This is a genomic window from Actinomadura sp. 9N407 (assembly GCF_044326315.1).
GTDB lineage: Bacteria > Actinomycetota > Actinomycetes > Streptosporangiales > Streptosporangiaceae > Spirillospora.
This window is the reverse complement of sequence record NZ_JBIRAW010000007.1, coordinates 1-56882: the sequence shown is the minus strand read 5'-3', so window position 1 is coordinate 56882 and position 56882 is coordinate 1. Positions and strand designations below refer to the sequence as shown.

Annotated in this window: 50 protein-coding genes, 1 tRNA gene and 1 pseudogene; 15 read left to right on the top strand and 37 right to left on the bottom strand. The window is 70.8% G+C overall.

The features are described from left to right. Positions 1 to 266 precede the first annotated feature (266 nt). Together ACH34Q_RS13050 and ACH34Q_RS13045 are read left to right on the top strand one after the other, a co-directional pair. Positions 267 to 1589, top strand: coding sequence for a DivIVA domain-containing protein (locus ACH34Q_RS13050; RefSeq protein ID WP_395983125.1), 1323 nt, complete (start codon positions 267 to 269; stop codon positions 1587 to 1589). A 164-nt stretch (positions 1590 to 1753) separates the two neighbouring features. After that, entirely contained in the window at positions 1754 to 3346 is a 1593-nt protein-coding gene (locus ACH34Q_RS13045; protein ID WP_395983124.1) for an AI-2E family transporter, read from the top strand. 49 nt (positions 3347 to 3395) lie between these two features. On the opposite strand, the gene ACH34Q_RS13040 is transcribed toward ACH34Q_RS13045, so the two are convergent. The 4 genes from ACH34Q_RS13040 to ACH34Q_RS13025 all read right to left on the bottom strand — a co-directional run bounded on the left by ACH34Q_RS13040 (position 3396) and on the right by ACH34Q_RS13025 (position 7055). Further along, positions 3396 to 4187 carry an alpha/beta fold hydrolase gene (locus ACH34Q_RS13040; RefSeq protein ID WP_395983123.1) on the bottom strand — a complete coding sequence of 264 codons (792 nt, stop codon included), beginning with the start codon at positions 4185 to 4187 and terminating at the stop codon, positions 3396 to 3398. A gap of 160 nt (positions 4188 to 4347) precedes the next feature. Next, positions 4348 to 5070 carry an alpha/beta hydrolase gene (locus ACH34Q_RS13035; protein WP_395983122.1) on the bottom strand — a complete coding sequence of 241 codons (723 nt, stop codon included), beginning with the start codon at positions 5068 to 5070 and terminating at the stop codon, positions 4348 to 4350. A gap of 36 nt (positions 5071 to 5106) precedes the next feature. Further along, positions 5107 to 5427 carry an ATP/GTP-binding protein gene (locus tag ACH34Q_RS13030; protein WP_395983121.1) on the bottom strand — a complete coding sequence of 107 codons (321 nt, stop codon included), beginning with the start codon at positions 5425 to 5427 and terminating at the stop codon, positions 5107 to 5109. Positions 5428 to 5465: 38 nt separating this feature from the next. Next, positions 5466 to 7055 (bottom strand): 3-hydroxybutyryl-CoA dehydrogenase, encoded by a 1590-nt coding sequence (locus tag ACH34Q_RS13025; RefSeq protein WP_395983120.1) that lies wholly within the window; start codon positions 7053 to 7055, stop codon positions 5466 to 5468. Positions 7056 to 7110: 55 nt separating this feature from the next. On the opposite strand from ACH34Q_RS13025, the gene ACH34Q_RS13020 reads away from it, so the two are divergent. Continuing rightward, positions 7111 to 8097 carry an LLM class flavin-dependent oxidoreductase gene (locus ACH34Q_RS13020; RefSeq protein WP_395983362.1) on the top strand — a complete coding sequence of 329 codons (987 nt, stop codon included), beginning with the start codon at positions 7111 to 7113 and terminating at the stop codon, positions 8095 to 8097. 25 nt (positions 8098 to 8122) lie between these two features. On the opposite strand, the gene ACH34Q_RS13015 is transcribed toward ACH34Q_RS13020, so the two are convergent. Beyond that, positions 8123 to 8515, bottom strand: a complete 393-nt coding sequence (locus ACH34Q_RS13015; RefSeq protein ID WP_395983119.1) for an SCO5389 family protein — start codon at positions 8513 to 8515, stop codon at positions 8123 to 8125. Positions 8516 to 8795: 280 nt separating this feature from the next. After that, the gene (locus ACH34Q_RS13010; protein WP_395983118.1) at positions 8796 to 8996 is read right to left on the bottom strand and encodes a hypothetical protein; all 201 of its coding nucleotides are present in this window, start codon (positions 8994 to 8996) and stop codon (positions 8796 to 8798) included. 261 nt (positions 8997 to 9257) lie between these two features. On the opposite strand from ACH34Q_RS13010, the gene nucS reads away from it, so the two are divergent. The 4 genes from nucS (at position 9258) to ACH34Q_RS12990 (ending at position 12038) form a co-directional block, all read left to right on the top strand. Further along, entirely contained in the window at positions 9258 to 9956 is a 699-nt protein-coding gene (gene nucS / locus ACH34Q_RS13005) for an endonuclease NucS (RefSeq protein WP_395983117.1), read from the top strand. Between the two features lie 38 nt (positions 9957 to 9994). After that, positions 9995 to 10402, top strand: a complete 408-nt coding sequence (locus ACH34Q_RS13000; protein ID WP_395983116.1) for a DUF3224 domain-containing protein — start codon at positions 9995 to 9997, stop codon at positions 10400 to 10402. An 86-nt stretch (positions 10403 to 10488) separates the two neighbouring features. Further along, positions 10489 to 11118, top strand: a complete 630-nt coding sequence (locus ACH34Q_RS12995; protein ID WP_395983115.1) for a TetR/AcrR family transcriptional regulator — start codon at positions 10489 to 10491, stop codon at positions 11116 to 11118. Positions 11119 to 11222: 104 nt separating this feature from the next. Beyond that, positions 11223 to 12038: a site-2 protease family protein gene (locus ACH34Q_RS12990; protein ID WP_395983114.1), complete on the top strand. Its 816-nt coding sequence runs from the start codon at positions 11223 to 11225 to the stop codon at positions 12036 to 12038. Between the two features lie 268 nt (positions 12039 to 12306). Here the strand turns inward: ACH34Q_RS12990 and ACH34Q_RS12985 are convergent, their stop codons facing one another. Continuing rightward, complete coding sequence (locus tag ACH34Q_RS12985) at positions 12307 to 12831, bottom strand: PadR family transcriptional regulator (protein ID WP_395983113.1); 525 nt, start codon at positions 12829 to 12831, stop codon at positions 12307 to 12309. Between the two features lie 111 nt (positions 12832 to 12942). Between ACH34Q_RS12985 and ACH34Q_RS12980 the strand changes: the two genes are divergently transcribed. Both ACH34Q_RS12980 and ACH34Q_RS12975 read left to right on the top strand, forming a co-directional pair. Then, complete coding sequence (locus ACH34Q_RS12980) at positions 12943 to 14334, top strand: carotenoid oxygenase family protein (RefSeq protein ID WP_395983112.1); 1392 nt, start codon at positions 12943 to 12945, stop codon at positions 14332 to 14334. A 90-nt stretch (positions 14335 to 14424) separates the two neighbouring features. After that, entirely contained in the window at positions 14425 to 15924 is a 1500-nt protein-coding gene (locus ACH34Q_RS12975) for an aldehyde dehydrogenase family protein (protein WP_395983111.1), read from the top strand. Here ACH34Q_RS12975 and ACH34Q_RS12970 read toward each other — a convergent pair. After that, positions 15912 to 17135 carry an MFS transporter gene (locus ACH34Q_RS12970; protein WP_395983110.1) on the bottom strand — a complete coding sequence of 408 codons (1224 nt, stop codon included), beginning with the start codon at positions 17133 to 17135 and terminating at the stop codon, positions 15912 to 15914. The two genes, ACH34Q_RS12975 and ACH34Q_RS12970, sit on opposite strands and share 13 nt — an antisense overlap. 359 nt (positions 17136 to 17494) lie before the next feature. Between ACH34Q_RS12970 and ACH34Q_RS12965 the strand changes: the two genes are divergently transcribed. Both ACH34Q_RS12965 and ACH34Q_RS12960 read left to right on the top strand, forming a co-directional pair. Beyond that, positions 17495 to 19477: a serine/threonine-protein kinase gene (locus ACH34Q_RS12965; protein ID WP_395983109.1), complete on the top strand. Its 1983-nt coding sequence runs from the start codon at positions 17495 to 17497 to the stop codon at positions 19475 to 19477. A 47-nt stretch (positions 19478 to 19524) separates the two neighbouring features. After that, positions 19525 to 21753, top strand: a complete 2229-nt coding sequence (locus ACH34Q_RS12960) for a PQQ-binding-like beta-propeller repeat protein (RefSeq protein ID WP_395983108.1) — start codon at positions 19525 to 19527, stop codon at positions 21751 to 21753. Here the strand turns inward: ACH34Q_RS12960 and ACH34Q_RS12955 are convergent. Beyond that, positions 21750 to 23327, bottom strand: a complete 1578-nt coding sequence (locus tag ACH34Q_RS12955; protein WP_395983107.1) for a GMC family oxidoreductase — start codon at positions 23325 to 23327, stop codon at positions 21750 to 21752. The two genes, ACH34Q_RS12960 and ACH34Q_RS12955, sit on opposite strands and share 4 nt — an antisense overlap. A gap of 146 nt (positions 23328 to 23473) precedes the next feature. On the opposite strand from ACH34Q_RS12955, the gene ACH34Q_RS12950 reads away from it, so the two are divergent. Then, complete coding sequence (locus tag ACH34Q_RS12950) at positions 23474 to 24118, top strand: cob(I)yrinic acid a,c-diamide adenosyltransferase (RefSeq protein WP_395983106.1); 645 nt, start codon at positions 23474 to 23476, stop codon at positions 24116 to 24118. Between the two features lie 110 nt (positions 24119 to 24228). Beyond that, the gene (locus ACH34Q_RS12945; RefSeq protein WP_395983105.1) at positions 24229 to 25158 is read left to right on the top strand and encodes a DUF4097 family beta strand repeat-containing protein; all 930 of its coding nucleotides are present in this window, start codon (positions 24229 to 24231) and stop codon (positions 25156 to 25158) included. 12 nt (positions 25159 to 25170) lie between these two features. On the opposite strand, the gene ACH34Q_RS12940 is transcribed toward ACH34Q_RS12945, so the two are convergent. From ACH34Q_RS12940 to ACH34Q_RS12875, 14 genes are all read right to left on the bottom strand, one after another. After that, positions 25171 to 26664 carry a M28 family peptidase gene (locus ACH34Q_RS12940; RefSeq protein ID WP_395983104.1) on the bottom strand — a complete coding sequence of 498 codons (1494 nt, stop codon included), beginning with the start codon at positions 26662 to 26664 and terminating at the stop codon, positions 25171 to 25173. 63 nt (positions 26665 to 26727) lie between these two features. Continuing rightward, a complete protein-coding gene (locus tag ACH34Q_RS12935) occupies positions 26728 to 27189 on the bottom strand; it encodes a DUF2550 domain-containing protein (RefSeq protein WP_395983103.1) in 462 nt (153 codons plus the stop codon). Between the two features lie 201 nt (positions 27190 to 27390). Then, positions 27391 to 27777 (bottom strand): F0F1 ATP synthase subunit epsilon, encoded by a 387-nt coding sequence (locus tag ACH34Q_RS12930; RefSeq protein ID WP_395983102.1) that lies wholly within the window; start codon positions 27775 to 27777, stop codon positions 27391 to 27393. 121 nt (positions 27778 to 27898) lie between these two features. Next, entirely contained in the window at positions 27899 to 29329 is a 1431-nt protein-coding gene (atpD, locus tag ACH34Q_RS12925; protein WP_395983100.1) for a F0F1 ATP synthase subunit beta, read from the bottom strand. A 2-nt stretch (positions 29330 to 29331) separates the two neighbouring features. Further along, complete coding sequence (locus ACH34Q_RS12920) at positions 29332 to 30225, bottom strand: F0F1 ATP synthase subunit gamma (RefSeq protein WP_395983099.1); 894 nt, start codon at positions 30223 to 30225, stop codon at positions 29332 to 29334. Positions 30226 to 30230: 5 nt separating this feature from the next. Next, positions 30231 to 31871, bottom strand: a complete 1641-nt coding sequence (gene atpA, locus ACH34Q_RS12915) for a F0F1 ATP synthase subunit alpha (RefSeq protein WP_395983098.1) — start codon at positions 31869 to 31871, stop codon at positions 30231 to 30233. 115 nt (positions 31872 to 31986) lie between these two features. Then, positions 31987 to 32805: a F0F1 ATP synthase subunit delta gene (locus ACH34Q_RS12910; protein ID WP_395983097.1), complete on the bottom strand. Its 819-nt coding sequence runs from the start codon at positions 32803 to 32805 to the stop codon at positions 31987 to 31989. After that, positions 32802 to 33371: a F0F1 ATP synthase subunit B gene (locus tag ACH34Q_RS12905; protein ID WP_395983096.1), complete on the bottom strand. Its 570-nt coding sequence runs from the start codon at positions 33369 to 33371 to the stop codon at positions 32802 to 32804. Before ACH34Q_RS12905 ends, ACH34Q_RS12910 begins: the two co-directional genes overlap by 4 nt. Positions 33372 to 33408: 37 nt before the next feature. Beyond that, a complete protein-coding gene (gene atpE / locus ACH34Q_RS12900) occupies positions 33409 to 33633 on the bottom strand; it encodes an ATP synthase F0 subunit C (RefSeq protein WP_395983095.1) in 225 nt (74 codons plus the stop codon). A 130-nt stretch (positions 33634 to 33763) separates the two neighbouring features. Next, complete coding sequence (gene atpB, locus ACH34Q_RS12895; RefSeq protein WP_395983094.1) at positions 33764 to 34582, bottom strand: F0F1 ATP synthase subunit A; 819 nt, start codon at positions 34580 to 34582, stop codon at positions 33764 to 33766. A gap of 128 nt (positions 34583 to 34710) precedes the next feature. Then, on the bottom strand, positions 34711 to 34947 hold the full coding sequence (locus ACH34Q_RS12890; RefSeq protein ID WP_395983093.1) for an AtpZ/AtpI family protein: 237 nt from the start codon (positions 34945 to 34947) through the stop codon (positions 34711 to 34713). Between the two features lie 84 nt (positions 34948 to 35031). Then, positions 35032 to 35448 carry a hypothetical protein gene (locus tag ACH34Q_RS12885; protein ID WP_395983092.1) on the bottom strand — a complete coding sequence of 139 codons (417 nt, stop codon included), beginning with the start codon at positions 35446 to 35448 and terminating at the stop codon, positions 35032 to 35034. Positions 35449 to 35688: 240 nt separating this feature from the next. Next, a complete protein-coding gene (locus ACH34Q_RS12880; RefSeq protein WP_395983091.1) occupies positions 35689 to 36858 on the bottom strand; it encodes a glycosyltransferase family 4 protein in 1170 nt (389 codons plus the stop codon). Positions 36859 to 36948: 90 nt separating this feature from the next. After that, positions 36949 to 38085 carry a DUF2207 domain-containing protein gene (locus ACH34Q_RS12875; protein ID WP_395983090.1) on the bottom strand — a complete coding sequence of 379 codons (1137 nt, stop codon included), beginning with the start codon at positions 38083 to 38085 and terminating at the stop codon, positions 36949 to 36951. A gap of 145 nt (positions 38086 to 38230) precedes the next feature. Here ACH34Q_RS12875 and ACH34Q_RS12870 point away from each other — a divergent pair, with 145 nt between their 5' ends. Beyond that, on the top strand, positions 38231 to 40180 hold the full coding sequence (locus ACH34Q_RS12870; protein WP_395983089.1) for a histidine kinase: 1950 nt from the start codon (positions 38231 to 38233) through the stop codon (positions 40178 to 40180). Positions 40181 to 40229: 49 nt separating this feature from the next. Here the strand turns inward: ACH34Q_RS12870 and ACH34Q_RS12865 are convergent, their stop codons facing one another. From ACH34Q_RS12865 to ACH34Q_RS12805, 13 genes are all read right to left on the bottom strand, one after another. Next, positions 40230 to 41051, bottom strand: coding sequence for an L-threonylcarbamoyladenylate synthase (locus ACH34Q_RS12865; RefSeq protein WP_395983088.1), 822 nt, complete (start codon positions 41049 to 41051; stop codon positions 40230 to 40232). Between the two features lie 148 nt (positions 41052 to 41199). Next, on the bottom strand, positions 41200 to 42060 hold the full coding sequence (gene prmC, locus ACH34Q_RS12860) for a peptide chain release factor N(5)-glutamine methyltransferase (RefSeq protein WP_395983087.1): 861 nt from the start codon (positions 42058 to 42060) through the stop codon (positions 41200 to 41202). Further along, positions 42057 to 43124 (bottom strand): peptide chain release factor 1, encoded by a 1068-nt coding sequence (gene prfA, locus ACH34Q_RS12855; RefSeq protein ID WP_395983086.1) that lies wholly within the window; start codon positions 43122 to 43124, stop codon positions 42057 to 42059. The genes prmC and prfA overlap by 4 nt, the downstream gene beginning before the upstream one ends. A 145-nt stretch (positions 43125 to 43269) precedes the next feature. Continuing rightward, a complete protein-coding gene (gene rpmE / locus ACH34Q_RS12850; RefSeq protein ID WP_395983085.1) occupies positions 43270 to 43488 on the bottom strand; it encodes a 50S ribosomal protein L31 in 219 nt (72 codons plus the stop codon). Positions 43489 to 43697: 209 nt separating this feature from the next. Further along, positions 43698 to 44351 (bottom strand): response regulator, encoded by a 654-nt coding sequence (locus ACH34Q_RS12845; RefSeq protein WP_395983084.1) that lies wholly within the window; start codon positions 44349 to 44351, stop codon positions 43698 to 43700. Positions 44352 to 44419: 68 nt separating this feature from the next. Beyond that, positions 44420 to 45775 carry a sensor histidine kinase gene (locus ACH34Q_RS12840; protein WP_395983083.1) on the bottom strand — a complete coding sequence of 452 codons (1356 nt, stop codon included), beginning with the start codon at positions 45773 to 45775 and terminating at the stop codon, positions 44420 to 44422. A 409-nt stretch (positions 45776 to 46184) separates the two neighbouring features. Then, positions 46185 to 48317, bottom strand: coding sequence for a transcription termination factor Rho (gene rho / locus ACH34Q_RS12835; RefSeq protein WP_395983082.1), 2133 nt, complete (start codon positions 48315 to 48317; stop codon positions 46185 to 46187). Between the two features lie 496 nt (positions 48318 to 48813). Next, positions 48814 to 49737, bottom strand: coding sequence for a homoserine kinase (gene thrB, locus ACH34Q_RS12830; protein WP_395983361.1), 924 nt, complete (start codon positions 49735 to 49737; stop codon positions 48814 to 48816). 86 nt (positions 49738 to 49823) lie between these two features. After that, positions 49824 to 50891, bottom strand: coding sequence for a threonine synthase (thrC, locus tag ACH34Q_RS12825; RefSeq protein WP_395983081.1), 1068 nt, complete (start codon positions 50889 to 50891; stop codon positions 49824 to 49826). Between the two features lie 120 nt (positions 50892 to 51011). Then, positions 51012 to 52301, bottom strand: coding sequence for a homoserine dehydrogenase (locus tag ACH34Q_RS12820; RefSeq protein WP_395983080.1), 1290 nt, complete (start codon positions 52299 to 52301; stop codon positions 51012 to 51014). A 74-nt stretch (positions 52302 to 52375) separates the two neighbouring features. Then, a complete protein-coding gene (gene lysA, locus ACH34Q_RS12815; protein ID WP_395983079.1) occupies positions 52376 to 53767 on the bottom strand; it encodes a diaminopimelate decarboxylase in 1392 nt (463 codons plus the stop codon). Next, entirely contained in the window at positions 53764 to 54444 is a 681-nt protein-coding gene (locus ACH34Q_RS12810) for a DALR anticodon-binding domain-containing protein (RefSeq protein ID WP_395983078.1), read from the bottom strand. The genes lysA and ACH34Q_RS12810 overlap by 4 nt, the downstream gene beginning before the upstream one ends. Before the next feature lie 21 nt (positions 54445 to 54465). Continuing rightward, positions 54466 to 54828: a response regulator transcription factor gene (locus ACH34Q_RS12805; RefSeq protein ID WP_395983360.1), complete on the bottom strand. Its 363-nt coding sequence runs from the start codon at positions 54826 to 54828 to the stop codon at positions 54466 to 54468. 130 nt (positions 54829 to 54958) lie between these two features. On the opposite strand from ACH34Q_RS12805, the gene ACH34Q_RS12800 reads away from it, so the two are divergent. Beyond that, positions 54959 to 55030 (top strand) — tRNA-Arg (locus tag ACH34Q_RS12800). A 1570-nt stretch (positions 55031 to 56600) separates the two neighbouring features. Here the strand turns inward: ACH34Q_RS12800 and ACH34Q_RS12795 are convergent. After that, a pseudogene (locus ACH34Q_RS12795) lies at positions 56601 to 56747 on the bottom strand (helix-turn-helix transcriptional regulator); the annotation flags it as partial. Positions 56748 to 56882 lie beyond the last annotated feature (135 nt).

The window sequence follows — 56882 nt, the reverse complement described above, 5'->3', positions numbered from 1 at the left end:
CCGTGTACGGGACCGCGACCGCCGGTGTGTAGCCATTCGGGCACGTTTGGTGCTTTTCGGGGGCGCGGCCTCGGGTAGCCGTACCGCCATGGTCAACGGAACAAACAGGACAAACTACGCAGCGCGTCAAGATGAGCCCCCAACACGGCAGCTCCGGGAGTACGCTTCTGTCGCCGGAAGAGGTCTGGGGCCCTGCGCCCGTTCAGCCAGGCGATCAACCGGTCCCCGGAACCACCCGTAGCCCCGTCACACCAGGATTGAGCCACATGCAGTCCGACATCGACGCCCAGCTCAGCAACTTCTTTGAAGACACGCCCCCACGCGAGTTCGACGTGGTGCTTCGCGGCTACGACCGGCACCAGGTCGACGAGCACATCAAACAGCTCGACAACGAGGTCCGAAATTCCCGCGAGTCCACCCAGGCTCTGCAGCGGGAGCTTTCGGACGCGCATCGCCAGCTGCAGGAGCAGGAGCGGCCCACCTATTCGGGCCTCGGCGCCCGCATCGAGCAGCTGCTGCGACTCGCCGAGGAGCAGGCCACCGAGCTCGTCCAGGCCGCCCGCTCGGAGGCCAACGAGATAAAGGCCGCGGCGAAGGTCGACGCGGCCGAGCTCCGTGCCGCCTCCGAGAACGAGGCGTCCGAGCTGCGTGCCACCGCCCAGCGCGAGGGCGACGACATGCGCAACGCGGCCGAGCGCGAGGCCGAGGAGGTGCGCACCTCCGCCCGCCGCGAGGCCGACGAGCTCACCTCGACGACCGAGCGCGAGGTCGCCAAGCTGCGCGCCACCGCCGACCACGAGGTCGCCGAGAAGCGCGCCAGCGCCGAGCGTGAGATCGCCAAGCTGCGCACCACGACCGAGCGCGAGGTCGCCCAGCTGCGCGCCTCGACCAAGCGTGAGCGCGACGAGATCCTCACCACGGCCAAGCGGCAGGCCGACGAGATGCGGGCCCAGGCCCAGCGCATCCTGGAGGAGAGCGAGGCCCAGCGCGCCCAGGCCGAGGCCGAGTTCGAGATCCAGCTGGCGGCCCGCCGCGAGGAGGCCGACCGGCAGGACGCCGAACGGCACGCCAACGCCCAGGCCGCCACGCAGAAGCTGGTCGCCGAGGCCGAGCAGCGCGCCGCGTCCGCCGAGCAGCGGGCGGCCAAGGCCACCCAGCAGGCCGAGCAGACCCGCCGCGAGGCCGACTCGCACGCCAAGCAGCTGATGGCGAACGCGCGCAAGAACTCCGACCAGGTCATCGCCGAGGCGAAGTCGCAGGCCGAGCAGTTGCTGGCCGAGACCAAGTCCGAGGCCGACCGGGTCCGTACCGCCGCGCAGCGCCAGGTGGACGAGCTCACCCGCCAGCGCGACAGCATCACCAGCCACCTCAACCAGCTGCGCCAGCTGATCGGTGGCGTGGCGCCGGCCATGGGCGACGACGCGATCGCCGCCCCGCCGGAGAAGCCCGCGCTGTCCTCGCCCGAGCCCAAGCCCGCGCCCGCGCAGGCCCCGCCGCAGGCGAAGCAGCCGGTCGCCAAGGCCGCTCCGGTCAAGAACTCGCAGGCGAAGAAGCCCGACGAGGACGACGAGGACTGGTGGCAGGAGTGAGGCGACACGCCTGACACGCCCGGCTTGTCCGAGCGCGAACGAAAAGCCTGGAGGTGGGAGACTGCCTCTAGGCTTTTCCGCTTCTGAACCGAAATCGCGCGGGTCGTCCCGTCCGGCCCTGCCGGTTCCGCTCGGACGGCTGGACGGATAACGAGGAGAGTGCCGTGTCCGAAGACATGCCGCCCAAGGAACGGCCTCCCGTTCCCGAAGGCACGGAATCCACTCCGGGCAGCAACGTCCCCGCCCCGTCCCCACCACCCGACGATGCCCCCGAGGCGTCCACGGAGGCGGACGCTGAGGCGGACGCGGGTGCTGAGGCGGACGCTGCGGCGGGCGCGGGTGCTGAGGCGAGCACTGCGGCGGACGCCGACGCCGATGGCGAGGAGTCCAAGGCGGCCGGCCGCTCGGTCGAGGCGCCCGCGGCCGCCGCCACGTCCGGTGGCAACGGGGTGGAGATCCCTGAGACCGGAGGGTCGGTACGGCTCGGGGACGTGGCCTCGGTGGACGATGCCGAAGATCCTCCCCGCAAGGACGAGGCCGACCGTCTCCTGCCCGTCCCCGTGACGGCGTCCTCGTCCCCCTCGACGTCCTCGGGTTCCAAGGGACCCGCGCTCGGCTCGGACGCTCCGGCCTCGACCGTGGACACTCCCGATCCCGCGCACGACCTGGAGCAGCGCAAGCGCGAGGCCGGGGTCGACAAGCGGTTCCCGTTCGGACGGCCGGGGCAGCCGCTCGGGCAGACGCATCCGTTCGTGTTCGGCTTCACCGGGGCGCTCGGGGTCATCACCGCCTGGCTGCTCATCCAGGCCGCCGCCAACGCACGGTCCGTCCTCATCATGCTGGTGGTGGCGATGTTCCTGGCGGTCGGGCTCAACCCGGCGGTGGAACGGATCAAGCGGTTCGGGCTGTCGCGCGGCTGGTCGGTGGCCGTGGTGTTCCTGCTGGTGCTGCTGTTCTTCGCCGGGTTCGTGGCCTCGCTCGTCCCGCCGCTGACCGAGCAGATCACCGCGCTGACCCGGAACGTCCCGATCTACATCGAGCAGCTGCAGAACAACCCGAAGATCGCCGAGTGGGACCAGCGGTACCACCTGCTGGAGCAGGCGCAGAAGAAGATCTCCGACGCGGAGTTCCAGGAGACGCTGGCCACCCGCGCGTACGAGGTCGGCCGGCAGGCGGTCAGCGGGACGGTCCAGACGCTGACCATCCTCATCCTGACGCTGTACTTCCTCGGCTCGCTGCCCCAGATCAAGACGTTCTTCTACCAGCTCGCGCCGCGGTCCCGCCGGGCCCGGGTGGCGCTGCTGGGCGACGAGATCCTGGACCGGATCGGCGGGTACGTGGCCGGCCAGTTCACCATCGCGTTCATCGCGGGACTGATCAGCTACATCTTCCTGGAGATCCTCGGGATTCCGTACGCGCTGGCCCTGTCGCTGATCGTGGCGGTGACCGCGCTGATCCCGCTGATCGGCGCGACGATCGGGGCGGTGATCGTCACGATCGTGGCGTTCCTGCACGGGGTCCCCGAGGGCATCGCCAGCATCGTGTTCTACGTGATCTACCAGCAGCTGGAGAACTACCTGATCCACCCGCGCATCATGAAGCGGACGGTGGACGTCCAGCCGGCGGTGACGATCGTGGCGGCGCTGGTCGGCGCGGCACTGCTGGGGGTGATCGGGGCACTGCTGGCGATCCCCACGGCGGCCGCGATCTCGCTCGTGATCCGCGAGGTGTTCCTGCCACGCCAGGAGTCCCTGTAGCCGCGGCGTCCCTGTAGTGGCTGGGCGGCGCGGTTGCTGGGCGGCGTGGCTACTGGGCGGCGCGGGCCAGGGCTGCGGCGAACTCCGATACGGCCTGGTTGAACAGGTCGGGCTGCTCGACGGCGCACAGATGGCCCGCGCGCGGGATGACCATCAGCTCGGCGTTCGGCATGACGTCCGCCATCGCGCGGGCGTCGTCCTCCGTCGTGACGCCGTCCTCGGAGCCGACCAGGACCAGCACGGGCACCTTCAACCCGCGCAGCGTCTGGAACGAGGCGTCGCGGGCGGCCATGGCCCGCAGCGCCCAGGCGGCGGCCGGGGCGGGGGTGGCCTGGACGAGGCCGCGCACTCGCCCGTACACGAGTGCGCGCTGCTGGAGCGTGGTGGGCCCGACCAGGTTCGGCAGCACCTCGTCGAGCAGGACGGTCACCTGGTCGTCCCGTTCGAGGGTTTCGGCCTGGCGCAGCCGGGCGAGCCGTACGGCGTCGGTGTCCGCGGCGGCCTTGGTGTCGGCCAGGACCAGGCCGAGAACGAGGTCGGGATGGCGGCGGCACAGCGCCATCGCCACGTACCCGCCCATCGACAGCCCGCCGATCACCGCCCGGGACAGGCCGAGGCGCCGGAACAGGAGGGCCACGTCGTCGGCCATGAGGTCGACCGACGGCTCGTCGGTGCCGAGCCGCGATCCGCCGAAGCCGCGCAGGTCGGGGGTGACCACGCGGAACCGTCCGGCGAGGTCCTCGCGCTGCTTGAGCCACATCGCCGATGACAGCGGGAACGCGTGCAGCAGAACGAGCGGCGTACCGGCACCAACGTCTCTCGCGTACAGCTGCACGGGCATGGCGTGCAGTCCTCCCACTCGTCGATCGCGGTCCGTCCCCCAGCGGGACGGCTACGCAATCGTTACCCCGGAGCGGGGCCCTACGGAGAGGTGTGGCCGTGATCGGTCGCCTGGGTTTAGTTGCCCCATTTGTCTGGCTTGGATGGGCGGGGGGTCCGCCTCAAACGATTGGACCGTCCCATTCCGTGGGGAGGGGAACGGCACCCGGCGCGACCCGCTTCACGATCTCGTTCAGCACGATCCGGACGTACGGCTCGCCCACCCACAGATGCTTGGCGCCGTCCACCGCGACCACCTCGGCCTGCGGGATCCGCTTGAACCGCTCCAGGGCCTCGGCAGGGCGCAGGAAGTCGTCGAACTCGGGGACCAGGGCCACCACGGGACGCCCGTCCTCGCCCCACGCGTCCAGCTCGGCGTCGCCGGCGCGGCGCAGCGGCGGGGAGAGCAGGATCGCCCCCTCGACCAGCGGGTCACGGCCCCACTTGAGGGCCAGCTCGGTCCCGAACGACCAGCCGAGCAGCCAGGGATGGGGCAGATCGTGGAACTCCGCGTACTCCACCGCCGCCGCGACGTCGAACCGCTCGGTCTCGCCGTCGCCGAACTCGCCCTGGCTCGTCCCGTGCGCCGACGTCGTCCCGCGCGTGTTGAACCGCAGCACCGCCACATCGGCCAGCGCGGGCAGCCGGTTGGCGGCCTTGCGCAGGACGTGGCTGTCCATCATGCCCTCGGCGGTCGGCAGCGGATGCAGGCAGACCAGCGTCGCCACCGGGGGGCGCTCGGCGGGGAGCGCCAGCTCGCCGATCAGTTCCAGCCCGTCCGCGGTGTGCAGCGTGATCGCCGTACGCCGCGCCGGGAGTACGGTGCTCGCCCGGATCTCGCCCATCGGTCTCCCTCGTCTCGTCGCGGCCCGGCCGCGGCCTCAGTAGCGCGGGGCCCCACGGGAGCGCATCGTACGGGGCGCCCTCCGCTCACGGGCCTGCCAGCAGGGACGGTGCCAGTGCCGCCGGTCGTCGGCGCCGCCGCGCCCGTCGGCGGGCCAGGCCACCACGTGCCCCACGCCGGCCGGGATCAGCTGGTCGCAGCCCGGGCAGCGATACTGCTTGGCGGCGCTGGAGCCGGAGACCATCCGGACGTTCCAGTCCCCGTCCGAGCCCTCCTCGGTGCGCTGCGTCCACGACGAACCGCCGCCACCGGACGGGCCGGGGCCCGACGGGGTGCGGCGGTTCTTACGCGGGCTCATGGCGACCAGGATATTGGCGCGGCGTCCGGAATCGGACGTCAGCGGAGGGGACGGCCGGCGGTGGCATGCTCGTCCAGCAGCGGTGTGGGCGCGAGGGCGGGCTCGCGGGTCTCGGCGTACAAGGCCCACAGTACGGCGACGGCGCGGTCGAGGCCGAGCCGTTCCAGATCGGCGATCGGCCCGGTCGGGTAGCCGCAGCCCAGCGTCATCGCGGCGTCGATCGAGTCGGCGTCGGCATAGCCCGCGCCCAGCATCGCGGCGGCGTCGTTCAGGTACGGGAAGCGCAGCGCGTCCACGATGAATCCGGCCCGGTCGCGGCAGCGCACCGGCATCAGGCCGAGCGCGGAGACCAGCGCGGCCGTCCGGTCGGCGACGCCCTCACCGGTGGCGACCGTGGCCGCGATCTCGACCAGCGCGCCGCCGGCCTCCGGGAAGTGCAGGCCCACGACCTTGGCGGGACGGTCGGTGGCCATGGCTCGTTCGATCACCGGTACGGAAGGGTCCGCGACGGCCAGGATCGTGTCCGGGCCTGCCGTCACATCGGCGGGGTCCGGCGTACCGGGGCCGAGGATGATCAGGTCACAGCCGGTCAGGTCCGTACCGCCGGTCACGTGCGCGGCCGTCGCCTCGTCCAGGCCCTCGCCGATGTGACGGATCTCTCCGCCCGCTCCGGCGATGGTCGTGATGATCGCGCCCGCCGTCGCCGCGTCGAAGCCGGCGACGCCCACGCTCGGCGCGGGGCCGGTGGACTGTTCCGGCTCGGGGGCCGTGGTGCCGTACGAGTAGAAGCCGCGGCCGGTCTTGCGGCCGAGCAGCCCGGCCGTGACCAGCTCGCGCAGCAGCGGGGACGGCGCGTGCCGGCGGTCGCGCGACTCGGCGTGGACGGCCTCCAGCACTTCAAGGCAGGTGTCCAGGCCGATCAGGTCCATCAGCGTGAACGGGCCCATCGGCAGCCCGGCGCCCGCCTTCATCGCCGTGTCGATGTCGTCGCGGGTGGCGTGGCCGGACTCCAGCATGTTCGCGGCCTGGTTGAGGTAACCGAAGAGCAGCCGGTTCGCCACGAAACCGGCCCGGTCGCCGATCGTCACCGGGGTCTTGCCGAGGTCTTGGACGAGCGCGGCGACGCGCCGTACGGCATCGGGCTCGGTGAGCACGGTGCCGATCACCTCGACCAGCCGCATCACCGGCGCCGGGTTGAAGAAGTGCACCCCGACGATCTTGCTTGGCCGGCTCGTGCCGACGGCGATCGCGGTGACCGACAGCGAGGAGGTGTTGGTGGCCAGCACGGCGTCGTCCCGGCAGACCCGGTCCAGCTGCGCGAACACCTTGCGCTTGAGTTCCAGCCGTTCCGGGACGGCCTCGATCACCAGATCGCACCCGCCCAGATCGGCGAAGTCGGTGGTCAGGGTGATCCGGTCGAGGATCTCGCGCTGCCCGTCCTCGCTGAGCCTGCCGCGCTTGACGGCGCGGCCGGTCGAGCCCTCCAGATGGCCGCGGCCGCGTTCGAGCGCGTCCTCGTTGATCTCGACCCCGACCACCGCGAGCCCGCCGCGGGCGAGCACCTCGGCGATGCCCGCGCCCATCGTGCCCAGCCCTACGACCCCGACCCTGCTGAAACCACCACTCATGCACGGCAGTCTCCCAGAACGCTCCGGATCGTCCCTGCCCGGGTACGACGGGATGGTGCGCTTTGGAATCTTTCTTCTCGCGGCCCGCTACCCCGGCCAGGACGACGCCGCCGCCCTCGCCCGTACGGTCGAGGCGGCCCTGGCGGCGGAACGTGCCGGGTTCGACGACGTCTGGCTGGCCGAGCACCACTTCATGTCGTACGGCGTCGTCCCGTCCGCGACCACGCTCGCCGGGCACCTGCTCGGCCGCACCCGGCGGATCGATGTCGGTACGGCGGTCAGCGTGCTGTCCAGCCGCCATCCGGTCGCGCTCGCCGAGGAGGCCGCGCTGCTCACGCTCACCTCCGGCGGCCGCTTCCGCCTGGGCGTGGGACGCGGCGGGCCCTGGCGCGATCTGGAGGTCTTCGGTACGGGCCTGTCCCGCTACGAGGACGGCTTCGCCGAATCCCTGGACCTGCTCCTGGCCTGGCTGGACGGCCCGGAACGCCTGTCCTGGGAAGGCGAGCACTTCCGCTTCCGCGAGGTGCCCGTGGTACCGCGACCGGCCGCTCCCCCGCCGGTCGCCGTGGCCTGTACGTCCCCCGCGACCGAGCGCCTGGCCGCCGAGCGCGGGCTGCCGATGCTGCTGGGAATGCACGCCGGTGATGAAGAGAAGGCCGCCGCGATAGAACGTCATGGCCTGCCGGAGACACCGCATATCTCCACCCACCTCGCCCAGGTGGCCGGCACCCGCGACGAGGCCGTGTCGACGCTCGTCCGCGAGATGCCACGCTGGCTGGGGCCCGGCCTGGACGGATACGTCCCGGTCGACGACCGTCCGCGCGAGCGCCGCGACCCCGTCGAATACACCCGGTACCTGTGCGGCCTGCATCCGGTCGGTTCCCCGGACGACTGCGCGGAGTCGATGATCGGCACCGTCCGGCGTACCGGGATCCGGCACCTCATCCTGCTGGTGGAAGCGGCCGGATCGCGCGAGGCGACACTGGAGAACATCGCCCGTCTCGGCGCCGAGGTCCTGCCCAAGGTCAGGGCCGGAGCCTGACGGCCCCGGCCCTGCCTCGCGATCGTCAGCAGTCGCGCAGCTCGGGCGACTGGTTGAGGATCTGGTCGCGGGCGGTCACGAAGGTGCGGTACGCCTCCGAGTCATCGGCGCCGGCCGGGAAGACGGCGACGCGGTGGCAGTTCTGGAAGGCCAGCTTCATGCCGAAGTGGCGTTCCAGCGTCGCGCGCATGGCGTCGCTGGCCAGCACGCGCAGCAGCTGGCCGCGCGCCTGCTCGTCCGGTGGCGGCGTGTGGTTGTCGGCGAAGTCACCGCCGTCCACCTGCAGCCGGGCCACCAGCCCGGTGATCATTTCCCACGCGTAGGGCAGGGAGTCGCGGATGCACGCCACGAAGGCGGCGTCGTCGACCTCTCCCCGCTGTGCGGTCTCGAGTAGTTCCGGGGACACGTCAAGGGACATGGACGGGCTTCCTTTCACCGAAGGCGATGAGCACCCACCACCCGTGACGCTAACCACGGCCTCCGGGGAATTCCAGGCCTTGACACTCCCGGGTAAGGAATCGATCACGTGGACGTGACACTGCTCGCACGCTCACTCCGCGTGCCACCACACGGGTCTCCGCCCGAGTCTCCGCCCGAGTCTCCGCACGGGCCCGGCGGACGGGCCCGCGTACCCGCCACGGCGCGTACGCCGGACGCGGCAGGAGCCTGGACCAGGCCCCGCGTCCGCATCCGGCGTCTCAGCGACCCGCGGCGGCAGCGGTACCGCCGGCGCGGGTCGCGCGCCGTACGGTCCTCGCGCTGGTCCGCTTCGCGGCCTCGTCCGCCCAGAACCGCAGGCCCCGGCGAGCGATACCCGCGTCACGGGCGCGCTTCGCGCTGACCCGCATGTCACGGGCACGCTCCTGCATCACCGCGTACATGATGTCGTTGTGGAACATCGCCCCTCCTCGGCTTTCCGGGCCGTTTCCCCGGCCCGACATGTTCTAGATTCGCTCTAAGGCGGGCACCCCCACATCGGGACTTAGCCCTATCTCCGCCCGTCTGAGCGCCTTAGAACGGCCTAAGCGGGCCCGCGACGGCTTAGGCGACCCGAGACGGCTTAGAGGGCCCGGGACGGCTGAGAGCCGACATAGCCCCAGGGGACCGAGATAGCGGAGGACGGGCGCGAGCACGGTCCAGGCTCACTAGGGTTGGGCCTCGTGCGTCTCGTTATCGCCCGCTGCAGCGTGGACTACGCCGGCAAGCTCACCGCCCACCTCCCGATGGCCCTGAGGCTGGTCCTCATCAAGTCGGACGGGAGCGTGAGCATCCATGCCGACGACCGGGCCTACAAGCCGCTGAACTGGATGAACCCGCCCTGCACGCTCCGCGAGGAGCCGTTCGGCGCGGACGGCGAGGCCGACGAGAACGGCGCGATCGCCCGCTGGACGGTCACGCACAGCAAGTCGGGCGAGCGGCTGATCCTCACCGTCAACGAGATCCTGCACGACTCCAGCCACGAGCTCGGGCTCGACCCGGGCCTGGTCAAGGACGGGGTCGAGGCGCACCTGCAGGAGCTGCTGGCCGAGCACATCACCACGCTGGGCGAGGGCTGGTCACTGGTCCGCCGCGAGTACCCGACCGCGATCGGGCCGGTCGACATCCTGTGCCGGGACGCCGACCACGCCACGGTGGCGGTCGAGATCAAGCGGCGCGGCGAGATCGACGGCGTCGAGCAGCTCACCCGCTACCTGGAGTTGCTCAACCGGGATCCGCATCTGGCGCCGGTACGGGGCATCTTCGCGGCGCAGGAGATCAAGCCGCAGGCGCGGGTGCTGGCCACCGACCGCGGCATCGGCTGCGTGACGCTCGACTACGACGCGCTGCGCGGGATCGAGCACGAAGGCACGCTCTTCTAAGGCACGCCGCCGGAGCGGGCCCGGCATAATTGCCGGGCATGACGTACCAAGCCGCGGGCACCTTCGACATCGACTCCTGGGACGCCGAGAAGCCGTACGAGGAAGAGGCCGGCAACAAGCTCACCCGGGTCCGGGTCGGCAAGACCTTCCACGGCGACCTCGTCGGCACCAGCACCACCGACCTGACCACGGTGGAGAGCGCGGCCGGGCCCGTCGCGTACGTGGGCGTCGAGACCGTACGGGGCATCCTGCACGGCCGCGAGGGCACGTTCGTCCTGCAGCACAGTGCCGGGAGCGACGACGGTACGGCCGAGACACAGTGGCTGCGGTGGCTGATCGTGCCGACCTCGGGGACCGGCGAGCTGGCCGGGATCCGCGGCCAGGGCGAGATCATCGTGACCCCGGACGGCGGTCACTCCTGGACGATCGACTACACGCTCGTCTGATCCGGCCGCCCTTCCCGGTGCCCGGCCGATCGCCGTCCGATGGCCGTCCGCTCGGCGGGCCCTCGCGGCGCCGGTAATCTGCTGGCATGCCCCCGGCGACCACCGACACCACGCGCGAGCGCATCATCGACGCGGCCGAGGAGTGCTTCGCCCGGTTCGGCGTCGCCAAGACCACGGTCGAGGACATCGCCGCCGCCGCGAAACTGTCGCGCGCGACGGTCTACCGCAGCGTCACCGGCGGACGTGACGAGCTGATCCTCGCGGTGGTGGTGCGTGATCTGAGCCGCTTCCTCGACCGGCTGGCCGAACGGCTGCGTACCGAGCGTTCGGTGTCGGAGGCCGTGGTGGAAGGCACCCTGGACGCGGTCACTTATGTACGGGAGCAGCCCGCGGTAGCGGCGTTCCTGGTGCCGGAGGCCGCCGGGCACATGCAGGCGGCGGTGGCGCAGGGAGCCGAGCATGTCCTGGCGATGTGCTGCGACTACGTGCGCCCGCACTTCGAGCAGGCGCAGCGGCTCCGGATGCTGCGGGCCGACATCGAGGTGGAGGGAACGGTGGAGTTCCTCTTCCGGATCATCACCTCGCTGATCGTGATGGACCGGGACCGGGACGCCGCCGGGCTGCGCCGGTTCCTGCGCACGTACGTGGTGCCGGTGGTCACCGGACCGGAGCCCGGTGAAGGCGCGACGGCACCGGCCGCGCCGCGGAGCCGGTAGCTTCAAAGACCAGGCGGCGTACGCGCGACGGGCAGGACGGACGGCGGAACGTTCAGGGCGGGCGCGCAAAGCGGCCGGCGGAACGGGCAGAGAGAAGGGCCGGAATGGGGTCGGTAGACAAGCTGCGGGGTCGCTCCTCGGTCCGGCCGAGCCCGGTGTTCCTGCTCATCGTGGCGCTCACCGTGCTGTGCGGGCTGATCGCCTGGCGGTACGGGCAGATGACGACCACGCCGGCGCGGGTGGCGGTGTTCGGCTTCGTCATCGCGGGCTGGGTGCTGTCGCTGTGCGTGCACGAGTTCGGCCACGCCTACCTGGCGTTCCGGTCCGGCGACCACAGCGTCGCCACCCGCGGCTACCTCACGCTCAACCCGGCGAAGTACGCCGACGTCACGCTGAGCTTCGCGATCCCCGTCCTGTTCATCCTGCTCGGCGGGATCGGCTTCCCCGGCGGGGCGGTCTGGATCGACCGGCACGCGATCCGCGGCCGGATCAAGCACAGCCTGATCTCGGCGGCGGGGCCGCTGTCGAACGCGCTGTTCGCGATCGTGCTGGCCGCCGTGTTCGCCAACTTCGCCGGCGCCGACCACGGGCTGTTCTGGTCCGCGCTGGCCTTCCTGGCGTTCCTGCAGGTCACCGCGGCGCTGCTCAACCTGCTGCCGATCCCCGGGCTGGACGGCTTCGGGATCATCGAGCCGTACCTGCCGAGCCGCTGGGTGGCCAAGGCCAACCAGTACGGCGGCTACATCTTCCTGGGGCTGATCGCCGCGCTGTGGCTGATCCCGGCGGTCAACCGGGGCTTCTTCGACATCGCGTACGGGATCGCCGGGTGGATCGGGCTGGGCGAGTTCCCGTTCAAGCTGTCCATGGACGTCTCGCCGATCGGAATGGGCCACGCCCTCTTCCAGTTCTGGCAGGACTGACCGTCCCCTAGGGCTTCTCTCAAAGTGGCCTCAGCCACCGCGCGAGCGCGTTACCTGTCCGGTGAGGCAAAGCCGGAGGCGAGCCTCACCGGGCAGATCGCGAAGCGATGTCGCGCTCGCACAAGGCACGGTCACGGTGCGAGCCGCCAGGCGAGAACCGTGGGCCGGGGCTTATGAACACAGCCGCCAGGCGAGAACCGTGGGCCGGGGCTTATGAACACAGCCGCCAGGCGAGCACCGTGGGCCGGGTCTTCAAAAACACGACCGGTCAGGGCTCGATCTGCTCGAGGGCCCATTCGGCCCATTCCCTGCGCATGGCCATGTAGCGCTTGCCGTACTCCAGGGCGATCCGCCCGGCGGGCGCCAGGCCGTCGTTGTCGTGCTCCCAGTCGAGCGAGGCGTCCAGCTCGGCCAGCTCGATGTGGCCACGCGCCGCCTTCTCGCCCTGTTCGCGCAGGTAGTCGCGGGCCTGGTCGGCCTCCAGGGTGCCGAGGAAGAACACCCGCAGGATGGCCTCGTCGCGGTTGGCCGGCTTGGGGGTGGTCTCGGTCAGCCAGTGCCGCAGCTCGTCGCGGCCCGCCGGGGTGGCGCCGTACTCCTTGCGGCCGCGCGGTCCCTCGGAGGTCACCTCGATCAGCCCGTCGGCGGCGAGCTTGCCCAGCTCGCCGTACAGCTGGCTCTGGGTGGCGGACCAGACGTGCCCGAGCGAGAGCTCGAAGATCTTCAGCAGGTCGTATCCGCTGCGCCCGGGCACCTCGACGATCAGGCCCAGCAGCCCGTGACGGAGACTCATACGGAAATCCTACCCTCCTACATTGACATGTCGCGATAGGACCTTTTACTTTTGACCTGTCACTAGTGGAACGTCGTAGCGGGACATGAGCACCCATCGCGAGGAGACACCATGAGCGAGCAGGCCGAGACCCGCCCCCCGTGGATGGACGGGCACCTGGCCCCCGTCCCCGACGAGATCGACGCCGCCGGCCTGGCGGTCACCGGCACCCTTCCGCCCGAGCTGAACGGCCGGTACTTCCGCAACGGCCCCAATCCCGTACCCGGCGAGGAGAGCCACCACTGGTTCTCCGGGCACGGCATGGTGCACGGGATCAGGCTCCGCGACGGCCGCGCCGAGTGGTACCGCAACCGCTGGGTCCGGACGAAGGCCTTCACCGAGGGCGCCGCGATGGTCCGTCCCGACTTCACCTTCGACCGGACCGCCGTCACCGCGAACACCCATGTCATCCCGCACAACGACAAGATCTACGCGCTGGTCGAGGTCGGCTTCCCGTACGAGCTGACCCGCGACCTCGACACCGTCGGCCCGTGCGACTTCGGCGGCCGGCTGACCACCGGGATGACCGCGCATCCCAAGGAGGACCCGGTCACCGGCGAGCTGCTGTTCTTCGGGTACGGGTTCACGCCGCCGTTCCTCACCTACCACCGCCTCTCCGCCGCCGGGGAACTCGTCGAGAGCCGCGAGATCGACGTCCCGGGCGCGACGATGGTGCACGACTTCGCGATCACCGAGAACCATGTGGTGTGGCTGGACCTGCCGCTGGTCTTCGACCTCGACCTCATCACCCGCGGCATGCCGTACCGCTGGGACGACCACTACGGCGCCCGGCTCGGCGTGATGCCGCGCGCCGGGGGCCAGGTGCGCTGGTACGACATCGACCCCTGCTACGTCTTCCATGTCGGCAACGCCTACGAGGACGCGGCCGGCCGCGTGGTGCTCGACGGCGCGCGTTACAGCCCGGAGTCGTTCACCGGCATCTGGTCGTCGGTCGGCGGGCTGTCCGCGAACCCGGCCCAGGCGGCCGCCGAGGCCGGCGGCGCCCGGCTGCACCGCTGGACGATCGACACGGCCACCGGCAAGGTCCTCGACGAGGCGATCGACGACCGCGCCGTGGAGTTCCCGACGCACGATGACACGCTCACCGGACGCGCGCACCGCTACCTCTACACCGCCACCGACGACGCGATCGTGAAGTACGACCTGCGTACCGGCGCGGCCACCGACCACACGCCCGGCCCTGGCCTGGCCCCGGGCGAGGCCGTCTTCGTTCCCGCCGAGGGCGCCCGGAACGAGGACGAGGGCTGGCTGCTGTCGATCGTCACCGACACCGGCGGGCAGGGCTCCGAACTGATCGTCCTGGACGCCGCGGACCTGACGCCGGCCGCGTCCGTACGGCTGCCGCGCCGCGTACCGGCGGGCTTCCACGGCAGCTGGATCCCCGACACCTCCTTCACCGCCTCCCCGGAAGCGGGCGGCGCAGCGAAGGATCATGGTCGGTGACCCGGCGTCAGTGACCCGGCGTCCAATAGGGTGGTTTGAATCGGTATGCTGCGCAAGCAGTCACTTACTGAGCTCACCGGGAGGTACCTCATGTCCGTGGCCACGGAGCGCACGACATTCTCGTCCGTCAATCCGGCCACCGGCGAGGTCGTCGCCGAGCACCCCGTCTCCGACGACGCGGCGGTGGCCGAGGCGATCGAGCGGGCCCGCACGGCCTCCGAGTGGTGGGGTGACCTCGGCTGGAAGGAGCGCCGGCTCCGGCTCCTCAACATCAAGGGCGCCCTGACCCGCAACCTCAACCGGATGGCCGAGCTCATCCACCAGGAGACCGGCAAGCCCCTGCAGGACGCCCAGCTCGAGACGATCATGGCGATCGTGCACCTGGACTGGGCCGCCCGCAACGCCCGCAAGACCCTCGGCCCGCGCACCGTCTTCCCCGGGGTGGCCTCGCTCAACCAGAAGGCCGTCCTGGAGTACCAGCCGCTCGGCGTCGTCGGCGTGATCGGCCCGTGGAACTACCCGATCTTCACCCCGATGGGCTCGATCGCCTACGCCCTCGCGGCCGGCAACGCCGTCGTCTTCAAGCCCTCGGAGTTCACCCCCGGCGTCGGCGTCCTGCTGGCCGAACTGGTCGCCGGCGTCGTTCCCGAGCAGCCCGTCCTGCAGACGGTCACCGGCCTCGGCGCGACCGGCGCCGCCCTGGCCTCCTCTCCCGGCGTCAACAAGATCGCGTTCACCGGCTCGGCCCGTACCGCCAAGAAGGTGATGGCGGCCTGCGCCGAGAATCTGACCCCGATCGTCGCCGAGTGCGGCGGCAAGGACGCCTGCATCGTCGACGCCGACGCCGACCTGGACGCCGCCGCCGACGCGGCCCTGTGGGGCGCGATGTCCAACGCCGGCCAGACCTGCATCGGCGTCGAGCGCGTCTACGTCGTCGACGGCGCCTACGACGCCTTCCTGGACAAGCTCACCGAGAAGGCCCGCGACCTGCGTCCCGGCTTCGACCGCGAGGCGGCCTACGGCCCGATCACGATGCCCGGCCAGCTCGACATCATCGAGCGCCACATCAAGGACGCCCTCGACAAGGGCGGCACCGCCGTCGTCGGCGGCGCCGACTCGGTCCGCAAGCCCTACGTCGAGCCGGTCATCCTCACCGGCGTCCCGGACGACTCGTCCGCGGTCCGCGAGGAGACGTTCGGTCCCACCATCACCGTCCACCGGGTCAAGGACCTCGACGAGGCGATCGACAAGGCCAACCAGGGGAACTACGGCCTGGCCGGCACGATCTTCTCCAAGAACAAGTCCCGTGCCATGGACGCCGCCCGCCGGATGCGCTCCGGCATGACCTCCATCAACGCCTTCGCCTCGTTCGCCATGATCGCCGCGCTGCCCTTCGGCGGCGTCGGCGAGTCCGGCTTCGGCCGCATCCACGGCGCCGACGGCCTGCGCGAGTTCGCCCGCCCGAAGGCCATCGCGCGCACCCGCTTCACCCTTCCGATGAACCTCACCTCCTTCGAGCGTACGGACAAGGAGATGGCGCGCATCCTGCAGATGATCAACATGATGCACGCCAAGCGCTACAAGCGCTGACCGGCGGCCGACCGGGCGGCGGAGCCGGCGGAACGCGCCGCGGCGGTCGCCACCATGACCGCCGCGGCGACGCCGCCGAGCACCATGACCGCCGACAGGGACGTACGGTCCACGACGACGCCGCCGACCAGGGCACCGGTCGACAGCGTCGCCTGGAACGACGCGGTGAACAGCACCGAGGCGGCCTCCGGCGCGTGCGGGGCCGACATGACGAACCAGGTCTGCGAGCAGACCGGAACGGCGCCGTACCCGACGCCCCACACGATGAGCAGCGCGACGGCACCGGGATCGGATCGGCCGAGAAGCGGAAGTGCGAGCGTCGCGAACGCGATCAGGCCGCCCGCGACACCGAACGCGGCGTGCGGATGGCGGCCCACGGCCGCGCCCGCCAGGAAGTTGCCGGCGACACCCGCGACGCCGAAGATCAGCAGGAACACCGTGATCATCGCCGGGGGCACGTGCGCGACCCGTTCGAGGAAGGGCGTCACGTACGTGTAGGTGCCGAAGTGCGCCAGGACGATCAGGAAGGTCGCCGCCAGCGCGAAGCGCGTCCCGGCGCCCCGGACCATGCCGCGCAGCACGGTGAGCCGGGTGGCCTGAACGGGGGGCAGCGGCGGCAGCAGCACGGCGAGCGCGATGAGCACCGCCACCGAAAGCACGCCCATCACCGCGAAACCGGCCCGCCACCCGGCCAGATCTCCGATCAGCATCCCCAGCGGCACACCGAGGACCGACCCCAGCGGGACGGCGGCGAAGATGACCGCCGTCGCCCGGCGCGCCGACCGTTCAGGGACCAGGCGACCGGCCAGTCCCGCGCCGATCGACCAGAAGCCGCCGATCACGATCCCGACGAGAACGCGCGAGAGGAGCACCGCCCAGTAGCCCGGGGCGGCCGCCGCGATGAAGTTCGCCGCGGCCAGCAGGAACATGCACCCGCACAGCATCGGCCGCCGGTCGATCCGCGCGGTCGCGACCGTGACGAGGGGTGCCGCGACCGCGGCCAGGAACCCGGGCATGGTCATCATCAGCCCGGCCGTCCCATCGGAGATGGCGTAGCTCGAACCGATGGACGTCAGCAGCCCGATCGGGAGGATCTCGGTGGTGACGATCGAGAAGATCCCCATCATCACCGCCAGAACGGCCGGCCGGCCGGCCGTCGCCGGACGGCGCGGAGCGGTCGGGCCGCTGATCGAAGTGGTCGCTGTGGACATCGGTTCCATCCTGTGGCGGGCGTCAGTGAAGGTGCACTCTCAACCCAACCGGCGTCACCGGCACAGATCTGGCGGATTCACGCCATCATCGTGGTGGACCGGTCCGGCCACCTCGGGATTTTCTGGGGTGAGGGCGACCTTTTGCGGGGTGTCGTGCGTCTCACCTCTAGCGGGTGATCTAGAACCTGTCTCACAGTGGCCTCGGCCACCGCGCGAGCGCGTTACCTGGCCGGGGAGGCGAAGCCGAAGGCGAGCCTCCCCGGCCAGATCGCGAAGCGATGTCGCGCTCGCCCAAGGCACGGTCACGGAACGAGCCGCCAGGCGAGTGCAGTGGGCCGGGACTTCAAAAAGGAGAGTGCATGGCGCCGTTGCGACCGGGCGATCCCGAGGAGATCGGGGGTTACCGGCTCCTGGGACGGCTCGGTGCGGGCGGTATGGGGCTGGTGTTCCTGGGGCGCTCGCCGGCCGGGCTGATGGTCGCCATCAAGGTCATCCATGAACGGTTCGCGCACGATCCGAACTTCCGGGCCCGTTTCCGGCGGGAGGTCACCACCGCGCGGGCGGTGAGCGGGGCGTTCACGGCGCCGGTGATCGACGCGGATCCGGAGGCACCGAGCCCGTGGCTGGTCACGACCTTCCTGGAGGGCAAGCCGCTGAACGAGGCGGTCGCCGAGCACGGGGCGCTGCCGGCGCCGGCGGTGGCGGCGCTGGGGGCGGGGCTGGCGGAGGCGCTGATCTCCATCCACCGGGCCGGGATCGTCCACCGGGATCTCAAGCCGCACAACGTGATGCTCAGCCCGGACGGGCCCAAGGTGATCGACTTCGGGATCGCGCACGCGGCCGATGTCAGCGCCATCACGCAGGCGGGGGCGGTGGTGGGGTCGCCCGGGTACATGTCGCCCGAGCAGGCGCGCGGGCTGGACACCGGGCCGGCGGGGGACGTCTTCTCGCTGGGGGCGGTGCTCGCCTTCGCGGCGACGGGGCAGGGGCCGTTCGGCCGGGCTCTGCTGCAGGTCATGGTCTACCGGGTCGTCCACGAGGAGCCGCGGCTCGGGGGGATCGAGGATCCGCGGTTGCGGCAACTGATCGCGGCCTGTCTGGACAAGGACCCTTCCCGGCGGCCGGCGCCTCAGCTTCTCCTGCACTGGCTCGGTACGGCCGCGCCGCAGGGTGTTTCGTGGTTGCCCGCTTCCCTGGCCGCCGATATCTCGCAGAGCAAGACCCTCGTTCCGGTACGGCGGGGGCGGCGAGCCGTTCTTTTCGGGGCGGCGGGTCTGGGGCTCCTTGTGGCGGGGGGCGGAGCCGCCGCCGCGGCGAGTTTCGCCGGGGGCGGCGAGCCCGCGCCCCGGGACACGACGCCGAAGGGGACGCTGGTACGGAGAATCAGCGTGGGACGGGGCGTGGGCGGCGGCCCTGTCCTGGCCAAGGGACTGGCGATCGTGGGCACCGACAACGGGGAGTTGCATGCCTTCGATGTCGCGACGGGGAGCGAGCGCTGGAGGTACGATCCGGCCACGTCCCCGGAACCGCTGACGCGGAGCCCGTTCAATTCGCCGCCCTTCGTGGCGGGCGATGTCATTTACGCGGTGAGCGACATCGGGATCCTGCATGCCGTCGGCATGGCCGACGGCAAGCGGAAATGGGCCGAGCGAGCGGGGCAAGGGCGCAGCGCTCCGGTGGTGAGCGGGGAGCACGTCTATCTACGGACGGGGCTCATCACGAATACCCAGCCCTCTTTCGTGGTCCATGACCTGACGGGAGCGCTGAAGGGGCGGACGCGCATGCCGCTCTCAGATCCCGTGACCGATGGCCGACAGGTCTATGTGGCCATGAACGGCAAGGGCGTCGCGGTTTTCGCGGGCGGGCGGCAGAGTGGGGTGATCCCGGATCTGGAGGCGGACGTCCTGACCCTCGCCGATGGCGTCCTGTACGGGGCGAAGCTCCAGCCGGGCCGGTTGTGGGCGTACGACACCAAGGCGCGCAGGCGGTTGTGGGACCACGATCCGGGCGTCTCGTTCGGCGCGGGGCCGGCGGTGAGCGAGGGCATGGTGTACGTCCCGGGGAGCGGCGGCGGGCTGCTGGCGTTCCAGGTGTCGGGCGGCAAGGTCTCGCGGCGATGGCGGCTGGAGACGGGCCGGATCGAGGCGCCGCCCGCGTTCGCCGGCGGGGTGGTGTACGCGGGGGCGGCCGACCACAACGTGTACGCGGTGGACGCGGCGAGCGGGAAGCCGCGATGGCGGTTCACGGCCGAGGGCGGGTTCCGCATGTCGACGCCCGTGGTGGCCGGCGGCGTCGTCTATGTGGGCAGCCAGGACAGCTATCTGTACGTGCTCCGCGCCTGAAGACCGGCAAAGGGCCTGGGAAGCGGAAGAGCGCGAGAGGAGCGGGAATGGAGCCGTTGCAGGCCGAGGATCCCGAAGGGGTGGGCCCGTACCAGTTGCTGGCCCGGCTGGGGGCCGGCGGCATGGGGAAGGTGTTCCTGGGCCGGTCGCCGAGCGGGCGCATGGTCGCGGTCAAGGTGGTGCACGCGGAACTGGCGGGCGATACGGACTTCCGGGCCCGGTTCCGGCGGGAGATCACCGCGGCGGGGTCGGTCAGCGGGGCGTTCACCGCCGCCGTCGTCGATGCCGACCCGGAGGCGCCCAACCCGTGGCTGGTGACCGAATTCCTGCCCGGGATGTCGCTCGAAGCAGCGGTGGCACGGCACGGCCCGCTGCCCCCGGCCGCCGTCACGGCACTCGCGGCGTCGCTGGCGGAGGGCCTGACGGCGGTACACCGTGCGGGCGTCGTGCACCGGGACCTCAAGCCGTCCAACGTGATGCTGACGCCGGAGGGGCCGCGCGTCATCGACTTCGGGATCGCGCGGCCGACCGACGCGAGCGCCATCACGCAGTCGGGCATGGCGGTCGGCTCGCCGGGCTACATGGCGCCCGAGCAGGCGGCGATGCAGCAGTCGGGGCCACCGGGCGACGTGTTCTCGATGGCGGCGGTGCTGGTCTTCGCCGCGACGGGTGCGGGGCCGTTCGGTACGGGGCCGATGCACGCGATGATCTACCGGATCATGCACGAGGCACCGCGGCTGGCAGGGGTGGCCGACGCGGAGCTGGGACGGATGCTGGCCGCCTGCCTGGACAAGGACCCGGCCCGCAGGCCCGCACTCGATCAGATCCTGCGATGGCTCGTGGCCCGGCTGCCCGAGCACACGGCTCCGCACGGCGTGACGTGGCTGCCGCCCTCCGTGGCGGAGGACATCGGCACGCACAGCACCCAGGTTCCCCAGGGGCCGCTCCGTACCGCGCCCGTACCGGGAACGCACGGCACGCAGGCGGCGAGGAAGCCGGTGAAGCGGCGGCGGGTGCTGATGGCCGGCCTCGCCGTGGCCGGGGTCGGGATCGCCGGGGCCGGGACCGCGGGTGCGGCCTGGCTGCTGAACGGCGACGACGCGATGGGCGATGCCGAGGAGCTGTGGACGTTCGAGGTCCCCGGTGAGGTCTCGCAGGGCCCGGTCCTGGGGGACGGTGTGGTCGTGATGGCGAGCGGCTCCCCCCGGACGCTGTACGGGCTCGACGCCAAGACGGGCAAGGAACGCTGGAAGACCCCGTTCGCCCCGAGCATCACCGCCATCCGGAACATCGCGGACGGCCTGGTCTATGTGAGTGCGATGTCCGGCTCGATCCAGCTCCTGTACGCGTTCGACCTCAAGACCGGCAAGGAGCGCTGGAACCTCCCGTTCGACGCTCCCTTGGGCGTGCCCGTCGTCACGGGTTCCGGGTCGGTGTTCGTCGGGGGTGTCGATACCAGGACGATGAAGCCGGTCGTGATGTCGGCCGATGTGGCGACGGGCCGGCCGCAGCGGACGTACGAGACCAGCACGAAGATCTTCCCCAGTCCGGCGCATGCCGAGGGCACGCTCTACATCGCGGCGGGGCTCGATCTCACCGCCTACAACGCCACGACCGGCGCCCGCGTATGGACGTACAAGTCGCAGGACAGGTTCACCGGGATGCCCGTGGTGGGGCGCAGCGCCGTTTACGTCTCCTCCGAGCAGGGACTGCACGCCCTCGATCCCGGGAACGGTAAGCGCCTGTGGGCGGTGGCCAACCCGTCCCCCAAGGGCACGACGAACGGCTGGGTGCCGACGGCGCTGGGGCCGCTGGTCCTGTGTCCGGGGCCCGGCGACGTCGTCCTTCAGCTTGAGGGCGGCACCGGGCGGAAGATGTCGTCGCTCAGCCTCGGCGGCGGGCTGAGCGCGAGGGGCCGGGACGGCGCGGACCTGTACCGGCCGGTGATGGCGGGAGCCGGGGCCGTGATCTTCAACGGGGTCGACCAGCTGTACGGGATGGCCATCGGCTCCGGCCAGGCGAGCTGGCAGAAGCCCGTCAAGGGGGCCACCGGCCTCGTCCCGGTGAAGGCCGGCGGGCGGGTGCATCTGGCGACCGAGACGGGCGTGCTGTCGTACGACGCGCATACCGGGAAGGTCGTGCACGAGATCACCGGCATGAAGGTCCGCGATCTCGTGACCGACGACGACGTCCTCTACTTCGCCGCCGGGCCTACGACGGCGACCAAGCCCACCACGATCCGCGCGGTCCGTCCACCGTCGACCGTGGACTCTTAGGCGCGCCCCCGGATGAGGTCGGCGGCGCGTTCGGCGATGGCGATCGTGGGGGCGTTGGTGTTGCCGCGCGGTACGGACGGCATGACCGAGGCGTCCACGACCCGCAGCCCCTGGACGCCGCGTACGCGCAGCTCGGTGTCGCAGACCGCGTTCTCGCCGCCCATCGCGCAGGTACTGGTCGGGTGGAACAGGGTCGCGCATTCGCGGCGGACGAAGTCGGCGATGGCCGCGTCGTCGTCCACCTGCTCGCCGGGTGCCCACTCGCCGCCGACCACCGCGGCCAGCCGGCCCGTACCGGCGATCTCGCGGGCCTGCCGGACGCCCGCGACCAGGATGTCCAGATCGGCCTTGTCGGAGAGGTAGGCCGGGTCGATCAGGGGCTTGGCGTGCGGGCTGGCCGAGCGCAGCGTGAGCGAGCCCCGGCTGGCGACCGCGATCGCCGTGGCCATGACCGACAGCAGCCGCTGCGACGGCTCGACCAGGCCCTGGTCGATGAACGGCGTCGGCAGCACGTGGTACTGCAGGTCGGGGGCCGGGAGCCCGTCGACCGTACGGACGAAGCCGCCCGCCTCGGCCACGTTGGAGGCGTACGGGCCCCGCGCCACGGCCTGGTACAGCGCGAAGTTGCGGACGTTGGCCAGCTCCCACAGCCCCTTGACGCGGGGCGTCGCGAACATCACGTTCACGAACGGGTGGTCCTGGAGGCCCTGCCCGACGGGCGAGTCCGCGATCACGTCGATGCCGTGCTCGCGCAGGTGGTCGGCCGGGCCGATGCCCGACAGCATCAGCAACTGCGGGCTGTTGACGGCGCCGCCCGACAGCAGTACCTCGGCCTCGGCGCGGGCCTCGACCGGCACGCCGCGCCGCTCGTACCGGACACCGACCGCGCGGCCGTTCTCGATCAGGACCCGGGTGGCCAGCGCGTCGGTGACGACCGTGAGGTTGGGACGGGTGAGGGCTGGCCGCAGGTAGCCGTCGGCCGTCGACCAGCGCTTCCCGCCCTTGTGGGTGACCTGGTAGAAGCCGACGCCGTCCTGCTCGGCGCCGTTGAAGTCGCTGTTGGCCGCCAGCCCGTACTGCGTGGCCGACTGCACCCACGCGCGGGTGAGGGGGTGCTTGTAGCGCAGGTCCTCCACCCGCAGCGGCCCGCCGGTGCCGTGGTGCTCGGACGCGCCGCGCTGCTGGTCCTCGGCCTTGAGGAAGTACGGCTTGAGATCGGCGGCCCCCCAGCCCGTGCAGCCGTACGAGTCGCGCCAGGTGTCGTAGTCGTGCCGGTGCCCGCGAATGTAGATCATCGCGTTGGTGGACGAGCTGCCGCCGAGGGTGCGGCCGCGCGGCCAGTACACGCCGCGGCCGGCGGCGTGCTCCTGCGGGACCGTGGTGTAGTCCCAGTCGTACGGGCCCTTGATCAGGCTCGCCACGGCGGCCGGGATGTGGATCTCCGGGGCGTCGTCCCGCGGTCCCGCCTCCAGCAGCAGCACCCGGGTGCCCGGGTCCTCGGTCAGCCGGGCGGCGAGGACGCAGCCCGCGCTGCCCGCTCCCACGATGATGTGGTCGTACGCCTGCTCGGTCACGGCCGCCTCCGCCTTCTGCTCCCCCGGACGAATCGCTCAGAGTACGGGAACCCTACCGAATCCCGTTTCAGTCATGATGTCCCGACCGCCCCCGCCGTCACCTCCCGGCACGGCGGATCCAGAGCACGGCAAATAGGGTGTGGGGCATGGCGAAGAACAGGGAGACACCGGTCGTACTGTCGAAGATCTACACCCGTACCGGGGACGCCGGGACGACCGACCTGGGCGACATGTCGCGGGCCGCCAAGACCGATCCCCGGCTGGCGGCGTACGCCGACACCGAGGAGGCCAACGCCGCGATCGGGGCCGCCATCGCGCTCGGCTCGCTGCCCGAGCCGCTCGTGGCCCTGCTCACCCGGATCCAGAACGATCTGTTCGACGTGGGCGCCGACCTCGCCACACCGGTCGTTCCCGACCCCGAGTTCCCGCCCCTGCGGGTGGACGCCTCGTACGTGGACTTCCTGGAGGCCGCCTGCGACGAGCACAACGCCGCCCTCCCGCCGCTGCGCAGCTTCATCCTCCCGGGCGGCTCGCGCGAGGCCGCCCTGCTGCACATCGCCCGTACGGTGTCGCGGCGCGCCGAGCGTTCGGCGTGGGCCGCCATCGAGGCGCACGGATCCACTCCTGTCGGCACCTCGAACTCCGAAGGCGCCGAGAGCGCGGGTGCCGGCGGGGTCAACCCGCTCGCCGCCCGCTACCTCAACCGGCTCTCCGACCTGCTGTTCATCCTGTGCCGGGTGGCCAACGCCGAGCACGGCGACGTGCTCTGGAAGCCCGGCGGCGAACGCTGAGGTGGGGATAACCCCACCATGCACACGCTGGCTCGCCACCTGTCCCGCCCAGGGGTCCGGGTGTGAAGCTGTGAAGCGTACGGGGGTATCCGGCTAATCCAGGAGTGAACGTGAAGACCCTTACGAGCGGCTTGGTGGTGTTGGCCGGGGCGGCGGCACTCCTGGCGACCAGCGGGATGGCCGGTTGCGAAGTGAACCTCTTCAACACCAAGTCGCACGAGACGCGGTCCTACGACGTTCCGGGGACGTTCACCGGGCTGGACATCGACGGCGACAGCGGCAAGGTCGAGGTCGTGGGCACCGATTCCGACACGGTGCGGATCCAGGAGCGGCGGACCTGGTCCAACTCCAGGAACAAGCCGCGCACCGAGCGGAAGACCGAAGGCGGCATGCTGTCGCTGAGCACCGTCTGCGCGAACCAGGTGATCGGGATCGGGCACGGCTGCGCCATCTCCTACCGGATCGAGGTGCCCAAGGCGACCATGGCCGCGGTGCAGACCGACTCGGGGGGCCTCACCGTCACCGGCCTGACCGGTGACAGCCTGCGGCTGGAGGCCGACTCCGGCTCGATCAAGGCCGAGGGCGTCCGGACCAAGACGCTCAGCGTGCACGCCGACTCCGGCAAGGTCCTGGTCACGGGCACCGCCGACACGGCCTCCCTGACCGCCGACAGCGGGATGATCGACGCCGACGGGCTGCGCAGCGACCGGGTGACCGTACGGTCCAGCTCCGGCATGGCCAGGCTGAACCTGCTCACATCCCCGACCAGCCTCGACGTCGACAACGACTCCGGTTCCGTCAAGGTCTGGCTGCCCGCCGACCGGCCGTACGCGTTCGACCTGGCGAGCGACTCGGGCTCGCAGGAGATCTCCCCGTCGCTGCGCCGGGACAGCGCCTCCCCGCACCGGATCAAGATCAACACCAACTCCGGTTCGGTCGACGTCAACGCGCTCGGCGACCGCGACGGCCGGCCCGGTGTCCCGGAGATGCCCGAGCCGCCCGAGGCGCCCGAGCCGCCAGAGGCGCCCGAGCGGCCCTGAACCTCCGGCACGTCACTCGCGTCCAGCGTGGCCGTGAGCCCGCCGTACCCGCCGCTCCGGCCGGGACCGGCGGGCTTCGCCGTTCACCCGCAGGGTGCTCGCGGCCAGCCGCTGGACGGCGAACGCGACCCCGTCGGCATGGCTGTCGAGCAGCGCCCGGTCGACGTTCGCCATCGAGTCGCAGGCGGCGTGGTAGCAGGGATCGTACGGGCGGCCCACCGTGCCACCGAAGCGCGCCGCCTGCTCCTTGGTCTTGAGCCCGTCCGAGCCGCTGAACAGCCCGCCGGCCGGGATCCCGTGCTCGATGAACGGCCCGTAGTCGGACCGCCCGCTGAACTCGGTCTCCACCGTCGGCAGCCCGCGCCCGGCGTAGTACTCCCGGAAGAGCTTCTCGATCGCGCCCGAGCCCGCGGGCGGCTTCGTACCGGTACCGAGCGAGCCGTCGCCGTCGTAGACGCCGCGGATCCCGTTCACCGAGCCGAGCATGTCGAAGTTGAGATTGAGCGCGATCTTCGCGCGGCCCGCCTCGCCCAGGGACTCGACGTAATGCTCCGAGCCGATCAGGCCCTGCTCCTCGGCGCCCCACCAGGCGAACCGCACCTTGTTGCGCAGGCCGTCCCGGCCCAGCTTCCCGATCTCCTCGGCCAGCGCCAGGAGGGTGGCCGAGCCGGTGCCGTTGTCGTTGATGCCCGCGCCCTCGGGAACGCCGTCGAGATGGGCGCCCACCACGACCACGTTGTCGTCGCGGCCGTGCCGGGTCTCGGCGATGACGTTGGACGCCCGCCGCTTGCCGTTGACGGTGTCGGCCTTGATCCGCAGCTTCAGCCCCCGGGCCCGTGCCAGCGCCTCCCCCACCGCGCGGGTGGTCTCCAGGACCGGAATCGTGAACGGCCGTCCCAGCGCCCCGTTCACCAGCCCCTTCTCGCCGGGACGGTTGTAGATCACGACCCCGGCGGCCTTCGCCTGCTGGGCGTGCGCCGCCTTGTCCTCGAAGGCGCAGGTCCCGCGCTGGATCAGCGCGATGGAGCCCGGCGCGAAGCCGGCGAAGTCCCCGCTCTCGCAGCCCGCCGTTCCGGCCTCGCCCGCCTTCGGGACGTCCACGGCCACCACCGGCGCGGTCACATCGCCCGACCCCGAGTACTTCATGGTCTGGAAGTCGGTACCGGGCTTGTACGTCCGCTGCTCCGGGGCCGTCTGGGCGAGGACGGCCGCCGACGTCTCCTCCCACAGATCGAAGTCGAACTCCTGGACCTGCGGTACGAAGCCGGCCTCGCGCAGTCGGCTCACCACGTACTTCACCGAGACGTCGTAGCCCGGACGGCCCGCCTCCCGGTTGCCGCCGTTGGCGTCGGCGATCTGCTGGAACGCGTCCAGATGCCGGTGAACGGCCGCGATCCCGACCAGCCGGGCCAGGTCGGGCTCGGGTTCGGAGACCGGGACGGCCAGCGCGGGGAGACACGGAACGGAGAGCAGCAGGGCAGCGGTACCGATCGCGAGGATACGCACGTACACGATCATCCCCGGGCACGCATGCGCTCACTCATGGTCACGAGTGGTGACTCGAACGTGTCAGTCAGAGGGATAGAGGTCCACGGGGAATCCGGGTGGTGCCGCCTCCAGCCAGGCGAGGAAGCCGGTCAGGGCCGCGGAGCCCATCGCCAGCTCCACGGTCAGGTCGCCGTCCCTGACCTCGATCACGTTCGCCTCGGGCAGCAGCCCCTCCGCCTCCTCGCCCTCGGGGCGGCGGCGGTTGGACACGACAAGGCCCCGGCGGTGGATCACCTGCCGAGGCCTCCTGCGGAATCCGAAGACGCGGTGCCAGTGCAGCACGTCCCCCTTGTAACGGCCGATGCCCAGCCGCCAGGGGCCGGGTACGCCTCCCTCGGCGATCACCCTCAGGCTGCACTCCACCGCGCCGCCGCCGCGCACGAACAGCCAGCGCCGCAGCGACATCAGGGCGAACGCGAGCGCGACCAGCAGGACGACAGCGGCGAGCACACCGCCCGCATCGAGTGCCAGCCGCCCGCCCAAGTCCCCCCGCCAGCTTCTCGTCGGCGGGATCGCCCCCGCCGAGTTTTGCTGGAGCCTACAGCCCCGGCGTCACCGCCGTGGACAGGACCCCATCTAAACCGAAGGCCGGACAAGTCGAAGGCCACGGGCGGCCCCGTGATCGGGACCGCCCGTGGCCTTCGTCGTTCAACGCCGTCCAGGCGCCGCGCGATGCGGCGCCGGTCAGGCCTCGCTGCCGGCGGCGCGCAGCCGCGCGCGGGCCCGCCGCTCGGACGTCGAGTCCGCGCCGGCCTCGGCCAGCGCGTCCTGCAGTGCCTGCCGGGCCGCCGCGACATCGACCTCGCTGCCCAGCTCGGCCTGCTCGGCCAGGATCGACACCTCGTCGTCGGCGATGGAGAAGAACCCGCTGCCGACCATGGCGCTGATCCACTCGCCGCCGTCGGCCGGCTCGACCTTCACCACGCTGCCGTCCAGCAGCACGCCCAGCACCGGGGCATGGCCCGGCATGATGCCGAGCTGGCCCTCGATGGTCTGCGCGACCACCATCTTGGCCTCGCCGGCCCAGATCTCGCGCTCGGGCGCGACCAGGGCGACCTTCAGAGTTGCCACGTTCATTCCTCCGACTACTGGAGCGTCCTCCGGCTACGAGAGCGGTTCCGGCTGGAGAGCCGTCCCGGCGGCGGCCCGGACCGGATGGTGCCCCGGTCCGGGCGCGCCGCGCGGGAGCGGACTACTTCTCCAGCTCCTTGGCCTTGCGCTCGGCGTCCTCGACGTTGCCGCACATGAAGAACGCCTGCTCGGGCAGGTGGTCGTACTTGCCCTCGGAGATGCCCTTGAACGACTCGATCGTCTCGCTCAGCGGCACCGTGATCCCGGGCTGACCCGTGAACTGCTCGGCGGTGTACATCGGATGCGACAGGAACCGCTCGATGCGCCGCGCCCGGTTCACCGTGACCTTGTCCTCTTCGGACAGCTCGTCGATGCCGAGGATCGCGATGATGTCCTGCAGCTCCTTGTACTTCTGCAGGATCCGCTTGACCTCCTGGGCGACGTCGTAGTGTTCCCGGCCGAGAATGGTCGGGTCCATGATCCGCGACGTCGAGTCGAGCGGGTCGACCGCCGGGTAGATGCCCTTCTCGGTGATGGCCCGAGAGAGCGTCGTGGTGGCGTCCAGGTGGGCGAACACGGTGTGCGGTGCCGGGTCGGTGATGTCGTCCGCGGGCACGTAGATCGCCTGCATCGAGGTGATCGAGTGACCGCGGGTCGAGGTGATCCGCTCCTGCAGCACACCCATCTCGTCGGCCAGGGTCGGCTGGTAGCCCACCGCTGAGGGCATCCGCCCCAGCAGCGTGGAGACCTCGGACCCGGCCTGGGTGAACCGGAAGATGTTGTCGATGAACAGCAGCACGTCCTGCTTCTGGACGTCCCGGAAGTACTCGGCCATCGTCAGCGCCGACAGCGCGACCCGCAGGCGGGTGCCCGGCGGCTCGTCCATCTGGCCGAACACCAGCGCGGTGTCCTTGAGGACGTTGGCCTCTTCCATCTCGACCCAGAGGTCGTTGCCCTCACGGGTCCGCTCGCCGACGCCGGCGAACACCGAGGTGCCACCGAAGTTCCGCGCGACACGGGTGATCATCTCCTGGATGAGCACCGTCTTGCCGACGCCCGCGCCGCCGAACAGGCCGATCTTCCCGCCCGCCACGTACGGGGTGAGCAGGTCGATGACCTTGATGCCGGTCTCCAGCATCTCGGTCTTGGACTCGAGCTGGTCGAACGGCGGAGCCTTGCGGTGGATGCCCCAGTGCTCGGTGACCCCCAGGGACGCCTTGGGGACGTCCAGGGAGTCACCCAGCGCGTTCCACACGTGGCCCTTGGTCACGTTGCCGACCGGGACCTGGATGGACTTCCCGGTGTCGGACACCGACGCGCCGCGGATCATGCCGTCCGTGGGCTGCATGGAGATGGCGCGGACCATGTTGTCGCCCAGGTGCTGGGCGACCTCAAGGGTCAGCGTCCGGGTCTCCTTGCCGAGGGTGACCTCGATGTTGAGCGCGTTGTAGATTTCCGGGAGGGCATCCGCGGGGAACTCCACGTCGACGACCGGGCCGATGACCCGAGCGACGCGCCCGGTCGCGGTCACCGTCTCTACCTGTGCAGTCATTCTCACTCCCCGCCAGAATCGGCGAGCGCGTCAGCGCCACCGACGATCTCGCTGATTTCCTGGGTGATCGCGGCTTGCCGCACCTGGTTCATCTGGCGCGTGTAGACCTCGATCATTTCATTGGCATTGTCGGTCGCCGACTTCATCGCCCGCCGCACGGACGCGTGGAACGCGGCCGCGGACTGGAGCAGCATGTGGAAGATGCGGCTCTCGATGTAGTTCGGCAGAAGCAGGTCGAGCGCCGCCTGGGCGGTGGGCTCGAACTCGTACGCGGGCGGAGCGGTGGTCCGGTCCGTCTCGTGGATCTCCAGCGGGATCAGCCGGCGCACCTGAACCGCCTGGGTCAGCATCGAGACGAACTCGGTGTAGACCACGTGGATCTCCCCGACGCCGCCCTCGGCGTCGGACTTGAGGAAGTCCGCGGCGAGCCTGCGGCCGATCTGCTCCGCACTGGCGAAGTCAGGCCGGTCGCTGATCCCGCGCCACTCCTGGACGATCTCCCGGTCCCGGAACCGGTACCAGGTGATGCCCTTGTTGCCCACGACGTACGGGACCGGCTCCTTGCCCTGCTCGCGCAGGGCCTTCATGAGCGATTCGGCCTCGCGGATCACGTTGGCGTTGTAGGCCCCGCAGAACCCCCGGTCGCTGGTGATGATCAGTACCGCGGTCCGCTTGTCCTCCGGCTGCTCCTTGAGCAGCGGGTGGGCGATGCCGACATGGTGGCTGATCAGCGCCGAGAGCGCCTGCGTGATCTGGTCGGCGTACGGCTTGGAGGCCGCCACCGCCTGCTGCGCCTTGACGATCCGCGAGGTGGCGATCATCTCCTGGGCACGCGTGATCTTGGCCGTCGAGGAGACCGACCTGATCCGCTGCCGCAGTTGACGAAGCTGTGCCATCGCGCTCAGTCCTTCTTGACGCGGGTGATCGTCTCTTGCTCGACCGCCTCGTCGGAGATGGCCTCGACCGCCTCGTCCTCGGCTGCCAGCAGCCGGCCCTCGGTGGTCTCGAAGCCCTTCTTGAACTCCGTGACGGAGTCCTTCAGGGTGGTCAGACCATCGTCGGACAGCTGGCCCGTCTCGCGGATCGAGGTGAGCAGACCGGCCTCGGTGCGCTCCACGTGCTCGAGGAACTCGTTCTCGAACCGGCGGATGTCGGCCACCGGGACGTCGTCGAGCTCACCGGTCGTCCCGGACCACACCGACACGACCTGCTTCTCGACCGCGAACGGGCTGCCCTGCGGCTGCTTGAGCAGCTCCACGAGGCGGGCGCCGCGGTCCAGCTGGGCACGCGAGGCGGCGTCGAGGTCGGACGCGAAGGCGGCGAACGCCTCCAGGTCGCGGTACTGCGACAGGGCCAGCCGGAGCGTACCGGCGACCTTGCGCATCGCCTTGACCTGCGCCGAACCGCCGACCCGGGAGACCGAGATACCGACGTTGATCGCCGGCCGGACGCCCTGGTTGAACAGGTCGGTCTCCAGGAAGCACTGACCGTCGGTGATCGAGATCACGTTGGTCGGGATGTACGCCGAGACGTCGTTGCCCTTGGTCTCGATGATCGGCAGGCCGGTCATCGAGCCCGCGCCCAGGTCGTCCGACAGCTTCGCGCAGCGCTCGAGCAGACGCGAGTGCAGGTAGAAGACGTCACCCGGGTAGGCCTCACGGCCCGGCGGACGGCGCAGCAGCAGCGAGACCGAGCGGTAGGCCTCGGCCTGCTTCGACAGGTCGTCGAAGACGATCAGGACGTGCTTGCCCTGGTACATCCAGTGCTGGCCGATGGCCGAACCGGTGTACGGGGAGATGTACTTGTAGCCGGCCGGCTCCGAGGCGGGAGCCGCCACGATCGTGGTGTACTCCAGCGCGCCCGCCTCTTCCAGAGTGCGGCGCACGTTGGCGATCGTGGAACCCTTCTGACCGATCGCGACGTAGATGCAGCGAACCTGCTTGTTCTCGTCGCCGGAGTCCCACGCCTCCTTCTGGTTCAGAATGGTGTCGACGCAGACCGTGGTCTTGCCGGTCTGCCGGTCACCGATGATCAGCTGCCGCTGGCCGCGGCCGATCGGGGTGATCGCGTCGATCGCCTTGATCCCGGTCTGCAGCGGCTCCTTCACCGACTGCCGCTGCACCACCGAGGGGGCCTGCAGTTCGAGCGCGCGGCGCTCGGTCGTCTCGATGGCGCCCTTGCCGTCAATGGGGTTGCCCAGCGCGTCCACGACGCGACCGAGGAAGCCGTCGCCGACCGGGACCGAGAGAACCTCGCCCGTACGGCGGACCTTCTGGCCCTCCTCGATCTTGCTGAAGTCACCCAGGACGACGGCGCCGATCTCGCGCACGTCCAGGTTCAGAGCCAGGCCACGGGTCCCGTCCTCGAATTCGAGGATCTCGTTCGCCATGGTCGAGGGCAGGCCCTCGACGTGGGCGATACCGTCGCCGGAATCGACGACGGTGCCGACCTCTTCGCGCGCGGCTGCCTCAGGCTCGTACGACTGGACGAAGCGCTCCAGCGCGTCCCGGATCTCGTCCGGACGGATCGTCAGCTCCGCCATGATTCCTCTCTTGCTCCCTTAGGGGTCGGCTCGCCCTGCATGGTCAACCCGCCCTGCATGGTCAGCTCGTACAGCATGGTCACGTCGGACGGCACGTTCGGCTCGCACGCCATGGTCAGCTCGCGAGCCGTCGCCGGACGTCGTCCAGCCGGCCGGCGATGGTGCCGTCGATGACCTCGTCGCCGATCTGGATGGACAGCCCGCCGATCGTGCCGGGGTCGAGCTCGATGTTCAGGTGTACTTCGTGGCCGTAAGCCGTCGCCAGCACCGCGGCGAGCCGCGCGCGCTGGGCCTCCGACAGCTCCACCGGGCTGCGCACCAGCGCCACCAGGCGCTGCCGCCGCTGGGCGACGAGCTTGCCGAACTCGGCGAGCCCGCCTTCCAGGCTACGGCCTCGCGGCCGCAGCACCAGCTCGGTGACCAGGGTCAGGGTCGCCGGGGTGACCTTGCCTTCCAGCAGGGCGTCCAGCAGACCGGACTTGCGGTCGGCCGGCAGCCCGGGCCCGGCCAGGGCGCCGCGCAGCTGCGGCTCCCGCTCGATGACCCGGGAGAACCGGAACAGCTCGTCCTCCAGGTCGTCGATCCTGCCGTCGGCCTCGGCGCGGGCGGCCTCGGCGGTGACCGCGAGGGTCTCCACCGCGTCCGACAGCTCCGAGGGCTTGGTCCAGCGCAGCCGGACCACGTCGGCGACCAGCTCGAGAGCGGCCGCCGAGACCTTGCCCTCCAGCAGGCCCTGGACGAGCGCCGCCTTGTCGGAGCCGTCCCGCGCGGGGTCGGACACCGCCCGGCGCAGCCCGTGCTCGCGGTCGATCAGGCGGAGCACCGAGAACAGGTCGCCACCGAGCGCGGACAGATCCGCGCTCGGGATGACCGTCTCCAGCCGCTCCCGGGCCTCCGCAAGGGACGCCCTGCCCACCGCTCCCGTGATGGTCATGATGAGATCGGCTCCTGGCTGCTCGCGCGGCCTTCCAGTTCCTCCAGGAACCGGTCGACCACGCGGCTCTGCCGGGCGCTGTCGTCCAGCGACTCGCCCACCACGCGGCCGGCCAGCTCGACCGACAGCGTCCCGATCTCGGCCCGCAGCGACGACAGCGCGGCCTGCCGCTCGGCCTCGATCGTGGCCTGCGCGGCCTCGGTGACGCGGCGCGCCTCGGCCTGGGCCTGCTCGCGCATCTCAGCGATGATCTGAGCGCCCTGCTCGCGGGCCTCTTCACGCAGCCGCGAGGCCTCGTGCCGCGCCTCGTCCAGCTTGGCCTTGTAGTCCTTCAGCGTGGACTGGGCGTCGGCCTGCGCCTGCTCGGCGCGCTTGAGCCCGCCCTCGATCGCGTCGGTCCGCTCGGCCAGCGTCTTCTGGATCTGGGGGACGAGCTTCCAGCCGACCAGGATCAGCACGATCGCGAACGAGATCGTGCCGAAGATCAGTTCGGAGGTATGGGGCAGCAGAGGGTTGTGCCCGCCCTCCTCCTGTGCCACCGTCACGGCGGCCAGCAGGTTGGTCATGAGGGTTCCGCCTTCCTGTCAGTGAGTGCCAGGAGGGTCAGTTGTGCACGAACGGCACAACGAAACCGATCAGGGCCAGCGCCTCGGTCAGCGCGAAGCCCAGCAGCATGTTCGTCCGGATGACGTTGGTCAGTTCCGGCTGGCGGGCGATGGCCTGCACGCCCTGGCCGAAGATGATGCCCACGCCGATGCCGGGGCCGATCGCGGCAAGGCCGTACGCGATGGAGCCGAGGTCACCGGTGACGGCGGCGAGAGTTCCCATTGACATTCCTTCTCATTCGGCCGGTGGGGAACCTCCCACCGGAGCTTGCGTTTCGAATCGGGTCGATCAGGATGGTCTGTGTTCAGCGCCCGTGCCCGGCGCCCGGTGCTCGTGACTCGATGGTCATGAATCAGTGCTCCGGATGGATCGCGCCGCCGATGTACGAGGCCGCCAGCATCGCGAAGATGAAGGCCTGCAGCGCCTGGACGAAGATCTCGAAGGCGGTCATCACGATGGTCATCACGAAGCCCAGCACGCCGATGCCGGCGCCCAGGACGGTCAGCTTCTCGAACAGGAACCAGTAGGCCACGGTCGCGAAGAAGGCCAGCAGCAGGTGCCCCGCGAACATGTTCGCGAACAACCGGACCGAGTGCGTGAACGGACGGAGAATGATCGTCGACAGCAGCTCGATCGGCGCGTACAGCACGTACAGCGGCTTGGGCAGTCCGGGCGGGAACATCATGTTCTTGAACCACCCGACGAAGCCCTGGTTCTTGATGCTCAGTCCCCACATCATCACGTAGACCACGAGGGCCAGCACGATCGGGAAGGCGATGTGCGAGGCGATCGGGAGCTGCAGGACGGGAACGACGCCCATCCAGTTGATGACCAGGATGAAGAAGAACGTGGAGAGCAGGAACGGCATCCACCGGTCGGCGTCCTTGCCGATCATCGGCCGGGCGACCTGGTCGCGGACGAACAGGTAGCCGAGCTCGCCGACGTTCTGCACACCGCGCGGAACCAGCTTGGGCTTGTTGAACGCCGCCCAGAAGAAACCGACAACGATGATCACCGAAAGGGTGGCGATGAGGGTCGGCTTGGTCACCCACGAGGGTGCGCCCTCCCACAGCGGGCCCCACTCGAAGATCTCGGTCCCGGGCGCCTTGAACTCATCTCCGGCCGGTGCGGCGAGCCCGCTCGGGGAGGCGAGGAGTTGTCGCGCACTCACGCGGCAGTCCCTTCGTCAGTGACTCTAGATTCGTCAGTGACTCTAGAGGTCGGTCGTTTCGTGGTGGGCCCGAGGGCCGTGGCTTCAGTCCCGGTCGGCGGTGGTGCTCGGGCCCGCTGCCGGCGGCGTCAGCGGCCGAAGCGGACGTAGATCAGGTAGAGCGACAGACCGAGACCCACCAGGACTCCGATGGGAAGCATCGCCGAGGTGCCCCACCAGCGGTCCAGGAGCCAGCCGAGGCCGCCGTAGACCGCCATGCCGCTCATGATGTAACTGGGTATGGACCATGCGGCGTTGGTGAAGTTCTGGTGGCCCTGATCGTCGTCGCCGGACCGCGGATCGGGCGGGTGCCCCTGCTCGCTCATCGCAGGACGGACCATAGCAGGCCACCTCCGTGATGGTCATATTGGCGTAGTACTCGCGGGAGCGGTGTACGCGGGAGGCGTTCATCACGGTCCCCGGTCGGCGGCCGGCGCGGGGTCGATGTACGACGTCTTCGCCCTCGTGGTGGTCAGGATCTCGGCACCGATCCACACCAGGGTGAGCGCGATCACCGTCCAGGCGAAGGCCTTGGGGTTCCACGCGGTGACACCGTCGAAGGCGATGATCAGGGCGAACATCCCGAAGAGCTTGGTGATGTAGCTGAAGACCGCGGCGGCGAACATCAGCTGCGCCGAGATCTTCGAGGCGTAGCTCACCGCGATCACGCTGATCGAGAAGAAGGCGATCACGACGATCGTGCCGATCGCGGCGCCCAGCGCTCCCTTGGATCCGGTCAGGAGCCAGCACACCGCGATGGCGGCGATACCGGCGAGCCCTGACGGGATCGCGGCGCCGCGGAGGATCCGGGCGTCGGAAGAGTGCATGATGGCTCCGGCTGGTCACTTATCGTGTTCGTCGGCTGTTCGTGAAAGGTATCACAAGCGTCCGGAACGTCCGCAATTACCCTCGATGTAACGGGTTGCGGCCGATCGACCGGCGCGTTCCCGAACACCGGACACGGCACCGACCCGGGCACCGGCTCCGGTCGGGCACGGCACGAACAACAGGGACTCTAGCCCAGGTCAAGCCGTGGTTCGCTCAAAAAGCGGATGCCGCGCGGCGACTCAGACGGGCTGCCGGGGACGGTCCGGTACGGGGTGCGCGGCCGCCTCGGCCCGGGCGGCCCGGCGGGCGGCCAGCCGGGGCACCGCGATCATCGCGGCGAGGCCGGCGATCGCGACCACGCCCATCACCGAGGCCACCAGCGCCAGCGAGTTGGTGAACGAGACACCGACCAGGCAGGCGGCCAGCAGCGAGACCCAGAAGTACATGATCAGCACCGCCCGGCGGTGCGAGTGGCCCAGTTCCAGCAGCCGGTGGTGCAGGTGCTGCTTGTCCGGCGCGAACGGGGACCGGCCCTGGTTGGTACGGCGCCAGACCGCCAGCACCATGTCCATGAACGGCACCGCCGCCACCGCGGGGACCAGCAGCAGCGGCACGTAGAACGGGAACAGGTTCTCCCCGTACGCGCCGAGGAAGGCCGGGTCGAACTGCCCGGTCAGCATGATCGTGGAGGCGCTGAGCAGCAGCCCGATCAGCATCGAGCCGGTGTCGCCCATGAAGATCCGGGCCGGGTGGAAGTTGTGCGGCAGGAAGCCCGCGCAGATCCCCACGAGCACGGCGGCGGTCAGCGTCGCGCCGGTGAGCGTGGTCATCTTGTTGGTGTAGGAGAGCAGGTAGGCGTACGAGAACAGGGCCAGCGCGGCGATCCCCACCACGCCGGCGGCCAGCCCGTCCAGCCCGTCGATGAAGTTCACCGCGTTGATCGTGGCGACCACGATCAGGACGGTCAGCGGCACCCCGTAGGCCGGCGGCAGCGACAGCGTCTCCCCGTTCGGCATCGGGATCACGTACAGCTGGATGCCCTGCATGATGAAGATCCCGGCCGCCGCGACCTGCCCGGCGAACTTGGTCAGCGCGTCCACGCCCCAGCGGTCGTCGGCGATCCCGACCAGCACGATCAGCCCGCCCGACAGCAGCAGCGCCTTGATGACGCTGACCTCGCCGCTCGCGATGACCTTGCGCATCTCCGGCAGCCCGGAGGCCACCACCAGCGCGGCCACCATGCCGCCGAACATCGCCAGCCCGCCCAGCCGGGGGGTCGGGATCACGTGCACGTCGCGGTCGCGGACCTCGGCCTGGGCACCGAACCACACCGCGAACCGGCGGACGGCGGGGGTCAGCAGGTAGACGACCACGGCGGCGACGAGGATGGTGAGCAGGTACTCCCGCACGCCTCATGCCCCCTCTCCGTGGACCGGCCTATCGCCCCATGGGATTCCGACGCCCGCCGCGAACGGTCCGTTCGCGGCGCGCCGTACCGATCAACTGTAATCCTCCCCCGGAGCGGTCGCCGCGCCTTCCCCGCGACGCGCCCTGCGGGCATACCCGATCCCGGCCCCGACGACCATGACCGCGAGCCCGGCGACGGCCAGGTCACCCAGCGAGAACGCCCAGGGCCCGCGCGGCACCGTGTCGTCCGCGACATCGGCGAGAACGATCAAGGCTCCCGCCGCCGCCAGCGCCTCGCCGGCCCGCCGGCCCGGCAGCGGCCGCCCGCGCCGCACCGGCACGACCACCAGCACGGCGGCTCCGAGCGCGACACCGATCGCGGCGGTGCCCCACCAGGTGCCCGCCCAGCGAGGGCGCGCGTACTCCGGCGGCGGCACCGCCACCACCCCCTCGGGCAGCCGGACCCGGACGAACATGCCCTCGCGGGGCCGCAGTCCGCGCTGGGTGAAGCCGATCGCGTACGGGCCGTCCCGCTCGCGCAGGCAGCGGGTGGCGGCCTCCCGGGTCCCGGCCCGGCAGGACGCCTTGTGCAGTGGGACCGGCGCCTGCACCCGTACGGCCGCCTCCCCGATAGGGACGTCCCAGGCCGAGCCGACGGCGTCCCAGCGCAGCTCGGCCCAGCCCTTCTCCGCGCTGTTCTGGTGAGCACCGCCCTGCTGAGCACCGCCCTGCTGAGCACTGCCCTGCCCGATGCGGTCCTTCCCGGTAGGGCGGTCGCGCCGGGTGAACGCCCCGTACACCTCGTACTCGATCACGTAGGCCTGTCGGCCGGTGACCTTGTGGCCCCGGGTACCGACGGTGATCTGCACGTCGTTCAGCAGCCGCAGCGTCCGCGGCCGGGAGGGCGCGCCGGTGGAGGAACTGGCCCGCACGTCGCGGATCCCGAAGAGCCGGTCGCCGCGGCGGTACGGGACGCGCCGCGCGATCCCGTGCTCGCCGCCGCTGTCGAAGTCGTAGGTGATCGTCTCCCGGACGTGCAGGACCGCCTTGCGGTCGATCGTCAGCACCACGTCGTACGCGGGGATGCTCTCCACCGGCCGGGGCTCCGCCGCCGCGGGCGAGGCGTTCGCGGGCAGGGTGCTCACGGGCAGCAGGAGGCCGGCGGCCACCAGCGCCGGGACGCCGAAGATGACCGCCAACCCCCGAAGTCGGCCACGCACGTCAGGCATGGTCGCACCGTTGGGACGCCTGTCGCGGCGCAACGAACCGTTTACCATCCGCGGATTCCGCTGCTCGCCTCTGCCTTACTCGCCTCTGTCCTGTTCGCCTCTGTACTGTTCGCCTCTGAGCCGTTCGCCTTTACAGTCACATGCTGTGGGGGAACGGGGAACGGACGCGATCACCGGGCGGTGGCCCGGCGTCGCCGACTTCGCCGTACCCGCCCTGCTGGCGTTCGCACAGATCGCCGGTACCTGGTTGCTCACCGACGGGATCGCCGAGCCGCTGGACCGCGAGCGCTGGATGGTCGCCGTGGCGGCCATCCTGTGCTGCAACGCCGCGCTGATCTGGCGCCGGGTCGCGCCGCTGACCGTGCTGGCCGTGACCCTCGCCGTCGCGGGCGCCGGAACGCTGGCCGTCGACCATCCCGACACGCTCGTGGGCGGGGTCTCCGACGGGATCGCGCTGTTCTCGGTGGCGGTGCACCGCCACCGGCGCTACGCCATGATCGGCTGCGTCGCGGCCTTCCTGGTGATGACGGCCACGTTCGCGCCGACCCGCGGGGCCCCGGGCGCCGTGCTGGCCAACGGGATCCTCGACGCCGCGTCCTACGTCGCGATCACCGCGCTCGGCCAGCTCCGCCGGCAGCGCAAGGCCCGGCGCCGCGAACTGTCGGAACGGCTCACCGCCGCCGAGCGCGAACGGCACGACGCCGCCGCGGCCGAACGCGAGCGCCTGGCCCGCGACCTGCACGACGTGGCGGGCCATCACCTCAGCGCCGTGGTCGTGCACAGCACCGCCGCGTCCCGGATCGACGACCCCGATCTGACCGCCCGCGCCCTGACGGCCGCCGCCGACACGGGACGCGACGTACTGAAGGCCCTGGGTCGCCTGGTGGACGTGGTGGGGCCCGACGAATCCGCCGACGGCGGCCTCGACACCCTGCTCCCTCCGCTCTGCCAGGGGCTGGCCCGGCTGGGGGTACCCGTCTCGCTCTCGGTGGACGGGTCCAAGCGGCTGCGGCCGGAGGTCAAGAACGCCGCGTACCGGATCGTTCAGGAAGCCCTCACGAACGCGATGAGGTACGCGCAGGGCGCGGCGGTGAGCGTCGAGATCCTCTTCGAGTCCGGGCTCGTGGAGGTGACCGTCCACAACGCCGCGCCGCCCGAGGAGATCCCCGCCCCGGCGCTCGGCGGCGGGCGCGGCATCGCCGGAATGCGCGACCGCGCCGAGTCGCTCGGCGGCACCCTGAGCGCGGGCCCGGACGGCTCCGGCGGCTGGACGGTACGGGCCGTACTGCCCACCTCGCCGGTCAACCGAGGGCGCGGCTGGCCGGAGGTCCTGGACGGCGCCGCGATCGGGGTCTGCGTGGCGCTGCCCGCCGTGGTCGCCTTCGCCGCGCCGGACGCCATCCTCGGCGGATGGTCCGCCGGCGCGGCCGTACTGGCCATGGCGGCCGTGGCCGGGCGGGCCCTGCCGCTCTGGTGGCGGCGCCGTTCCCCGTACGGCGCCCTGATCGCGCTGACCGTGATCGACTCCGTCTGGGCGCTGCTGGCCGGGCGGCTCGGCTCGGGGCCCATGCTGTCCCTGCTCTTCTTCGGGGCCCCCGCCGCGATGATCGCGGTCTCCTCGGTGGGCTGCTACGCCCGCCGCGGCGTGCTCACCTGGCCCGCACCGCTGATCGCGGCCGTCCCCTGGGGCATCGCGTTCGCGTGGCTGCCCACCCTGGACCCCGGCTCGAACCCTGAACGTTCCGACGTGGTCATATTCGGCCTGGTCACGGGCGTGGCGTTCGCCGTCCTCGTGCTGCTGCCGTTCTGGGCCTGGGGACGGGCGGTCTCGGGTCGCGGCATCCGCTGGGAGCTCAACGCCCTGGAGACCATGGCGCTCCGTACCGGCGAGGCCGTCTTCGCCGAACGCCACCGCGTCGCCCTGGGCCTGCGCGGCACCGTCCTCGACCACACCGCCCGCCTGGTCCGTACGGCCGAGGCCGGCATGGCGGCGACGCAGAGCGAAGCACAGGAAGCGCTCGTGACCGTGGCCGAGCACGCCCGCGCCGCCCTCACCGACATGCGCTCCCTGCTGAACGCCCTGGACGAGGCCTGACCGTTCAGGCCAGAGCCCCGTAAGGAGGCGACGGTGACTCGAGGGCCGGTTACTCCTTGGTGAGGGAGGGTTGTTCGGGGTCGGCTTCGGGCTTGTCGAGATCCACCGGCTCGGCGGCGGGCTTCTCGAGGTCGACGGCCTTCGCCTCGGACGACTCAGCCTCGGACGTTTTGGCCTCGGACGCCTCGGACGCCTCGGGCTCGGACGCCTCGGGCGCCGACTCCTCTGGTGCCGGCTCCTCGACCTCGTCCTCGTCCTCGTCGGTGAGCAGGACGCCCACCACGGCGCGGATCTTGTCTTCGGAGATCGCGCCGACGCGCAGCAGGCGCGGGATGGCGCCGGTGAGATCGACGATCGTGGACGCTTCGGCGTGGCCGGACGGGCCGCCGTCGAGGTACACCGCGACCGAGTCGCCGAGCATCTTCTCCGCCTCGGCGACGGTACGGGCCGCGGGCTCGCCGCTGAGGTTGGCGCTGCTCACCGCGAGCGGGCCGGTCTCCTTGAGCAACTCCACCGCGAGCTCGTGCATCGGCATCCGTACGGCGACGGTGCCCTTGGTGTCGCCCAGGTCCCACAGCAGGTTGCCGTTGGCCCGGCAGACGAGCGTCAGAGCCCCGGGCCAGAACTCGTCGATCAGGTCCTGCCCGTAGGTGCCGAGGTCTTCCACCAGGGCCGTGGCGGCCCGTACAGAGCCCACCAGGACCGGTGGGGGCATGGCCCTCCCCCGGCCCTTGGCGTCCAGCAGCGCGGTCACGGCGGGCGGGGTGAACGCGTCGGCGCCGATCCCGTACACGGTGTCGGTCGGCAGCACGACCAGCTCCCCGCGCCGTACGGCCGAGACGGCCTCGGCGATTCCCCGGGTACGCTCCATCGGCTCGGAGCAGTCATAACGTCGGCTCACGGTCGCCCGTCTTCCCAAGTGTGCGGATGCATGCCGTCCTGTGGCAGGGCCCAGGATATCCACGGCCCGCTGTACGCGCGGCCCGGCGGTCGTTATGCCTGGGCGTTATGCCCGGGCGTTATGGAACGCCCAGGCGGGCCGTGACGAAACGGTCCCGGTTGGTCAGGTCGCGGCGGTTGCGCACATCGCGCCAGCCGTTCTCCTCCGCGAAGATCCAGTAGACGCCGTTGCCCTGCAGGTCGCTGTGCTCGACGGCCACGTAGCCGCCGGGACGCAGCAGCCGGCGGGCGGTGCGCTCCACCGCGCGGATGGCGTCGAGCCCGTCTTCCCCGCCGCCCCACAGCGCGTCGGCGGGATCGTGGTCGCGGACGTCGCGCGGTACGTACTCCCACTCGCTCATCGGGATGTACGGGGGGTTGCTCACGACGAAGTCGACCGAGCCGTCGAACTCGCCCAGCGCGGAGCCGAGGTCGCCGAGATGCAGCCGTACCTGGTCGCGCTCGTCGAGGTCCTCGACGTTGCGGTTGGCGTGCACGTACGCCGTCGGGTCCTTCTCCACCGCGTGCACGCGCGCGCGGGGGGCCTCGAGGGCGATCGACAGGGCGATCGCGGCCGAACCGGTGCCCAGATCGACCACGAGGGGATCCTGGACGTCCATGTCGCGCAGCGCCTCCAGCGCCCAGCCGACCATCACCTCGGTCTCTGGCCGCGGGACGAACACGCCCGGCCCCACCCTGAGCTCCAGGTAGCGGAAGAACGCCCGGCCGGTGATGTGCTGCAGCGGCTCGCCGGCCTCGCGGCGCGCCACGTACTCCCAGAACAGCGCGTCGAACGCGGAGTCGGCGACCTTGTGCAGCTCGGAGCGGTTGACGCCGTGTACGGCCGCGGCCAACTCCTCGGCATCGGCGCGGGGAGAGGCGGCGCCCGCGTCGGCCAGCCGCGCGGTGGCCCTGGCCACCTCGTCGAGCAGCAGGTTCATGACGTCCGCTGCGCCTCCGCGAGCCGGCGTTCCATCTCGGCGTCGACCAGCGCCTGGGTCACGTTGTGCAGATCGCCGTCGAGCACCTGGTCGAGGTTGTACGCCTTGAAGCCGACCCGGTGGTCGGAGATGCGGTTCTCCGGGTAGTTGTAGGTGCGCACCCGCTCGGAGCGGTCGACCGTGCGGACCTGGCTCTTGCGCTCGGCCGACGCCGCGGCGTCGGCCTCCTCCTGCGCCATCGCCAGCAGCCGGGACCGCAGGATGCGCATCGCCTGCTCCTTGTTCTGCAGCTGGCTCTTCTCGTTCTGGCAGGAGGCCACCACGCCGGTCGGCACGTGCGTGATCCGTACGGCCGAGTCGGTGGTGTTGACGCTCTGCCCGCCCGGACCGGACGAACGGTAGACGTCGATGCGCAGGTCGTTGGCGTCGATCTGGACGTCCACGTCCTCGGCCTCGGGCGTCACGAGGACGCCGGCGGCGCTGGTGTGGATCCGGCCCTGCGACTCGGTCACCGGGACCCGCTGGACGCGGTGCACGCCGCCCTCGTACTTCAGCCGGGTCCAGACGCCCTCGCCCTGGCCCGGCTTGGCCTTGACCGCGACCGTCACGTCCTTGTAGCCGCCCAGATCGGACGGATGGGAGTTGATGATCTCGGTCTTCCAGCCGGTGCGCTCGGCGTACCGCAGGTACATCCGGAGGAGATCGCCGGCGAACAGCGCCGACTCGTCGCCGCCCTCACCTGCCTTGATCTCCAGGATGACGTCCTTGTCGTCGCTGGGATCGCGCGGCACCAGGAGCCGGTGCAGCCGCGCCTCCAGGAACTCGCGGCGCCCGGCCAGCTCGGTCGCCTCGGCGGCGAACGCCGCGTCCTCACCGGCCAGCTCGCGCGCGGTGGCCAGGTCGCCGGTGGTGACGGCCAGCTCGCGGTACGTCTCGACCACCGGCCGCAGCTCGGCATAGCGCTTGCCCAGCCGGCGCGCCAGCGTCTGGTCGGCGTGCACGGCCGGGTCGGCGAGCCGCCCCTCGATTTCGGCGTACTCGCTGATCAGCTCGTCGAGATTCACGGTGATTCCTGGGACGGGCCTGCGCACACGGACACGCAGAGACGCGGAGAGATCGGACGGCCCGGGAAACAAGGCCCGGGAACACGGCCCGGGGAACACGGTGTACGGAACACGGTGGATCCCCGGGCCTGCGTTCGGGCCCGCCCTACTTGCGGCCGCCCTTCTTGCCGAAGCGCTGCTCGAACCGGGCGACGCGGCCGCCGGTGTCGAGGATCTTCTGCTTGCCCGTGTAGAACGGGTGGCAGTTGGAGCACACGTCGGCGCGCATCACGCCGTTCTCGGCGGTGCTGCGGGTCTCGAAGGTGTTCCCGCACGCGCACGTCACGGTCGTGACGACGTAGTTCGGGTGGATGTCAGGCTTCACGGGTTCTCCTCGCTTGTGGCGGTCGCCGGGCACTTCCCTGGCACTTCCGGGCTCGCGCGGATACGCGCGGGTGAGGGGAAGCGTGAACCGGTACCGCAGCGGTTGCACTCCAAGTGTGCCAGATACCCGAACGTGCCGAGGTCAACGGGCATTCCCGATCTTGTACCATCCCGCCGCCGGACCGCCCGGCGAGGCCGGCCGGCCGCTGGTCAGGAACCCGAGCGGCCCAGGTAGGCGAGCACGGCCATGACCCGGCGGTGGCCGCCCTGGGCGGGCTGGAGGCGGAGCTTCATGAAGATGTTGGAGATGTGCTTCTCCACGGCGCCCTCGGTGACCACCAGGTCCGCGGCGATCGCCCCGTTGGAGCGGCCCTCGGCCATCAGCCCCAGCACCTCGTGCTCGCGCGGCGTGAGGGCCTCCAGCGGGTCTCCGGTACGGCGCCGTCCGAGCAGCTGCCCGATGACCTCCGGGTCGATCACCGTGCCGCCGGCCGCGATCCGCCGTACCGCGTCGATGAACTCGGCGACCTCGGCCACCCGCTCCTTCAGCAGGTAGCCCACGCCCTGGGCACCGCCGCCGATCAGGTCGGTCGCGTACCGCTCCTCCACGTACTGCGACAGGACCAGGATCGGGGTCTCCGGCCGCCGCTCGCGCACCTCCAGCGCGGCGCGCAGCCCCTCGTCGGTGAACGACGGCGGCATCCGCACGTCGACGATCGCCAGGTCGGGCCGGTGCTCGAGGACGATGCCGAGCAGCCCCGGCCCGTCGCCCACCGTCGCCACGGTCTCGATCCCGGCGTCGCCGAGCAACCGGACCAGCCCTTCCCTGAGCAGCACCGAATCCTCGGCGATCACGACCCGCATGGCCTCATTATCGGGGGCCCCGGCGACCGCCGGGGCCCCTCGACCCGTTCCGTCCGGAATCGGCTGCCCTACCAGGTGCAGGGCAGGTCGGCGCGAATGATCGTCGGCCCGCCGGGCGGGCTGTCCACGATCAGCATGCCGTCGATGGTGGCGGCCCGGTCGGCCAGCCCGGCCAGCCCGCCGGCGGCGCGGGCGGTCGCGCCGCCGACACCGTTGTCGATCACCTCGACCACGACCCAGGCGTCGTCCCTGGCGACCCGGACGGACGCGCGGGTGGCGCGGGCGTACTTGGCGATGTTGGTCAGCGCCTCGGCGACGATGAAGTACGCGATGCTCTCGACCGCGGCCGGGGGCCGCTCGGGCAGGTCCACCTCGACCTCGACCGGGACCGGAGCGCGGCCGGCCAGCCCGGACAGGGCGGGGTCGAGCCCCCGGTCGGTGAGGATCGCCGGGTAGATCCCGCGGGCCAGGTCGCGCAGCTCGGCGATGGCCTCCTTGGTGCCCGAGTGCGCCTGCTCGATCAGGGCGCGCGCCCCCTCGGGGTCCTGGTCCAGCTTGGCGCGGGCGCGGCCGATGTCCATCGCCACGGCCAGCAGCCGCTGCTGCGCGCCGTCGTGCAGGTCGCGCTCGATCCGGCGCCGCTCGAACTCGGAGGCGTCCACCCCGCGCGCCCGGCTGGCCTGCAGGTGCGCGGTCTTCTGCCGGAGCTGCTGGTTCTCCTGCTGGGACGGGCTGGACCCGAGCAGCAACCGGAGGATGAGCACATGGCCGATCGCCAGGGCCCGCGTCACGTACATCGCCATCACCGCGACCAGCAGGCCGAAGAGCGTGCCCGGCAGTGCGGCGACGGGGTTGCCGGCCCAGAACGAGACCGCCCCGAGGTTGACCTCGACGCCGCCCGGCTCAGTGGCGAACACCGGCATCAGGATGAACGACGCGGCCGCCCCCCAGACCGCCGCCGACACCACGAACTCGACCAGCGAGATCGGGAACCGCAGGAACAGGTAGAGCAGGTCCTTCCAGGTGGCCGGGTCGACGGCCATCGCCTTCAGCTTGACCAGCGGGTTGCGGCCCGGCGGCAGCGCCCGGTACGGGTTGGGGATCTTCACCCCGAACGCGACCAGCGCCATCGTCCGTTCCACGATCGCCGCGAACCGCCAGGCGACCATCATCAGCACCAGCATCGGGATGCCGACCCAGATGATCGTCAGCGCGGTCGACACCGCGAGCCCGACGACCAGGAAGATGAACCAGGCCAGCCCGAAGGCCAGGCTCGCCCCTAGGTAGAGCGCGGAACGCCAGGTCAGTGATGACCTGGCCATCGCCATCGGACGCCATGACCCGCTCACGACGGTCATCGTCCGGCCGCCAGCGGTGGCGGTGCTGCTCAGCTCGCCCACATCGTCCCTCCGTGCCCAGTCCACCGTACGACCCCAGACTGCCGATCGGGCACCCGTACCGGCCATGGTGCCCACCGGCGAGCACGAGGTAGGGCTAACCCCACCATCCGGTCGGGTGCGCGCAGAAACCGCGTGAGGGGCTGGTGGGAGGCGATGCGGGGCCCGCGGGCGTGGGCCGGGGCACGCAAAAGGACGGCGCCCCGGGAGATGCCCCCGGGGCGCCGTCTTTCAGCCTGCTCGTAGCATGTTCTGTTGTCGCGTTCCGGCGCCGTCGTGGCCTCAGCCACCGCGCGAGCGCGTTACCTGGCCGGTGAGGCGATGCCGAAGGCGAGCCTCACCGGGCAGATCGCGAAGCGATGTCGCGCTCGCACAAGAACCGGTCACGGTGCGAGCCGCCAGGCGAGCACTGTGGGCCGGGACTTTGAAACACTGCCTAGCGGTCGTCGGAGACGGTCGTCTTCTGGACCTGCAACAGGAACTCGGCGTTGGACTGGGTCTCCCGCATCTTCTCCAGGAGCAGTTCCAGCGCCTGCTGGGTGTCCAGCGCGTGCAGCACCCGGCGCAACTGCCAGACCACCCGCAGCTCGTCCGGTGCCATCAGGATCTCTTCCTTGCGGGTACCGGACGCGTCCACGTCCACCGCGGGGAAGATCCGCTTGTCGGCCAGGCTCCGGTTGAGCTTGAGCTCCATGTTGCCGGTGCCCTTGAACTCCTCGAAGATGACCTCGTCCATCCGGGAGCCGGTCTCGACCAGCGCGGTGGCGAGGATCGTCAGCGAGCCGCCGTTCTCGATGTTGCGGGCCGCGCCGAAGAACCGCTTGGGCGGGTACAGCGCGGTCGAGTCGACACCACCGGACAGGATCCGGCCGGACGCCGGGGCAGCCAGGTTGTAGGCACGGCCCAGGCGGGTGATGGAGTCGAGCAGCACGACCACGTCGTGGCCCAGCTCGACCAGCCGCTTGGCGCGCTCGATGGCCAGCTCGGCGACCGTGGTGTGGTCCTCGGCCGGACGGTCGAAGGTCGAGTGGATGACCTCGCCCTTCACCGACCGCTGCATGTCGGTGACCTCTTCGGGACGCTCGTCGACCAGCACGACCATCAGGTGGCACTCGGGGTTGTTCTTGGTGATCGCGTTGGCGATCGACTGCAGCACCATCGTCTTGCCGGCCTTGGGCGGCGAGACGATCAGCCCGCGCTGGCCCTTGCCGATCGGCGACACCAGGTCGATGATCCGCGTGGTCAGGATGTTGGAGTCGGTCTCCAGGCGGAGCCGCTCCTGCGGGTACAGCGGGGTCAGCTTGGAGAAGTCGACCCGGGCCTTGGACTGCTCGGGCTCCATGCCGTTGACGGTGTCGAGCCGCACCAGCGCGTTGAACTTCTCGCGCCGCTCGCCCTCGCGGGCCTGCCGCACCGCACCGGTGATGACGTCGCCCTTGCGCAGGCCGTTCTTGCGGACCTGGGCCAGCGAGACGTACACGTCGTTGGGCCCCGGCAGGTAGCCGGTGGTCCGCACGAACGCGTAGTTGTCGAGGATGTCCAGGATGCCCGCGACCGGGATCAGGACGTCGTCGTCGCTGAGCACCGGCTCCTCGAAGCGCTCGCGCCCGCCGCGGCCGCGGTTGCGCTCGCGGAACCGGCGTCCCCGCCGCCCGCGCCCGCTGCCGTCGTCGTCATCGGCCGGGCCGCCGCCGCCCGGACCCTGGCTCTGGCCGCCCTGGCTCTGTCCACCCTGGCCGCCCTGGCCCTGCCCGCTGCGCTGCCGTCCGCCGTCGCGACCGCCGTCACGGCCGCCCTGGTCGCGGTTGTCGCCGCGCTCACGGCCGCCCCGGCCGCGCTGCCGTCCGCCGTCGCGACCGCCGTCACGGCCGCCCTGGCCCTCGCCGTCGTCGTCGGACCGGCCGCCGCCCTGCTGGCGCTCCCCGCGCTCGCCCCGCTCCTGCCGGTCGCCGCGGTCGCTCCGCTCGGAACGGTCGCCCTTGCCGCCCCGGTCGGTGCGCTCGGCGCGGTCGGTGCGCTCGGCGCGGTCGGTCTTGGTCTTGTCGGCCCTGTCGTTCCTGGCCTCGCCCTTGCCGTCGTCGGCGCTCTCGGCGCCCTTGTCGGCCTTCTCGGACTTGTCGGAACGCTCGGCCTTGTCGGCCTTCTCCGGGCGCTCGGCCTTCGCGGGCCGGTCGGCCTTCTCGGCCGCGGGCTGCACGGGCTGCTCGGCGGCGGGAGCGGCGTCGGCGATCGTCACCTGGCCCTCGGCGGCCTCGCGCTTGGCCGCGGTCGTCCTGGTACGGCGCGGGCGCTCGGCCTTCTCCGTGCCAGCGGCTCCCTGCTCGCCCCCGGCCGAGCCCTTGCCCTCGCCGCCACCCTGCTTGTCCTGGATGGCTGCGATGAGCTGGCTCTTGCGCATCCCGGTCGTGCCGGTGATGCCGAGGCTGGACGCGAGCGCCTTGAGCTCGGGCAGCACCATGGCCGACAGGCCGGTGCCCGACCGGCGGCGCCGGGGGGTGGCACTCTCGGCGCCATCGGCGGCGGGTGCCGTGCTTGATGCGTCCGTAAGGAGTTCGCTGGATTCGCTCACTAAGGGTCCTTCCCAGGGAGCGGGTGTAGGCCGGTGTTTGGCCAGGCAACCCGGTAGTGCGGCCCGGCGGGGGCGCCGAGTCGGGCTCCGTGGCTCACGACGGTGTCGTGAGCCGCGATTTCTGGGCACAGCCAGATGGTGGTCGTCGGGACGGTTCGCTCGTGCCGGCCCCCGATACCGCAACGTCCGAAGTTGGTTCGCGGGAACGCATGACATCGGAATGCCACGGTGTCGGGAAGCCTGGTACGCGGGACCGACACGACCGGAGGGCCGGAACGGTGACGCGCGGCTGACGAGCACACGGCCCCGAACGGGGCAACTGGTGCGGCATTCAGCCTAACATCACCAGGGCGCACTGCTATTCCCCAGAGTCGATGTCTTCGCATTTTACCTAGCTGGATCATTCCACCTGGGTGGGTCCGTCACACCGTCCCGGTCCCGTGCGGCTCCCAAGGCGCGAACCTCGAGCTCAAGCCTCAAGCTCAAGGGACGAACCTCAAGGCCGGACGCTGGAACCGGGGTGCCGAACGCAGGCGCCGTGGGGGGCGACGTTCAGCGGGTGTATGTGCCACCCATTACCCAGTTCCGTCGTCATCGAATCAACTTCGGAAGCGCTTGTGAAGAGCAGGACAGTAGGACCTGCCCCCGATATCACCGCCGGGACGCCCGCTTTGCGCATCCGTTCGACCAGTGCGGCCGACTCCGGCATCGCCGGCGCCCGGTAGTCCTGATGCAGCCGGTCCTCGGTCGCGTCCAGCAGTACGCCGCCGTCGAGGCCCTGGGCGAGCGCCGCGACGAGCAGCGCGGCACGTCCCGCGTTGGCGGCGGCGGCACCGTGCGGAACGGTCTCCGGCAGCAGCCCGCGGGCCCGTTCGGTGGCCAGGCGCTGGTCCGGTACGAGCGCCGTGACCTCGGCCAACGCCGGATCGAGCCGGACCGAACGGGGGCCCGAATCCGATGTCCAGGCGATCGTCATCCCGCCCGCGATGCAGGGCGCCACGTTGTCGGGATGGCCCTCGATCTCGGTCGCCAGCCGCAGCACCGCGGCGTCGTCCAGCAGCCGTCCGGCCGGATGCAGGTGCCGCGCCGCGACGATCCCCGCCACGATCGCGGCGGAGGACGACCCGAGCCCGCGGCTGTGCGGGATCCGGTTGACGCAGCGCAGCCGCAGCCCTGGGGGCTGGCCGAGACCGGTCCCGGCCAGGCCGTCCAGCAGGTCGAAGGTCCGCCGCAGCACCTTCACGATGAGGTGCCGCTCACCGCGGTCGGCGACCTCGGCGCCCTCGCCCTCGACCTCGATGGCGAGCCCGCCTCCGGTCACCGCGACCTCGACGTCGTCGTACAGCGTCAGTGCCAGCCCCAGCGAGTCGAAGCCGGGCCCGAGATTGGCGCTGGTGGCCGGGGCCCGTACCGAGGCCACGGATGCCCAGCCGTCCGTTGCCGCCTCGCCTGCGGTGCGCTCACCTGCCGTGCCGGCCTGCCCTGCCTCGCCTGCCTGCCCTGCCGTCACGCCAGGCCCAGCGCCGAGGCGGCCGCGTGCGCGTCCACCTTGACGGTGGTCGGGGCCGGTGCCCCGGAGATCGCCCAGTCGGGGTCCTTGAGGCCGTTGCCGGTCACCGTGCAGACGACCTTCGTGCCGCGCTCCACCACGCCGCGCTCGACGGCCTGCAGCAGCCCGGCCACGCTCGCCGCCGAGGCCGGCTCCACGAACACGCCCTCCTCGGCCGCCAGCATCCGGTACGCGGCCAGGATCTGCCGGTCGGTGACCGAGTCGATCGCGCCGCCCGAGTCGTCCCGGGCGGCGATCGCCAGGTCCCAGGAGGCGGGGTTGCCGATCCGGATCGCGGTGGCGATCGTCTGCGGCTTGAGCACCGGCTCGCCCTTGACGAACGGTGCCGCGCCGCTGGCCTGGAAGCCCAGCATCCGCGGGGTCCTGGTCGCCACCTTGTCCGCGGCGTACTCCTGGTAGCCCATCCAGTACGCGGAGATGTTGCCGGCGTTGCCGACCGGAAGGCAGTGCACCTCGGGCGCGTCACCGAGCGCGTCCACGATCTCGAACGCGGCGGTCTTCTGGCCCTGCAGCCGGTACTTGTTGACCGAGTTGACCAGCGCCACCGGATAGTCGACCGACAGCTTGCGGGCCAGTTCCAGGCAGTCGTCGAAGTTGCCGTCCACCTGGAGCAGCCGGGCGCCGTGCACCAGCGCCTGCGCCAGCTTGCCCATCGCGATCTTGCCCTGCGGCACCAGCACGGCACAGGTCATCCCGGCCCGGACCGCGTACGCCGCGGCCGAGGCCGAGGTGTTGCCGGTGGAGGCGCAGATCACCGCCTTGGCACCGTCCTCGGCCGCCTTGCTGATCGCCATCGTCATGCCGCGGTCCTTGAACGAACCGGTCGGGTTGGCGCCCTCGACCTTGAGCCGCACCTCGCAGCCGGTGAGCTCCGATATCCGCAGCGCCGGCACGAGCGGCGTCCCGCCTTCCAGCAGGGTGACGACGGGAGTGCCGTCCGTCACCGGCAGGCGGTCGCGGTACTCCTCGATGAGGCCGCGCCAGGCGCGGGCGGTCGGGTTCACGTCGTCTCCTCGAATGACCTGCGATGTTGCGCGAATTCTAGGCGGTGTTCCAAAGCCCCGCCGTACGGGGCTATCCGGCCGGACCGGGCTTTGGCATACAGAGCCGCCCGGCCGTACGGATCACTGCTCGCCCTCGACGCGCATCACGCTCGCCACCTCGCGGACGATGTCGAGCTTGCGCAGCCGTTCCACGGTCGCCGACAGCGCCGCGTCCGGTGCGCGGTGCGTCACCACGACCAGCTGGGCCTCATCGCCCATGCCCTCCTGCCGTACGGCCTTGATGGAGACCTCGTGCCGCGCGAACTCCTCCGCGACCGTGGCCAGCACGCCGGAACGGTCGGCCACGTCCAGCTGGACGTAGTAGCGCGTGACGGTCTCGCCCATCGGCAGTACGGGCAGCTTCGCGTACGTCACCTCGACCGGCCCGCGACTCCCGGCCATCAGGTTGCGGGCCACCGCCACCAGGTCGCCCAGGATCGCCGAGGCGGTCGGGGCACCGCCCGCGCCGGCGCCGTAGAACATCAGCGAGCCCGCCGACTGCGCCTCCACGAACACCGCGTTGTACGCCTCGCGCACGCTCGCCAGCGGATGCGCCCTCGGGATCATCGCCGGATACACCCGTACCGAGACCCCGCGCCCGCCGTTGCGGCCGTCCTCGGCCGGGACGCGCTCGCAGATGGCCAGCAGCTTGACCACGCAGTCCATCTCCTTGGCGCCCGCGACGTCCGCCGCGGTCACCTCGGTGATCCCCTCGCGGTGCACGTCCGCGGCGGTCACCGGCGTGTGGAACGCCAGCTGCGCCAGGATCGCCGCCTTGGCCGCCGCGTCGAAGCCCTCGACGTCGGCGGTCGGATCGGCCTCCGCGTACCCGAGGGCCTGGGCCTCCTCCAGCGCCTCGTTGAACCCGGCGCCGACGGTGTCCATCTGGTCGAGGATGTAGTTGGTGGTGCCGTTCACGATGCCCAGCACCCGGTGCACGTGGTCGCCGACCAGCGACTCGCGCAGCGGCCGCAGCAGCGGGATCGCGCCGGCCACCGAGGCCTCGTAGTACAGGTCGGCGCCGAACTCGCGGGCCGCCGCGAACAGCGTCCCGCCGTCCTCGGCCAGCAGCGCCTTGTTCGCGGTGATCACCGACTTGCCGGCCTTCATCGCCGCCAGCATCAGCGTCCTGGCCGGCTCGATCCCGCCGATCACCTCGACGACCAGGTCCACGTCGTCCCGGGTGACCAGGGCCAGCGCGTCGGTCGTCAGCAGCTCAGGGTCGATGCCCTCCCGGACGCGGTCCAGCCGCCGTACCGCGATCCCGGCCACCTCGAGCGGAGCGCCCACCCGCGCGGCCAGATCGTCGGCCTGCTCCCGCAGCAGCCGTACGACCTCGGAGCCGACGACACCGCATCCCAGCAGCGCCACCCGCAAAGGGCCCCCTACGGGTCGGGTCGTGGTGGATCGGATTGTGGAGGATGAGGTGGGAACGACCCCGGGTTTCACGCTTCGACCTCCGCATCCAGCCGTAGCAGATCATCATCGGTCTCCCGGCGGACGATGACCCGCGACGCGCCGTCCCGCACCGCCACCACGGCGGGCTTGGGAACGTAGTTGTAGTTACTGGCCATCGATCGACAGTACGCACCGGTCGCCGCCACCGCCACCAGGTCACCCGCCGCAAGATCTTCGGGAAACCACAGGTCTCGCACGACGATATCCCCGGATTCACAGTGCTTCCCGACAAGCCTGCTGAGCATCGGATCCGCGTCCGATGTCCGGCTCGCCAGCACCCCGGTGTACTCCGCGCTGTAGAGGGCCGTCCGCAGGTTGTCGCTCATCCCGCCGTCGACCGACACGTACGCCCGCAGGCCCTCGACGTCCTTGACCGTGCCTACCTCGTACAGCGTGACGCCCCCCGGGCCGACGATCGCCCGGCCGGGCTCCACCGTCAGCCTGGGCATCGCGAGCCCGTACACCTTGCACTCCTGGGTGACGATGCTCCGCAGGCCGTCGGCGAGGTCCTTGGGATCGGGCGCCTCGTCCCCGGGCACATAGGCGATCCCGTACCCGCCGCCGAGATCCAGCTCGGGCAGCTCGATCCCGTGCTCGTCCCGAATGGCGACGAGCAATTGCGCCAGCCGGTGCGCCGCGACCTCGAACCCGTCGGTATCGAAGATCTGCGAACCGATGTGCGAATGCAGCCCGACGAGTTCCAGCTGCTTGAGCTCCAGAACCCTCCGTACGGCCTCCAGAGCCGCGCCCGAACTCCTGGAGAACCCGAACTTCTGGTCGTCATGGGCCGTCGCGATGAATTCGTGGGTATGCGCCTCGACACCCGTGGTGACCCGGATCATCACCTTGGGCCGGACGCCCTTTTCCTGCGCCAGATAACCCAGCCGCGCGATCTCCTGGAACGAGTCCAGCACGATCCGCCCGACACCCACGTCGAGCGCCCGTTCCAACTCCCCGACCGACTTGTTGCTCCCGTGCATCGTGATGCGCTCGGTGGGGAACCCCGCGGCCAAAGCGACGGCCAGCTCTCCCCCACTGCACACGTCGAGCCCGAGGCCCTCCTCGTTCAGCCACCGCGCGAGCGCCGTACAGAGAAAGGCCTTGCCCGCATAGTGAACGTCGCCATCGTGGAACGCGGCCGCGTATTCCCTGGCCCGCGCACGCACATCCTCCTCGTCATAGACGAAGAGCGGCGTCCCGTACTCCCGGGCCAGATCCCGGACATCGACACCGCCGATGGCCATGACCCCCTCGTCGCGCTTCGCGCCACGAGGCCAGATCAGCGGATCCAGCGCGTTCAGATCCTCCGCCGGAGGCATCGGGTGTTCTTCGGGCAGGACGTCCGCATGCCGCGGTCCCGCGGGGTGTACTCGGCTCATAGTCGCTCTCTAGGGATCTCACCGATCATCTTCAGACCATTGCTCAGGGCGATGCGCGCGGCCTCCGTCAACGTGACGCGCGCCGCATGCACCGCCCCGGGTTTCTCACCGCCCACGGGCAGCGCGGGACACCGCTCGTAAAAGTCGTGAACGCCGTCCGCGAGGCGCACCAGATACCCGGCCAGCAGACCCCGGCGCGCCCACCCCGGCAGTTCCCCCAACAATCCCAGCAGGGCCAGCTCTTCCCGCCGCTCCAGACCCACCGGCGGCCCGCCCCGTACACCCAGGTCCCGCGCCCGCCTCGGAACGGCCGCGGCCCGCGCATACGCGTACCGCACCCGGAACCCCGGATTCCCGAACGTCCGGGGCCGATCGGGCCATGAGAACTCCGTCACCTCATGGACCCCGTACCGCTCCCCCAGCGCCACGATGTCGCTCGCCAGCTCCGCCGGCTCAGCCACCGATATCCGGAGAAAACCCCCACGAACCTCGACCTGGCCGATCCCGGCGACACCTTCGAGCCCCCGCCCGAGCACCCCGGCGTCCACGCCGGCCCTGAGCGCCACCGGACTCCCGTAGACCCCCGGCCCCAAACACCGAAGCGCCACGTCGGGCACGCTCTTCCCGGCGTCCCGTACGGCGCCCATGAGGGCAGCGCTCACCTCGGCTGGAGTCACTCTGGTGAGACTATCCGACCACTATGTGGACGCGGCCGCCAGCTTCCGCACGGTCTGGATCAGCTGGTTCGGATCGAACGGCTTGGTCACGTACGCGTCGACACCGATCTCATGCCCCCGCCTGATGTCATGCTCCTGCGCCCTGGCCGTGATCATGACGACCTTGATGTGCCGGGTGTCCTCGTCCTCCCGCAACCGCATCGCGGTCACCCACCCGTCCAGCCGCGGCATCATCACGTCCAGCGTGATCACATCGGGCCGGACCTCCCGCACCTTCTCCAGGCAGTCCTGGCCGTCCACCGCGGTCGCCACCTCGAACCCCTCGAGCTGCAGATTCACGGCGATCAGCTGGCGGATCACCTCATCGTCATCGACGACCAGCACGCGTCCCAGTGGCTCGGTCACGGCCACGAAGTTAGTCGACTCCAGAGAGCAACGCACGGCGAACCGTCCAGGTGCGCGCCGACCCCGCAACCCTGGTAGCCTTCTTCTCGCGCCGAACCACCAGGCGCGGGCCCCCTTAGCTCAGGGGATAGAGCAACGGCCTCCGGAGCCGTGTGCGCAGGTTCGAATCCTGCAGGGGGCACCCGAGATGATCAGCAAAAACCCCGGTTGACCAGGCACTACGCCGGTCACCGGGGTTTCGTGTGTAGGCAGCCATGTGCCACCGGAAGCCACCGTTTGTCGCCATTCCCGGAACATACGCGGAACGGCTTTCGGAACGTCTCCCCTGGTCAGCCCAAAGAAATGGACCCCGGTACGGAACCGGGGCCCATCCTCAGCGGCCAAGAGCCGCATCCATCCGTGCGAACCAGTGCCCGTCATCACCGTCGATGCAGTGCGCATAGATCCGTTGCAGGACCTCACACTGTGCCCCGCCCACTCGGCCACGTTGACCGCAGGGACACCAGCGTTCAGCCGCCACGAGACCCCGGCATGCCGGAAGTCGTACGGCTTGCGCGCCAACGGCGTCTTGACCTGGTCATCAGTGAACGCCTTCGACCGGGCCCGTTCGAGCACCCGCCACAGCGTCGAGGGGTGATAGACGCCGTTCCGGTAGGTACGGAACAGGCGACCATCCGACCCGGCCCCGTACTCCTCCAGATGCCAGCGCAGCAGCTCCACCAGCTCCGGTGGGATCGGCACGGGGCGACGGGTCCCCCGAGGCCGGCCCTTGAGCCCCCGAGTCTCGTGAACCTCACCGTCATCGGTCCACCGCTTGCCCGCCGCCGACCGAACCTCGTCCAGCTCCAGAAGGCCCCAGCCGGTTTCGGGCAGGGAGACGATGTTGTCCTTCCGAAGGTTCACCGCCTCAGACGGCCGCAGCATCGCGTAATACATGCACCCGAACACCGCCACCAGACGGGGCCCCTGTGTCTTCCCCACCTGGCGAACGGCGTCCAGGAGGAGCGCCACCTGTGCGGGACTCGGCACCCGCCGCCGATCAACCGCGTGCACAACCTCCGGAGGCTTCCAGTCCCCATCATCCGCGCCATCGAGCGGATTTGCCGAAAGTTGCTTCTCCCGTACGGCGTACTTCAGCGCGCCATAGAAGCCCCGCCGCCGACGCCGGTAGTACTCAGGCTTGGAAGGCTTTCCATCCAGGTTGATCCCGCAGGCATCGAGCCCCTTGGCAACCCACTTGGATTCGTCGAGGACGACCACCGGCACGGACGCCTTAGCGACCCAGCGAAGAGCCGCCGCGATCTCATCCGGCTTCTCGTCATCGCGCCGAGGAGGGTTGAACGCCCAGTTCCGCAACGCTCGCCGCAGTACCGCAGCATCAGGAGCACCCCGGTTGCTCTGGACCAGGACCGAGGTCACCGCCGTGAGCCCCTCAACCACCGAGATACGTCCCTTTGCCGCCAACTTGGGCCACTTCTCATCCATGTACGCGCAGGCCAGTTCGTACCAGGTCTTGCCCGACACCGCGCGTTCCATCGAATCCGGGAGGCCAGATTCGATGTTGAATGCCTCATTTTCGGCCGTCGACATAAGCCGCGACTTGAAGCGTTCCGCCTGCGGCTTACGCACAAAGGTCTCCGAACTCTCCCGACCGGCGACTGTCCATCGCACCGTGTAGGAACGGGGAACGCGCTTGCCGTTCCTCGTGGTGTAGTTCGGCCTGATCTCCCAGAACCGGATCTTGTTGGACTTCATGCGGCTCTATCCTCCCGAAGCCCCTGCATCCACTCCCGAAAGTCCTCGCGGTGAATCCGCAATTCGCCGTTGGGGATTCGGTGACAGACCGGCGCCAGACCCAGTTCCCGCCACCGATAGAACGTCCGCCGGGAGACTCCCCCGAGTTTGGCTAGTGTCCTGAGTCATTAGTTTGTTGTTACTCGGTAGGGTGTGGGGATGCCGAGCCCGAAGCTTGAGCCAGTGGTGTTGTCCGATGAGGAACGGTCGGCGCTGGCCGGCTGGGCCGGGCGGGGTAA

Coding starts and splice junctions, on each gene's coding strand:
- ACH34Q_RS13050 (WP_395983125.1), top strand. CDS start 267: ATGCAGTCCGACATCGACGCCCAGCTCAGCAACTTCTTTGAAGACACG.
- ACH34Q_RS13040 (WP_395983123.1), bottom strand. CDS start 4,187: ATGCCCGTGCAGCTGTACGCGAGAGACGTTGGTGCCGGTACGCCGCTC.
- ACH34Q_RS13035 (WP_395983122.1), bottom strand. CDS start 5,070: ATGGGCGAGATCCGGGCGAGCACCGTACTCCCGGCGCGGCGTACGGCG.
- ACH34Q_RS13030 (WP_395983121.1), bottom strand. CDS start 5,427: ATGAGCCCGCGTAAGAACCGCCGCACCCCGTCGGGCCCCGGCCCGTCC.
- ACH34Q_RS13025 (WP_395983120.1), bottom strand. CDS start 7,055: ATGAGTGGTGGTTTCAGCAGGGTCGGGGTCGTAGGGCTGGGCACGATG.
- ACH34Q_RS13015 (WP_395983119.1), bottom strand. CDS start 8,515: ATGTCCCTTGACGTGTCCCCGGAACTACTCGAGACCGCACAGCGGGGA.
- ACH34Q_RS13010 (WP_395983118.1), bottom strand. CDS start 8,996: ATGTTCCACAACGACATCATGTACGCGGTGATGCAGGAGCGTGCCCGT.
- ACH34Q_RS13000 (WP_395983116.1), top strand. CDS start 9,995: ATGACGTACCAAGCCGCGGGCACCTTCGACATCGACTCCTGGGACGCC.
- ACH34Q_RS12995 (WP_395983115.1), top strand. CDS start 10,489: ATGCCCCCGGCGACCACCGACACCACGCGCGAGCGCATCATCGACGCG.
- ACH34Q_RS12990 (WP_395983114.1), top strand. CDS start 11,223: ATGGGGTCGGTAGACAAGCTGCGGGGTCGCTCCTCGGTCCGGCCGAGC.
- ACH34Q_RS12985 (WP_395983113.1), bottom strand. CDS start 12,831: ATGAGTCTCCGTCACGGGCTGCTGGGCCTGATCGTCGAGGTGCCCGGG.
- ACH34Q_RS12980 (WP_395983112.1), top strand. CDS start 12,943: ATGAGCGAGCAGGCCGAGACCCGCCCCCCGTGGATGGACGGGCACCTG.
- ACH34Q_RS12975 (WP_395983111.1), top strand. CDS start 14,425: ATGTCCGTGGCCACGGAGCGCACGACATTCTCGTCCGTCAATCCGGCC.
- ACH34Q_RS12970 (WP_395983110.1), bottom strand. CDS start 17,135: ATGTCCACAGCGACCACTTCGATCAGCGGCCCGACCGCTCCGCGCCGT.
- ACH34Q_RS12965 (WP_395983109.1), top strand. CDS start 17,495: ATGGCGCCGTTGCGACCGGGCGATCCCGAGGAGATCGGGGGTTACCGG.
- ACH34Q_RS12960 (WP_395983108.1), top strand. CDS start 19,525: ATGGAGCCGTTGCAGGCCGAGGATCCCGAAGGGGTGGGCCCGTACCAG.
- ACH34Q_RS12950 (WP_395983106.1), top strand. CDS start 23,474: ATGGCGAAGAACAGGGAGACACCGGTCGTACTGTCGAAGATCTACACC.
- atpD (WP_395983100.1), bottom strand. CDS start 29,329: ATGACTGCACAGGTAGAGACGGTGACCGCGACCGGGCGCGTCGCTCGG.
- ACH34Q_RS12920 (WP_395983099.1), bottom strand. CDS start 30,225: ATGGCACAGCTTCGTCAACTGCGGCAGCGGATCAGGTCGGTCTCCTCG.
- atpA (WP_395983098.1), bottom strand. CDS start 31,871: ATGGCGGAGCTGACGATCCGTCCGGACGAGATCCGGGACGCGCTGGAG.
- ACH34Q_RS12910 (WP_395983097.1), bottom strand. CDS start 32,805: ATGACCATCACGGGAGCGGTGGGCAGGGCGTCCCTTGCGGAGGCCCGG.
- ACH34Q_RS12905 (WP_395983096.1), bottom strand. CDS start 33,371: ATGACCAACCTGCTGGCCGCCGTGACGGTGGCACAGGAGGAGGGCGGG.
- atpE (WP_395983095.1), bottom strand. CDS start 33,633: ATGGGAACTCTCGCCGCCGTCACCGGTGACCTCGGCTCCATCGCGTAC.
- ACH34Q_RS12890 (WP_395983093.1), bottom strand. CDS start 34,947: ATGAGCGAGCAGGGGCACCCGCCCGATCCGCGGTCCGGCGACGACGAT.
- ACH34Q_RS12885 (WP_395983092.1), bottom strand. CDS start 35,448: ATGCACTCTTCCGACGCCCGGATCCTCCGCGGCGCCGCGATCCCGTCA.
- ACH34Q_RS12875 (WP_395983090.1), bottom strand. CDS start 38,085: ATGCCTGACGTGCGTGGCCGACTTCGGGGGTTGGCGGTCATCTTCGGC.
- ACH34Q_RS12865 (WP_395983088.1), bottom strand. CDS start 41,051: ATGGAGCGTACCCGGGGAATCGCCGAGGCCGTCTCGGCCGTACGGCGC.
- prmC (WP_395983087.1), bottom strand. CDS start 42,060: ATGAACCTGCTGCTCGACGAGGTGGCCAGGGCCACCGCGCGGCTGGCC.
- ACH34Q_RS12845 (WP_395983084.1), bottom strand. CDS start 44,351: ATGCGGGTCGTGATCGCCGAGGATTCGGTGCTGCTCAGGGAAGGGCTG.
- lysA (WP_395983079.1), bottom strand. CDS start 53,767: ATGAGCCGAGTACACCCCGCGGGACCGCGGCATGCGGACGTCCTGCCC.